Source organism: Crocinitomix algicola, assembly GCF_001661595.2.
GTDB classification, from domain to species: domain Bacteria; phylum Bacteroidota; class Bacteroidia; order Flavobacteriales_D; family Crocinitomicaceae; genus Crocinitomix; species Crocinitomix algicola.
Window position 1 is genome coordinate 57,672 of record NZ_LYPF02000001.1, and the last position, 57,671, is coordinate 115,342.

Sequence of the window (57,671 nt, forward strand, 5' to 3'; positions counted from 1 at the left end):
TAACCCTTTATGGGAAAAATATTCAACACGGGTGGTCGCTCAAACGCTTAAAACTTATTCTAAACATACATTTGATTATCCTTACCCAGTGGCTATTTCAGTGCATGCAAAATCTATTGGTATGGAATATCCAATGATTTGTTTTAATGGTGGGAGACCAAATCCTGATGGTACCTACAGTGCAAGAACTAAATATGGTATGCACTCAGTAATAATCCATGAAGTTGGACATAATTATTTCCCCATGATAATTAATTCCGATGAACGTCAATGGACATGGATGGATGAAGGTTTAAATACTTTTCTTCAATTTTTAACAGAGCAAGAATGGCAACGTGATTATCCTTCTCGACGAGGACCAGCTCATTTAATTGTTGATTATATGAAAGGTGATAAATCCAATATATCCCCAATTATGACCAACTCAGAGTCTATTCATCAATTTGGAAATAATGCCTACGGAAAACCTGCAACAGCGCTCAATATTTTAAGAGAAACGGTCTTAGGTCGAGAATTATTTGATTACGCCTTTAAAGTTTATGCGCAGCGTTGGAAGTTTAAGCACCCAACACCAGCTGACTTTTTTAGAACGATGGAGGATGCAAGTGGCGTTGACTTAGATTGGTTTTGGAGAGGATGGTTTTATACTAATGATCATGTTGATATTGCTATTGAAAATGTAAAATGGTTTCAATTAAATACCTTAAATCCGGAAAAGGAAAAGGAATTCTTAAAAAAGGCTAATGAGATCAACCCTAAAGGTATTTCTTCAATTCGAAATAAAGAAGAAATTAAAGAAACGGTAAATGAAAGGCAACCAGAGCTCGATGATCAATATAATACAGGTGACCCTTTCGCTGTAACAGAAGCTGACAAAGAAGTCTACCAAAAGTTTTTAGCTGAGCTCTCCGAAAGTGATAGAGAATTGTTGGAAAAAGGGTATCAATTTTATCAGCTAGATTTTGAGAATAAAGGAGGACTTGTAATGCCGATTATACTGCAATTTGTATTCACAGATGGAACTAACGAATTGATTAGAATACCTGCAGAAATTTGGAGAAAAAACGACAAGAATATTTCAAAAGTATTTTTCTTTAAAAAAGAAGTACTCTCTGTCATATTAGATCCATTCTTGGAAACAGCAGATTGTGAAATTTATGACAATTACTGGCCAAGAAAAATGGTTCCTTCAAGGTTTGAAATTTTCGAACAGCAACAAGGAAGATAAAAAATACTAAATTTTATCAAAGGCTGAGAGTATTATGTCTCCAGCCTTTTTTACTTCGTCCATAGTAATGGAAATAGGGGGGGAGAGTCTAAAACTTCCCGGACATGAAAGGAACCAGAACCCAATTAATCCTTGATCTAAACAATCGTCTACTACACTTTTGACTTCATCAAAGTTGTTTAAATCAATTGCAAACATTAGACCTGCCCTGCGTATTGCCTTGACTTTTGGATGATCGATAAGTAGTTGTTCCAAATAAGCTCCTTTGGATTCAACTTCGGCTATCCAATTCTCTTCTTTCAATACTTCAATGCAAGCATTTGCTGCAGCGCAAACAACAGGATGACCTCCAAAAGTGGTAATATGGCTAAGCATCGGATTATGTGTCAATTCATGCATCTTTTCATAGCTCGATATAAAGGCGCCAATAGGCATTCCACCGCCTAAAGCTTTTCCCAGGGTTAAGATATCTGGTATTACTTTAAATCTTTCAAATGCAAAAAAAGTTCCTGTTCGTCCAATACCAGTTTGAACTTCATCGAAAATTAATTGAGCACCAACGGCGCTGCATTTTTCCCGCAATGCAAGCATGTAATCCAAAGATGGAATTCTTACACCAGCGTCTCCCTGAATGGGTTCAACAATAACTCCTGCAGTTTTTTCAGTAATATATTTTAAATCTTCAAGTTGGTTGAATTCAATATGTTTAATACTCGGTAAAAGTGGTCTAAAAGAGGCTTTTTTAACTTCATTTCCAGAAATACTCATTGAGCCGTGGGTGCTACCATGATACGATTTTTTGAAAGCTATAATTTCATTACGGTTGGTATATCGCTTTGCGAGTTTAATGGCTGCCTCATTCGCTTCAGTTCCCGAATTGACAATATAAGAACAGTCTAGCTCCTCAGGAAGAATACTTTTTAAGTTGTCGGCTAGTGCTATTTGGGAATCTTGTAAAAATTCGCCATAAACCATAACATGTAAATGCGAGTCGACTTGGTTTTTTATTGCTTCAACAACTTTAGGATGACGATGACCAATATTATTAACAGCTACACCGGCAATCATATCCATATAAGACTTGCCGTTTTTGTCCCAGATATAAATACCTTCAGCCTTGGCTACATCAATTAAATATGGTGATTGATTGGTTTGTCCTTGATGCTTTAGAAATGTGTCAATTCGTTTTTGTGAGGTCATAGTTCAAATTAAAACCTCAAAATTAAGAAATTATTCTCCTGGAGGAGGATGGTGACCTCGATCATTTTTGAATTTTTTCATCAACTCACGCTTAAAATTTTCCTCAGCAATAAACACTTTAGCTGCTTTGGTTTTTCCAAGTTCATCGGCGAATAATTTTAAGTATTTTTGACGTACATCGGACTCTTTTTTTTCTGTAGCAAAAATAGCTTCAAATATATTATACCCTTGATCCCCCGAATTACCCTCTAAAGATTTTAATTCACGATGGTATTTTCTTCGCTCCATTCTAAGGTTGTGAATTTCTTCTTCGTACGCATTGTAAATTGGCCAAAATCGCTGGGCCTCATCCGCTGTTAAATTTATTTCTGTGGCAATAAAAGCAATCTTTTCCGCGTGTATTTTTTCGCGCATTTCTTCCCGTTTATTTTTGTCAGGTTGTCCAAATAAATTTATTGTCAAAAGCGTAAAAGCAAATAAAATTATGTATTTAGTGTGCATAGCTTATAATTTAATAATCAAGATAAATGTCGGTTAAATCGGTTGTGGAATAATCATAATATTCAACAACTTCATCTAACGTTATGGACTCTTCAGTATTTTCATCGAGAAGAAATTCCACTAAATCATATTCGTCCATGTAAGTTAATAAAAGTTCTGAAGAATCTTCGGTTGTTTCAATGGTTCCTTGTTTAACTACTTCTTCGTTCGGTTCAAGCCCTTCAATGCTTACCATATTAAAAATAATTAGAAAGGCAGCAGCTATTGAACTTGCAGCGATTATCCATTTTAGACGAATAATCGGAGTTTTTGTGTTTTTTTTGTTTTGAACTTTAGTTAGGAGCTGGTTTGCGTTATGATCAAAATAATTTTCAGGTAAATAGGGCTTTTCTGTTTTAACCATTTCATCCAATAAAAAGTTATTCTTAGGTTTGGATGCAAGAGCAGAATTAAAGTAATTCGAAGGAATTTCGGGTAATTTAGATTTGTGTAAGTCTTTTAGAAAAGGAGGCTCATTTCCTTCGATTTTCTCTAAAATGTTATATTGAAAATTTTCAAAAAAATCAGCTGGAACAGCAGGTTTTCCTGTGTGTTTTAATTGGTTCAATATGTTATTTTGATCATTCATTTTAAGTTTAGACTAGTCTTTTTAAAATAGGTTTAAATTGTTTTTATGTAGTCCTCAATTTTTTTTGCAGCCAAATGGTAAGAAGCTTTTAAGGCTCCTTCACTCGTACCGGTTAATTCTGATATCTCTGAAAATTTTAATTCATCAAAGTAACGGAGGTTAAAAACGAGCAATTGTTTTTCAGGAAGCTGTTCAAGTGCACGTTTTAGAATTTCTTCAATTTCTTCAGGTTCAAATGATTTCCCTGCTATTTGAATGTTATTTTCAAATAAAGGTGGATCTAGATCAACGGTTTGATGTCTTGAAGCTTTACTCAGAAAAGTATGGGTTTCATTGAATGTAATTCTAAAAATCCAAGTATACAATGTTGAATCCTCTCTAAATTTAGGCAAGCCTTTCCAAACTTTGAGGAATACATTTTGCATTACATCTTCAGCATCTTGATGATTCTTGGTATAGCGTCGAATCTGCCAATAAACGCGTTCTTGGAATTTTTTTACAATTTCATGAAAACCCAAGGTTTGATCCTCCTTGAAAAGTAGAATTAATTCGTTATCTGTTTTCGGTTTTCTCATCTTTATATTAGTTCAACCTCAAACAGCAAATTATTAAGTTATTTTCTCGAAATAACCTTTTCAGCTGCTCGAACAATGTCAGCGGTGTTGATGTTGTACTTTGTGAGAAGTTCTTCACCTTTACCACTTTCACCAAAGCTGTCATCTACTGCAACCATTTCTAATGGTGTAGGTATTTTTTTTGCTAAAAGTTGAGCAATAGAGTCACCTAACCCTCCATTCATCATATGTTCCTCTGCAGTGACAACACACTTTGTTTTATTTATAGATTCTAAGACTGCCTTTTCATCCAAAGGTTTAATCGTATGAATATTTATTATTTCGGGGTTGATTCCTTTTTCTAATAAAATTTCTGAAGCTTCGATAGCTTTCCAAACCATATGACCAGTTGCAATTATTGTTACATCTTTACCTTCACTTAGAATGTCTGCTTTTCCTATTTCAAATTTCTTGTTTGGATCTGTGAAATTTGGAACTTTGGGACGTCCGAACCGCAAATATACAGGGCCTTCATATTCTGCGATAGCAATAGTAGCTGCTTTGGTTTCATTATAATCACAGGGTGAAATCACAGTCATATTAGGGAGCATTTTCATCAACCCTATATCCTCAAGAATCTGATGCGTAGCTCCATCTTCTCCTAAAGTAAGGCCGGCGTGAGAGGCACAGATTTTCACATTTTTATTCGAATAGGCAACAGATTGTCTTATTTGATCATAAACTCGACCAGTTGAAAAGTTTGCAAATGTTCCAGTAAAAGGAATTTTGCCACCAATGGTTAAACCAGCAGCCATCCCTATCATATTCGCTTCCGCAATACCAACTTGAAAAAAACGTTCGGGATGAGCATCCTGAAAATCATTCATTTTTAAGGAGCCAGTAAGATCGGCACATAATGCTACAACATTTTCATTCGTTTTCCCTAATTCACTTAATCCTGCACCGAATCCTGATCGGGTATCTTTATGGTTTTGAATTTCAAATTTTTTCATGTCCTAATTGTTTCGCTTTATATGATTCTAAATCAATTCTTATAAGTTAACTATCGTGTTCTCTCCAGAAAGTATTCTAAATTCTTTAACACTTGTGTAATCCGTGGAAACCGCAGATTTTGGTCGATATACAAATTTGTAACTTCCTGGCTGTAAATAAAAATAATCGGTTAATTTTTCGGGGTCTAAATCACAAACCCACTCATCTTTATCAGAACCATCAACTTTAAATATTTGACCAACTATCGGATTATAAGTTTTGTATTTTAAATACCCAGAACCCGGTATTTCAATATACGTATGCGCACTTTGGTTAACCGCAACGTCTTTGTGGTAAATCCTAGGCAAAGTCAAAATTTCTAAGTCGTAATTGCCTACGATATAATTTTGAACTTCATTAACTTCTTGAACGTTTAAAGTAATTGATTTACCTGCTTGACTAACTCGCACTTTTACTTCTGTTTTCTTTGTTGGTCCTTTAATACGGGTCACTAATTTACCTTGCGGACAATAAGCGGGAATTATATTATGTGTGTTTCGTTGGATAGTAATATTCTTAACCTCAACTTTTGGTAAAGTGTTGACTAACATGTCATATTTCATTGTTGGTTCAATCACAGTTAATGTATCAGGATTCCCCTTAAAGTTTAAGGTATGCATAAAAGTATACTTTAAATTATTTGTTCCTGCTTCGTACAAAAATACGGTTACGTTTGTTTCACTCGGCTTTTTGTAGGTATCATTTAAGTTAATTTGAACGGTTGTGTTTAGTAATGCATCACTAATAACGGATTTCATTACTTTTCTAAAAGACTCAAGTGTAGAGGCCTCATAGAATCGACCGATGCAATCGAAATCATTTAAATATTTCAAATCGATTCCTAATCCAACAACAAAAGGAGTTACATTTATTCCTTTTGATTTTAATTTTCTTGCCACTTCGCAGGGAAATTGATCACAAGCTTCTTGACCATCAGTAATAAGAATGATAATGTTTCTTGCATTTTTATCAGGAAAATCTTCTGCTGCCGCTTCTAACGATCTTGCGATTGGTGTAGTTCCCTTTGGCTCCACCATATTGATGAAGTTCTTTATTTTAGAGTGATTATTCGGACCAAAAGGGACCTCTAGTTTAGTGTCGTTACAGTCTTGATATGTTGGTGTAATAGGGGACTGGTGCCCATAGACTCTAAGTGCAATATCTAAATTAGGTACTCCTTCAAGTTCAGTGATTGCCTCGTTTAATATTTCTCTAGCTCGAATTATTTTTGTCGCCCCTTCCCATTTGCCATTCATGGAGTTTGAAGCATCAAAAATGAATAAAATTCGAGTTAAGTCTTGCGCGTTGCTGGAAATTCCAACAAAACTAAGAAAGATAAATATGACAATGTTTCGAATCAAAATTAATAGTCTCCTAAAGTTTCTTCCAGTTGTGATAATGCGTTTTCAGCTTGTTCTTCACTCGGAGCAGAGCCGTGCCACTTATGTGTTCCCATCATAAAATCAACTCCCTGTCCCATTTCGGTTTTCATAATAATTACAATCGGTTTACCGTTTCCAGTGAGTTCCTTTGCTTTTTGCAATGTTTCAATCACTTCTGGAATATGATGACCGTCCATTTCTAAAACCTCCCATCCAAAAGCTTGCCATTTTTTAGAAAGGTCTCCCATTGGTAGTACATCATCCAAATCTCCGTCAATTTGTTTGTGATTATAATCAACTGTTGCTATGAGGTTGTCAACCTTATTGGCAGCGGCGTACATTGCCGCCTCCCAGATTTGCCCTTCTTGTAACTCCCCATCCCCATGTAGTGTGTAGACAATTGAAGAATCATTGTTCAATTTTTTTGTCTGCGCAGCACCAATTCCTACAGATAATCCTTGGCCAAGCGAACCAGTCGCTATTCTAACTCCAGGAATTCCTTTTGCAGGACTTGGGTGTCCTTGGAGACGAGATCCAATTTTTCTAAATGTTGATAGTTCTGATTTGTCAAAATAGCCGCGGTGCGCCAAAACACTGTAAAGAACAGGTGAAATATGTCCATTTGATAGAAAAAATAAATCTTCATTTTTACCATCCATCGTGAAAGATTCCGGAGAAATATTCATTTGCTGGAAGTATAACACAGTTAAAAAATCAGCACATCCCAATGAACCGCCAGGATGACCCGATTGTACCGCTGTAACCATTCGTACAATATCTCTTCTAACTTGAGAGCTAATATTTTTTAATTCATTTACTTCCATTTTGACCAAAATTAAATATGTGGGACAAAAATAAATGAATTTTAAAACCGAATGGCTTATGATTCCCTAAATTCGTACGAAAGTTATGCACAGTTTCGAAGAATGTTAACAAAATTGAAGTGAAATGAAAAAAAAATCACAATTTTGTAATGTGAGGTGCAACTATTTAGACTGCAATAAACGTTATAAGAGAAACGAATCAGACATGAAAAAAATTATTTTAGGATTTATACTATTAAGTACGGTGTCCATTGGGTTTGGACAAACGGAACCATCTAAAGAGACAAAAACAAACCGAATTAAAGTTGTGAAAGGTGGTGAGCCAGTAGTTGAAAAAGGAGCTGAACAGAAGTCTCCTGCCGACGAGCTCAAAGCGTGTGAGGCTCAACTGAAAGCTATTAATGCGAAGGAAGCACATTTAAAAGCAGATCCTAAAAGAAATAAAGAAGCATTAGATAACGGGTGGTATAGAGAGGCCGAACGAAATAAGTTAATCCTATCGACTAGAATTAAAGAATTAAAAAAAGAAATAAATAAGTAGATGATGAAGAAATTATTAGGGATAGCAATCTTATCATCCATTTTTGGCGCGAACACCTTTGCCCAAGGTCCTACGTGTGCAGAGATGGAACCCATATGTACTGATGTTGGTGTGAGTTTTACAGCAGGTGTCGGGGCAGTTTCAGAACCGGGTAATGACTATGGATGTTTATTTACACAACCCAATCCAAGTTGGTATTATTTGGAGATTTCTGAGGCTGGAGATCTTGAAATGGAGCTTTTTGCGGATTCTGATATCGATTTTATTATTTGGGGACCGTTTGATGACTTGGCAGATGCTCAATCAAATTGTGGAACCCTAGGAGGACCAGAGTCCCCTATTGTGGACTGCAGCTATTCTGGCGTAGCTTATGAAACTCCTGAGATTACTGGAGCTGAAGTAGGAGAAGTTTATATTTTATTAATCACGAATTATGCGGCAGTAGTGCAGGACGTAACGCTAGGAAAAATTGGTGGTGAAGCTGAAACTGATTGTGATATTGTAGATATACCACCTTGTACTTCTTATGCAGGAACTTTTACGCTAGAAAAAAATGGTACTGCAATTCCTTCAGATGAACCAGTTTATTTATGTTCAGGTGATGATTTTGAAATTATTTCGAATGATGATTACACCTTGCCAAATGATACTATTCCAGCTCCAATTGGTGATGGAATATACACGGCACAAATAATGTGGTTGATTTATGACGCGGCACCAACTGGGGATGATCCTTTAGCTGATCCTGCTTATACAGGTTTAATAATCCCTTCAGAAGATTTAATGGATGTTCATGATGATGATAGCGAAGTAGGTGCAATGGGCTGTGGAACTTATTATTTTGTACCCGTTGCTGGTGATGATGGTGTAGGAGATGGAGGCTCAAATGATAATGGAAGTGTAACTTGGGATAAAAATGGGAATGGCTGTTATACCCTTGGTGAGGCCATTGTTATTACTTATGCATGCCCAATCACAGCAACTTTACAGGTAAATTGTGGAGGCGACTACATTAACGGAATGGATTTTAATATTGAAGGTGGTAGTGGTGATTATTCTATCGTTAATCTAGGTGAAGGTGATCTTGTAACTGAAGTAGTTCCAAACGGTGGAACGGCTACGGTTGAAAATCTTGAAAATGGTTCAGATTTAGAAATCTTAATTACAGATGAGGAAGGATGTACTGCAATTATTGAAGGTGTGTTCTCTGCTCCTGTTATTAATCCTATAACGATTACCCCAGCTGTATCATGTCCAGACGCTTCAGAAGGAAATGTTGAAGTTTCAATAATTGATGGGTCGGGTCAAGGTGCTCCATATACATTGTCCTTAAATGGTGATGTCACACCGGGAACTACAGCAGATTATGATGATATTGCTGGTACTGCAGTAACAATAATTGCAGTTGATAGTGAAGGTTGTATTAGTGATTCTGTAGTTACTATTACTTCGGCTGGTCACTTTATTGACGTTGACATTATAGTGCAAAATGATGTGACTTGCTTTGGTTTCAATAATGGTTCAGCGGAGATATCGGCTAATCCAGTAAATGAATTTGGAATTGACGACGGTGAAGTGGTTGGAATTGTTTGGACAGACCCTACAGGTACAAATTACCCAGGGGATGAAACAAATACTTCACAAGATGATATGATGCCTGGAACATGGTTTGTAACGATTGTTGATGATTATGGATGCGAAGTAACAATTCCTGTTGAAATTAATACACCAGCAGAATTGGATGTATTTGTTAGTTCGATGAATGAACCTACTTGTTATTTGTATAGTGATGGTTCAATAGATTTAGGAGTTACTGGTGGTACAGGTATCTATAACTTTTCTTGGAAAGATATGCCGGATGAAACAGGTGATGTGTTAAATACAATTGGTGCTGGAGAATATTGGGGGTATGTAACTGATGAAAATGGTTGTGAAGATTCAGTTCTTGTTATAGTAGGACAACCTGATTCTCTTTATGCCGAATTTACAATTAAAGATGTACTTTGTTTTGGTGATAGTACTGGAACAATTGTGGTTGATGATGTATTTAACTCTACAGGTCCTGTAAACTATTACTGGGATTTAGGAGGAGTTATCGATAATCCTCCATCTACTTCTAATATTGCAGATGGTCTTCCAGCTGGAACATATCTAGTAACTATTCAGGATGAATACTGTGATAACTTGTATGAAATCACCATAACTGAGAATAGTAAAATTGAATTCGCAGAGCTGGACTTAGATCCTGCGTATTGTAGGGTTTATGGTTATCAATCAGGTAATGGACAGGTATATGCCGCTGCTACGGGTGGAGTTCCCGACTACGATTATTTATGGTTAGAGGAATCGACTGGTGAAACAACTGAATTCTCAACGTGGGGAGGAAGAAATCCTGGCGATTATACAATTACTGTAATTGATGCTGTTGGCTGTGTAATGACAGAAACGGTTAAATTGGATTCATTGAATCCTGAAGCAAAATTTACAGTGTCCTCAGATCAATTGAATGGTGATTTAAAGGGAACTGAAATTGTTTCGGCAACTTTTACCAATCAATCATTATATTTTGCTAATCCATTAAACCCATTAGCGGATACAACGTTTTTCTGGAATTTTGGATTTGATGACACTTGGGTTCAAAGCAATAATATTGATGATGTTTTTGATACCTTATACACTGGAGAAGCGACATACGATGTTTGCTTAGTGGCAATTAACAAAAATGGATGTCGAGATACAGCTTGTCAAACAATTACTGTTTTTGCAAATCCAAGTTTTATTCCTTTTAATGTGTTCTCACCAGACGGAGATGGAATTAATGACTTATTTACATTCAATCCAGGTGCCAGCGGAGTAGACGTGTTTACTTGTGTCATCGTAGATAGATGGGGTAATACGGTAGTTGAACTCAACAGTGTTGAAGAGGGTTGGAATGGTGATCGACCAAATGGACAGCCCGTGAAGGATGGGACTTATTTTTATACTTATGCCATAACATATACAAATGGCACTACTGATCAGGGCCAAGGAAATATTACTGTCCTAAGAGGTAAGTAAATCAATACGATTATTTTTTAAAAAGGGAGATGCTTATAACATCTCCCTTTTTTGTTTCTCATCGCTTTTTTTAAACAGATCAAAGCAGAATAAAAAGAAAGAATTATCTTTGCCCCTAAAAATTATTCATGGCTTTAAAATGTGGAATTGTAGGTCTCCCAAATGTTGGGAAGTCAACTTTATTTAACTGTCTTTCTAACGCAAAGGCTCAATCAGCTAATTTTCCTTTTTGTACAATTGAACCAAATGTTGGCGTGATCACGGTTCCAGACAATCGTTTAACGGAGTTGGAGGCCATTGTAAAGCCTGAAAATGTTGTGCCGACCGTAATTGAAATTGTAGATATTGCTGGGCTTGTGAAAGGTGCGCATAAAGGAGAAGGCTTAGGGAATAAGTTTTTAGCAAATATTCGAGAAACTGATGCAATTATTCATGTTTTAAGATGTTTTGATGATGATAACATCGTGCATGTAGATGGCTCTGTTGACCCTATCAGAGATAAAGAGGTAATTGATTTTGAATTACAACTGAAAGATTTAGAAACTGTTGATAACAAATTGAAATCTTTGCAAAGAGCAGTTAAATCTGGGGATAAAGAGGTCGTGAAACAGTACGAATTTTGCGAGCGAATTAAAAATGCGCTCGAATCAGGTAAATCAGCAAGAGTAGTGGAGGTAACAAATGAGATTGAAGAAAAATTATCTCATGAAATGCAACTCCTTACTATAAAGCCAGTACTGTACTTATGTAACGTTGATGAAGGTTCTGTCAAGAACGGAAATGCTTATGTTGAAAAGGTAAAAGCAGCTGTAGCGGAAGAAGATGCTGAAGTATTAATTATTGGTACAAAGATTGAATCTGATATAGCAGAATTTGATTCATTCGAAGAACGTCAAATGTTTTTAGATGAATTAGGTTTAGAAGAAGCAGGTGTCAATCGCTTAATTCGATCAGCTTATAAATTGCTTAATTTACAAACTTATTTTACCGCAGGAGTGAAAGAGGTAAGAGCATGGACAATACCAGTTGGTGCTACCGCTCCACAAGCGGCTGGAGTGATACATACTGATTTTGAGAAAGGTTTTATTCGTGCTGAAGTTATGAAATATGAGGATTTTATTAGTCTAAAATCAGAAGCTGCAGTGAAAGAAGCTGGAAAAATGAGGGTAGAAGGTAAAACTTATATTGTGGAAGACGGAGATATCATGCACTTTAGATTTAACGTGTAACTCTTAAGTCCCATTTATCATTAATTTATTACCATTAAAGCTAAGGAAGTAACATTTAAGTATTTTTAGAAAAATGCATTAAAATTTTCTTTAGTTTTAATTTCATGGAGAAAAAACGATTCTTTTATTGGGGGGTACAAGTTGCGGGTTGGACTGCATATTTTATGTTTAGCATTCTATTGCTACTGGCTTCAAATAATTTTGTCTCTACAATCAATGTTTATTTATTTGCAGGTTTATCAATTATTGCTGCGATCCTAATATCACATGGCATTCGTTATATAATTATTAAGCGTTCACTTTTAAAACAGCCAATAGCTAAACTTGTTTTTATTACTCTTGGGTTGTCGGTTTTAGCTGCTTTTAGCTTAGAATATTTACAGTTTCTTTTCGAAATTTTGATCAATATTGATTTTGTAGTTGGAGAAGAAACAGGAACTGAATTTAATTGGCCAAGTTTTCTTTTTGGTGTCTCTCGCTCCATTATACTTTTTTCTCTTTGGTGTGGATTTTATTACGTTTTTGCAATTGTTGAAAAGTCGAGAGAACAAGAAATACTTAATTTAAAATGGGAGGCATCAAAAAATGAAATTGAATTAAAGAATTTAAGAGCACAATTAAATCCGCATTTTCTTTTTAATTCTTTAAATTCTATTCGTGCTTTAGTGGCATTAGATCCAGAACAATCTAAAACATCAATTACTCAGCTGTCAAACCTCCTTAGAAAATCTATTAATCTAGGAAAGTTACGTGTTATTCCGTTAAAAGAAGAACTTGAACTTGTTCGAATTTATTTGGATTTAGAAAGTGTTCGTTTTGAAGAACGATTGCGGACTACAATTAATATTGATGATAATGCTTTGTCATGTGAAATACCACCATTAATGATTCAAACTATTGTTGAAAACGGAATTAAACATGGAATTTCTCAATCGATTGAAGGGGGACTAATTCAGATTAGTGCATCTCATATTAATGATATTTTATGTATTGAAATTAAGAATACTGGTAAATTGGAGAGTGACTTTAGGGAGAAAGGGATTGGAATTGCCAATACAAAGAAAAGACTAGCTTTACTATATGGGAAAAATGCCGACTTTAAGATTGAACAAGTAGGCGACAAGGTTGTAGTTGTAATTAAAATTAAGTATAAATGAGAACGATTATTGTGGATGATGAGCGTTTAGCACGCGAAGAATTAAAAGGTTTATTATCAATATACAGCGAATTAGAGATAATTGGGGAGTATAAAAATGCGATTGAAGCAAAAGCGGCAATTGAGAGAGATTTACCCGATTTGGTGTTTATGGACATTCAAATGCCGGGAGAAAATGGCTTAGACTTATTGTCGAGCCTAAAAAATCCACCCAGAACAGTATTCGTGACGGCTTATGATGAATATGCTATGAAAGCTTTCGAGGTAAACGCTTATGATTATTTGATGAAACCAATTGATAATGATAGATTGGACGAAGTTTATCGGAGATTGATGGAAGAAAATCAAACGCCTAAAAGTGTGCAAAACGCTGAAGTGCTTCGTAAGGGTGATTCGGTTCTAATAAAGGATGGTGATCGTGTATGGTTTATTAAAATGGACGAAATTCGTTTTTTCGAATCTGAAGGGAATTATGTAAAAGTTCATTTCCAAAAAAATCGTCCCTTAATTCTACGTTCATTAAATAGCTTAGAAGAGCGTACTGACCCAAATTTGTTCTTTAGGGCTAACCGCAAGTTTATCATCAATATTAATCACATTATTAGTGTAGAAAATTGGTTTAATGGAGGACTTCAGGTTGAACTTTCATGCGGAACGAAAGTTGAAATATCAAGAAGACAAACCATTAAATTTAAAGATCAATTCAGTCTTTAAATATCGGGAACTCTATTCTACTCGAACGATATATTTTATGTGTAGCTATTGAAAAGTCACTTTTTTTAGCAGCATAAATATCATCCACATAATTCTGGGGGTTTAAATCAAATAAAGGAAACATCGAACTTTGAATTTGAATCATGATTTTATGATCTTTTTTAAAAGTATGAAAGATATCGAGAAGCTCAAGAGCAACACGAGCCTTTTCATTCGAAATAAAAGGAACACCTTCCTCGAAACCATTCCGGTACCTGCCTCTTATGTATCCACACCTTACCAATTGTTGATAACCTGTCATCTTAACATCTTTTAAATCTTTTGAATCTACAGGTCTATTAATAGGGTAGACATCAATGATTTTTACAAATAAATCGGCATCTTCAAGTGTTGTAGAGAAGTCTATATAAGCCTTTATGGTGCCCAGAATTGTTAAATCTTCTTCTAGAATATCAGTTGTAAATGTGAGAACATCTGGTCTTTTACTGGCAAATCGTTGATCTTCCGTAACGTATGATTTTGGAGCCATCATGTGAAAGTCTTCTTCAGAAGTAAAAGGAACAGGGTTAAAAGGATCTGAAATATAACTGTAGTATTCGTTATTTGAAGGAATATTGTTGTTCTTCGTTAAGTTTTTCTCATTCGCCAAATAATAAGTTGAAGATTCCATTGGCTCAGGAAACTTATCGAATACTCGCCATTCTTTTTTACCGGTATCGAATAACTTTACATTAGTGGCAGGTTTTTCGCCTTTGTTTTTGAGATGGTATTCGAAATAAGGAAGTTCAATGTCCCTCATATAATCCTTGGATAAATTATACCCGTAGAAAATGTCACCTAAATAGTATGCGCTGTCTCCGCGGGTGCTGTGTCCGTGTGACCAGGGTCCAAGGACTAATTGAGCATTAGCTTTTGGACTGTTTTCTTTAATATGTTTAAATGAATTTAAAATACCATATAAATTTTGTTCATCGTTCCAACCACCAACAACCATAACGTTTGCAGAAATATCATTGTAGTATTGGGCCCAATTTCGCAGTTTACGATAATCATCGTAAGTCTGATGCTCTTTTATATTTCGCCAAAAAAAATCGTTAGAATCAACGATATCACTAAAATTCGATAAAGCAAGTCGTTCGCGAAAAAATTCGTAGTAATCCGGTTTTTCATCGCCGCTTAAACCGTAAAGTTCTGATTTATTGGGGTACCAAGCAGTATCTGTTGGGTGAGGTCTTGGAGTACCGAACAAACTAACAACAGGTAAATAATTCAGGGCAAATAAACCATTTCGATTAAAGTCTTCAAAATAAAAATTTGTTACCGGTGCAGTCGCGATTACCGCTTTTATAGAGGGATGATTGCATCTGGCTGCAACTAATGTATGCCAGCCTGGATAAGAAGTCCCATATACACCTGCTGAGCCATTGTAATTTTTTAAGTGTTTGTCAAACCATTCAAATGTGTCCCAAGAATCCGTTAGTTCATCTGTTTTAGTTGAATCAAAAAGCGAATAAGGTGGTTTTGTGTTTTCAAATTGTCCTTCACTCATCCAACGACCACGTACATCTTGGATAACAAAGATATAGCCTTCTTTTACCATGTTATGATTGTGATGTATACGCGCGGGTAAAGTGTCTAATCCATACGGTTTTGAACTGTATGGTGTTCGTTTCAATAATACAGGGTACACTTTAGTCGTATCTGTAGGCGAATAAATAGTGGTATGTAATTTAACACCATCCCTCATCTCAATCATTATTTCTGATTTTTGATAATGTTCTTGCCAGTTATATTCATCGTGAGCCTCCTCATTCAAATTGGAGCAAGCTAATAAAATGATTGATAGTGCGAATAATATTAGATTTTTCATGTTTTTTTGATAGGGTGCCAAATATACTGCTTTTTCTTACTGTAACCGTTGATTAAAAAGAATATGGACTTCAGTTGCTTAACTGCTATAAAGGAGGAGAAATTCCAATAATTAAGAAATAACTTATAATAGACGTATTGCTTTTGGTGTTTTCAAGGTCACTTATTAACTTTGGCCAATTATAAAAATAGCATGAAAAGAGGAGACGAAATAGAATTAAAAATATCTGAATATGCTTTCGGAGGTAAAGGGATTTCAAAAATAGATACCCCTAATGGGAAGTATGTCATGTTTGTTGACAATACAATTCCCGGTCAAACCGTTCGTGCTCGTATAGCAAAAAAGCGAAAAAAATATGCGGAATGTAAGCTTTTGGAGGTTATAGAACGTTCAGAGTTTGAGGTAGAATTACCTTATCAACCTATTTCAGGAGCTCCATATATTTCGTTGCCAATAAGCCTTCAACATGAATACAAGAAAGAGTCTACAATTGATCAATATAGAAGGATAGGTGAAATTAAAGATATTGAAACCTTGTTCGACGCTTATATTCCTTCTCCTAATGATTTCAATTATAGAAATAAAATGGAATACTCTTTTTCTACCATACGCCAAGACCTTGCGACAGGTGAAGAATTAGATGATCAATTTGCATTGGGCTTTAAAACAAGAGGGACATGGTGGAAAGTTGAAAATCTTGATGCACCTGACGGATTATTTGATGCAGAATTTGAGAATCAGTTAAAAGATATACGAATATTTCTTGAAAAAACGGGATTGCCTGCCTGGCATCCACCAAAGAAAATAGGATTCTTTAGACATTTAGTTGTCCGAAAATCGTTTAATCAAAATCAGCTGCTTATAAACTTGGTTACCTCTTCTCAGGGATTAGATAAGTTTAATAGAGAGTCGTTTACGGCTTTTATGGTTGATTTATTGGGAGATAGGTTAGCTGGGTTACAGCACACTGTAAATGATGATGTTGCTGATCGTGCAAAAATTGAGAATGGTGAAAATGGTCTTCTTTATGGTACTCCAATAGTATTGGAAAAATTATTGGACTTACAGTTTGAGATAAGCATGGAGAGTTTTTTTCAAACCAATCCGAAAAGTGCTGAAAGACTATATTTAAAGGCCATTGAATATGCTCAACAAGAATTTAGTTTAGAGAATGAGGTTTTAATGGATTTGTTTTGTGGTACTGGTACTATCGGTCAAATAATGGCCAGTCAAATTAAAGGTGTGAAGGTAATTGGGGTCGATATCGTTCCCGAAGCTATTGAAGATGCAAAACGAAATGCGAAACGGAATGGAATTTCAAATCTTGATTTTTACGCTGCGGATGTAGGGAAATTTTTACTTGAATATCCTGATTTTGCAGGAAAAATACATACCATTATGCTTGATCCACCTAGGGCAGGTATCGCACCGAAAACATTAAAAAGAGTAATGGAATTAGGTGCTGAACAAATTGTTTATATTTCTTGTAATCCAGCAACGCAAGCAAGAGATGCTAAAACAATGTCCGACTTTGGTTATGAATTGAAAAAACTATCACTTGTAGATCAATTCCCACATACTAGTCATATTGAGGCGGTTGGACTATTTCTTCGAAGGAAATAATTATTAAACTTGATTCAATTTTTAGGATTTCAACTTTAAAGCCTTATTTTAGTAAGAAAGATAGACTAATTTATGCTCCAACGAATTGTTTTATGCTTTTTGATGTCCATATGTTTTTTAGGGCATGGTCAGCGTGAACCCAGAAAATTAGTTATTGAAGGAACAGTGCTTGGCTACAATAACGATTATTCAAAAACAATTTTCAAAAAAGGAGCAAAAATTCAAATACAAGGAAGCTTGCCAGATGCAATGGTAAGTATCTACGATAGTAAAAATCGTGCACTTTATACAGATAGAACAGGTAAAGGTGGGGAATTTAAAATCACAATTGATCTCGATGGTGAAAAACAATACCTCGTCAAATACAGAAAAAAAGGCTATGGTACCTCGGCATTTTCTATCGATATCCAAAATGTTCCTTATGATTTATACGAAGCAGGTTTGTATTTAAAAAATGTAGAATTAATCTTAAATAATTTTGATTCTGACCACCCATTAGATAAAGGGGAGTCATTTGGAAAGCTTTATTTCGATTCGTACGCTAGTCAATTTCAATTTACTGCTGCCGAATATGAGTATAAAACTAAAATTTTTCAAGAAGAGGACCGGAATAATCAAGCGGATTTAATGATTCGTTCCGTTGAAAAAAATGTGCATTTAAATAAAAATGTCTTAATTGAAGATAAAAGTGATATTGCCGATGATTCAGAATCTTCTAAACGCAGAAATCGGAGTAAAAAGAGGCCACAATCTACTACAATCTCCCTAGATGAGGAACCTCAAAAGGTAGATCTCCCTATAGGTATTATTGAACTTGGAGCACTGAACTTTTCGCCAGATAGTTTAACAGAAGATCGATTGAAAGAATTTGAATCGCGTATAGATGTGGAACGTTCACTCTTGGAATTTGATAAAAAAAGAGCAAAAACGGATGCGGAAAAGCAAGTTATAATGCTGCGTGAGAAACTGTTAAATCGGGCAGAGCGAGATTTAGAAAATGCGAAATCTTTTATTCAGGTCCAAGCAACTCAACTTGCAACGCAAAAGAAACTTACGTTAACAGCCTCAACTCTTGTGGTTCTATTGTTGATTATAGGATATTTGCTATGGACTGCTTATCGTGCTAAAAAGAGAAGTAATGCAATTTTTAAAGAAAAAAACAAAAAGATTAACGATAGTATAGACTATGCTTTAAGGATTCAAAGATCGGTTTTGTTATCACCTGAGGAAATAGAAAAAATAGTTCCTAAGTTTTTTGTTTATTATCGTCCATTGCAAAATGTAAGTGGCGATTTTTATTGGTTTTCAAAAGTTAAAAACTATACGGTTGTAGCAGCTGTTGATTGTACTGGTCATGGTGTGCCTGGGGCTTTTATGTCTTTAATTGGGAATAATCTTTTGAACCAAATTATTAACGATAAACAAGAGCTTTCTCCAGGTCGAATTTTAGATCAGCTACATGCCGGAGTAGTAAAAACACTTAACCAAGAATATAGCTTAGAAAACGCACAAGATGGAATGGATATCTCACTTTGCGTAATCAATAACGATAATCTAGAAATGCAATATGCAGGAGCAATGAATCCTGTTTATGTAATGAAAAAGAGTGGAATTGAGGTTGTAAAAGGTACAATTAAACCAATTGGAGGACTTTTTAGACGTAAAAAAGATAAGGGCTTTGAGGAAACAACAATTCAACTTGAAAAAGGTGATAGGCTCTATTTATTTTCTGATGGTTATATGGATCAATTTGGTGGTCCGGAGAATAAAAAATTCAATATATCAAGATTTAAAGATATGTTACTCGAATTTAAGGAAGAACCAATGGATTATCAAGTAGACAAGCTAGACACAACTTTTGAGAATTGGAAAGGAAATACAGAGCAAATAGATGATGTGCTGGTAATTGGAATAGAAATTTAAATTTCTTTTAGTTGAATAGGAATATCCAAAAACTGCTGAAATTCTAACCCCTTTTGTAACATCAATTCATCGCCTTTTCTGTAAAACCAAGTAACATAACTTTCATTCCCCATTTCTAAAGCATCTTCAAGAACGTAAATAATTCTAAACAATTGTTTTAGTGACCCAGAATTAATGTACTCAAGATAAATTTCTAAATGCGTTTCAACATTAGGTGTTTTATTGTACTCAATTAACCATTCCATCACTGGCTTATAAAACTCAAAGGCGTTTTCAGGTATCGATCTACCTTCAATTCTAAATTTACCAGTTTCTGGGTTCAATTCTACTTGAGGGGTTGATCGCGTTCCTTCGTAAATTAAATTTTCTTTTACCATCATAAATATTACTTTACTGTAGCCGTTAACACGATAAAGCTTTTTTTATCATCAATAGGTTCTATATGATAATCTAAATTACCCTGCGTAAGTTTTAGCATTTCCATAATTCCGATTCCTGCATTTGGCTTGTCATTTTCTTTTAAACCTTTTCTTAATTCTTTGTTATAACGTTTTAATAGTTCAATCTTACCTAAATTTTTTAGTTCATTTAAATGAGAGTTAAAGTTATCCGCTTCGGTATTACTCAAATAATTCCCTGTCTCAAAAATTGTTTCTCCATTTTCACCAAGCTTTATCTGAAAAATTCCCGATTTTCCTTTGGCTGTTTCAAGGGAGTAATTACTCATATTCTGCAAAAGTTCGATAACCAAATAAAGTTTTTGACTTACAGCCGACGAATCAATATTGTTTTTTAAACTACCTTCCAACAGTTCGAATAATGACATCACAACGTCTTGACTGAATTGTCCTTTTTGGAGGATTAATACTTTATTGCTTTTAAGATAGTGATAAAATTCGGTTGTGTCAATATCAAACACATCATTTACGCCAGTTTTCTGGGTATGAAATGCTAGTTCGAATTGAAATTCCGAAGTGTCATTATCCACACGGTGAAAAGTATAGTTAGGTACTTTTTTTGATTTACGAGCCATTTCAATTAAACCAAGACCAGCTCCACCACTTTTATTAAAACCTTTTCCTTGTAAAGCATCCAGATACACCGCTTTTAACTCTTTTTCACTTAATTTTTTAAGACTATCAATGCTAGCGCCGAGTTCGTTCACTTTTCGTTGGTCAACCGGGTTTATACTAACTACAGCATGATGGTTTCCTTTGCTGCGTACAGCAAACAATTTGTCAAATGAGTTATATTTTGGTTGAGAATGGCGAATTACATTTTGGAAACATTCTGTAACGAGATATCTTATTTTCCTTCGAGCAGCTTTGTCAGGGTTAATTCGTGCATCCTGGATCGATACTAAAGCATCCGTTGCTTTGTCAGTAAAATTATCTAAATAGGCAAAAGAGAAATCTTCTTCGCTTAATCGTTTATAAAGTGCATACATGGTCATAGTTATTTGAGTAGGTATTCTAATATATGAATAGTAAATAAAATAGCCATGAGTAATTAGATTAACCCCTTTTATCCTTCGATTAAACTTGATATATAGCTATAAAACAAAAATGGTAGAATCAGTTGGTTTCATTGTTTTACGCGAAAACGATAAAAAAAGCACTTTTTTTAACATGAAATCATGATGAAAAGCATGTTTTTAATGAATAAATCAGTAAAAACTTTGAAAAACGTTTTTTTTTGGTATACTGTAACAAACAAAAAATAACATGAGAAAAACAATCGTATTTGACGCCGTCAATAAGCCGACAGAAATTGAGAAAAAAGAAGTTGTAGAATTCCTTTACCATCAACTTGAGAATTATGGTGATCCGCGTAACGATATAAAAAAGGCAATTGATTATTCCATAAAGGAATTCGCCTCTTTTGGTGGTTTCACAATGCTCCTTAAGGAGAATGAACAAATATTAGCAGCTGTAGTGATAAATAAAACTGGGATGTCTGGATATATTCCGGAAAACATACTCGTATATATTGCTACTCATAGTTCAACAAGAGGAAAAGGTGTGGGTAAAGAATTGATGCAAAAGGCGATCACAAGAGCTAAAGGTGATATCGCGTTGCATGTTGAGCCGAATAACCCTGCAATTCATCTTTATAAAAAATTAGGGTTTGCGAACCCTTACTTAGAAATGCGATTAAAGCGGTGAATGATGACAGACTATTTAGAAGACATATTACCTCGTTTGGTTAAACTTCGAAAAGAATTACATGCGAATCCTGAGTTAGCATTGGAAGAATTTAAAACAGCTGCTAAGATTGTTGATTATGCAAAACAACACACAAATTCAAAGATTCATCAATTGACAGAAACAGGAATTCTTTTAGAATTTAATTCAGGAATAAATGGTCCGTCCGTTTTAATTCGTGCGGATATCGATGCATTGCCAATTGAAGAGATAAACACCTTTGCACATCGTTCAATTATTGATGGGAAATCACATAAATGTGGACATGACGGGCATACCGTTATATTATTAGGTCTAGCAGAATTATTATCATACACTGAAATTAAAAAAGGGAAAGTATTGTTGTTATTTCAACCAGCTGAAGAAAATGGTAAAGGAGCTGAAGCAATTCTAAATTCAAGCTATTTTGATGGATTGGATATTGACTATGTCTTTGCTCTTCATAACTTACCTGGTTTCAAAAAACATCAGATAGTGAACAAATCACATGCTTTTAATGCCAATGTCAAAAGTATGATAATTCGATTAAATGGTAAAACAGCTCATGCCGCCGAACCAGAAATGGGTGTCAATCCTGCAAGAATTATATCGAAAATAATCGATTATGCATCAGATATTACAATAAATCAACCCGAACGTGATGATTTTTTTCTAATCACACCTGTTCACATAAATATGGGTGAAAAAGCTTATGGCGTCTCTGCCGGGTTTGGAGAAGTACATTTGACAATTAGGAGTTGGAGTTTGGAATTATTCAATGAAAAGGTCAAATCCTTAGAAAATTTCATCAAACTTAATGCAAAGGAAGAGGGCATTGACACAGAAATAAGTTGGACACAAGTTTTTTATGCAAACATGAATAACGATGATGCAATCCGAATTATTGAAACAGCAGCAAAAAAGAATGAATTGGAACTACAAAAAATGCAACATGGTTTTAAATGGGGCGAAGATTTTGGATTATTTACTCAAAAATACAAAGGAGCAATGTTTGGTTTGGGTGCCGGAGAGAATTGTTCAGCTTTACATAATCCAGACTACGATTTTCCGGATGAAATAATACCGACGGGTATCAAACAATTTTATCAAATTATAAAAAATATTTTAAACAACTAATGGAACACACTTCTTATATTGAATTATCCAAAAAAGCTTTAAAAAATAATATTGAATTCATTAAGAAAGAGTTAGGACAAACAAAATTATCCGCAGTAATTAAAGGCAATGCATACGGGCATGGGTACAAAGAGTATGCACCTTTATTATATGATTTTGGAGTGCGCCATTTGAGTGTTTTTAGTGCAGATGAAGCTTTTGACGTCCTAAATGTATTGCCAGATAACATTACACTTTTAATTTTAGGCTATATTGATGATGTGCAATTGGAGTGGGTAATTCAACAAGGCATTGAATTTTATGTTTTTGACATCGAACGGTTAGATAAGGCGATTCAAATGGCAAAAAAGTTAAATAAAAAAGCCAAAATACATATAGAACTGGAGACAGGAATGAATCGAACTGGGTTTGATTCGAGAGAACTGACTACGATTATTTCGAAAATTGAATCCGAATTATTATTTATTGAATTGAAAGGGGTATGTTCTCACCTTGCTGGAGCAGAAAGTATTGCGAATTATAAAAGAATTTCCGACCAAATAACAAATTTTAAAAAATTCATACCGTTGGTTGATTCAATTAAAAATTCTGCTACTGATTTTCATTTGGCTTGTTCTGCGGCAAGTATACAATATCCTGAAACGAAGCTTGATTTGGCGCGAATCGGAATCTTGCAATATGGGTTTTTCCCAAGTAATGAAGTTTTAGTACAGTATCTAGCAAAGAAAAATTCAACCGTTAATCCATTACAAAGGGTTATCTCCTGGAAAACAAAAGTGATGGATTTGAAAACTGTAAAAAGAGGGGAGTTTATCGGATATGGAACATCTTACTTTACTAATCGAAACACGGTGATTGCGCTGATTCCTGTCGGTTATTCGCATGGTTTTAGTCGATCATTAAGTAATCAAGGTAAGGTTTTAATAAGAGGAAAAAGGTTCGATGTTATTGGCATTGTAAACATGAATATGATGGCGGTGGATGTTACTGAGAATAGCGCGATAGAAAAGGGTGATGAAGTCGTACTAATCGGCCAGCAAGGATCTCAGGAGATATCGGTATCTTCCTTCAGCGATTTTAGTGATCAGGTAAATTACGAGTTATTAACTCGCTTACCATCAAAAATAACCCGATTAATAAAGGAGTAATGGCAGAATTAATAATACATACGAATAAGATTAGAAATAATATTACGTTTTTGAACGAATATTTTAAAGATAGGAATATAGTCTGGAGCCTTGTAACGAAGGTTTTCTCTGGAGATAAAGAATTCTTAAAACGAATTTTAACCAAAGAGACAATTCAAGGAATTTATTCCGTAGGTGATTCAAGATTAACCAGTTTAAAAAACCTAAAGTATGTTAATCCAGAATTGAGGACAATCTACATAAAGCCTCCCGCAAGGATATACGCCGAAGAAGTTGTTAAATATGCTGATATTTCATTGAATACCACTTTTTCAACCATTGAAGCATTAAATGAAGCCGCGAAAGCACAAGATAAGATACATCAGATCATTATCATGATTGAATTAGGTGAATTAAGAGAAGGGGTTAAAAGAGATGATATAATGGGGTTTTATGAAAAAGTATTTGAATTTTCCAATATTGAAGTTGTTGGAATAGGATCTAACTTAGGGTGTATGTATGGTATTGAACCGACATATGATAAACTCCTTCAATTATCACTTTATAAAGAGCTAATTTCTGAAAAATTTAATAAAAAGCTCCAACTGGTTTCTGGAGGAACGTCCATCACACTTCCTTTAATTGAACAGGCAGAAATTCCAAAAGATATTAATCATTTTAGGATAGGTGAGTCTGCTTTTTTCGGGGTTAGTCCGCTTGATAATAAACCATTTAAAGAACTTGCTACAGATACATTCGAATTCAACGCAAATATTATCGAATTAGAAGAGAAAAAAATTGTACCAGAAGGTCGAATTAGTGAAGCAAATATTGGTCATACAGCTGAATATGACGAAAAGAATCGAAAAGAATCATCGTTCAAGGCAATTCTGGATTTTGGAATGTTGGATGTTGATGAAAAAGATATCACTGCAGTTGATCAAAATATTCAATTTGTTGGGATTACATCAGATATGCTAGTCGTTGATTTAGGGAGCAATAAAGATAAAGAAGGCAATAAGTTGTACAATGTAGGTGATAAAGTTCATTTTATCCCGAATTATATGGCAGTAGCACGACTTTTAAATTCAAAATTTATCGATCGCATTTTTAAATAGCTATATCTCATTAATTGTTTATTTTTACCTAGGTTCTTAAGTTTTTATTATGAAATATTTCCTTTATTTATTTCTATTCGGATTTGTATTAAGCTCATGCAAGCAAGAACAAGAGTATAGTTCCATTGATCCTATAAACTGGGAAAAGCGAATGCTAAATAGTTTTACGCCAGACTCAACTTTTGAGAATGGTGAGACTTATTTGTCCGTTTATTCTGAGATTTATAGTTTATCAGAGCATCGAACTCATGATTTAACAGCAACGATTAGTCTTAGAAATATCAGTCCTGCCGATTCAGTTTATATTCATTCCGCTATATATTATGATACGCACGGAAACAAAATAAGATCATATTTCGAGAATCCAATTTATCTTTTGCCTTTTGAAACTGTTGAAATTGTTATTGATGAAGCTGATGAAACAGGAGGAACTGGAGGTAACTTTCATTTTCAATGGTCGAAAAAATTAAATGTACCAGCACCGTTATTTGAGGCGGTTATGATTTCGACTTCTGGACAACAAGGAGTGTCATTCGTTACAGTTGGAAAGAAAATAAATTAATATGAAGTTCAATATTGGATTAGTAATTGTTTTTTTAACTCTTTCTTGCAGTGATACGAATCACGACGAGAACATGGATAAATCGAAAATAGACGAGAATACTATAATTCGAATTCAAAAAGGGAAAGAACTAGCTATGAAAGCTGGGAATGAACTAATGGCTAATTTGACGTTGGCAATAGCTGAAAAAGGGACTGTTAATGCGCTTGAATTTTGTGCGACAAAAGCCATAGATCTAACAGATAGCATATCAAATGAGTTAGGCGCCTATTTACGGAGAGTTTCGGATAAAAATAGAAACCTGAATAACGCTGCGAATGCTCAAGAGTTAAGTTATATTTTAAAGGCCAAAAAAACCTTAAATAGTGGGGGAGACGTAAAACCTCAATTGACACAGGTTGGAACTAAATCCATTGGTTATTATCCCATAATCACCAATTCCTTATGCATGCAATGTCACGGTGATCCAAGCACAGAAATAGAAGAAGAAACACTCAGGAGAATTGACAGCCTTTATCGGGATGATAAAGCAAGAGGTTATGATGTAAACGAGTTAAGAGGAATTTGGGTGGTTGAAATGAGTCACGAATAACGTATGAAAATAATTACACATCAAATAAATAAGATCAAATTTGCTGAGATTGAAGATCAATCAACTATTATAAATTCGATTGAGGCAGCAAAAGATCTACTTGGAGAAGTTTATTATCAGGGATATGATGGAATTATACTTCACCAAAAAAATATTGATCCAGCTTTCTTTGATTTGAAAAATAAAATGGCCGGTCATATTCTACAAAAATTTTCTACTTATCGAATAATTTTTATTGTTTTAGGTGATTTTAAAGAATTTACAAGTAATAGTTTGAATGATTTCATATGGGAAAGCAACAAGGGAAAAATGGTAAACTTTTTGGCAGATATTAAAGCCGTACAAAATAGATATTCCAACTAAAAGCACGATAAATATGAGTAAAAATTACTGGAATAATCGGTGGAAAAATCGAGAAACAGGATGGGATATTGGGGCTGTATCTGCCCCCCTGAAAGCGTATTTTGATCAAATCGAAGATAAATCATTAAGAATTTTAATACCTGGATGCGGAAGTGCATACGAGGCAGAGTATTTAATGGAAAATGGGTTTTCTAATACACATATAGTCGAAATTTCTCCAGAAGCAGTAAAGGTTTTCAAAAACCGCTATCCTAGCTTTCCAAAACATCAAATTTTTGAAAAAGATTTTTTTGAACTAAATGAAAAGTTTGATTTGATTGTCGAACAAACCTTTTTTTGTGCTATTCCACCTTCAATGAGAACTTTATACGTTGAAAAAATGCATGATTTACTGAATGAAAATGGCAAACTTATTGGTCTTTTGTTTGACTTCCCTCTCGATCAAGGTCCTCCCTATGGGGGGAGTAAGAAAGAGTATACAACTTTATTTGAACCTTATTTTGAGCTTGAAAAATTGGAACAGGCCTATAATTCAATTCCACCAAGAGCCGGGCGTGAATTTTTTATAAACTTCAGGAAAAAAGGAAACGTTTAGTTCGGCTTTCCTAGTTTGATAATCAAATCCACCAATCTGTTTGAATATCCAGCTTCGTTATCGTACCATGAAACAATTTTAACCATTCTTCCAACAACTGAGGTCAACAACGAATCAAATGTTGCAGAATAAGGACTGCCAAGAATGTCAACTGAAACAATTGGGTCTTCAGTGTAATCCAAAATTCCTAATAGTTCATTTTCGGCAGCTGCTTTGAACGCATTATTGATGTCTTTGGGAGCAATTTCACGATCCATTATAAAGGTCATATCTGTTAACGAACCATCCGGCACCGGTACACGAATTCCACATCCTCCCATATGTCCTTCCAACTCTGGGAAAATTTTGGTAATTGCTTTGGCTGCTCCCGTTGTGGTAGGAACAATTGATTCGGCCGCAGCCCTTGCTCTTCTTAAGTCTTTATGAGGAGCATCATGCAACCGTTGGTCCGAGGTGTAAGAATGAACTGTTGTTATATAGCAGCTTTCGATTTTACCTAGCGTTTTCATCACATGAACAAGTGGTGCTGCAGAATTAGTCGTACAGGAGGCATTCGAAATTATTTTCTCATCACCGTTGATGATTTCATCGTTGACACCTAAAACGACAGATTTAATATTGTTTGACTGCGGAGGAGCACTTAAAATTACTTTTTTAGCACCTGCATTGACGTGCTTTATTGCAGCATCTTCTGTTCTAAAAACTCCTGTTGATTCAATGACATAATCAATGGATAAATCATCCCAAGGTAAATCTCCTGGATTTTTAATACTCAACATTTTGATTTTGTTGTCATTAATATATAAATGCGCCTTGTCAGATTTTACAGTGCCAGCAAAACGACCGTGTACCGAATCGTATTTAAAAAGATGACCCAAAGTAGATGTGTCTGACAAATCATTTATCGCAACTATTTCTATTTCAGGATGATTGATTGCAATACGCGTGAAGTATCTACCAATTCGTCCAAATCCATTAATTGCAACTCTAATTTTCATGACTCTAATTTTATGGTTTGAAGTTAATCATAATCGTTCATAATGGTTCGAATTAATGACTTTAAATAAAGAAAAAAGAGCAACAGGAAAGTTGCTCTTTTCTAAACTCACTTTGAGTAATTGATTATTCTGCAATTAAGTTTCCTAAATTTGAGATATTCTCTTTTTGAGCTGTAATTTTAGTTTTTATTGCGTCAACTTTAGCTTGAGCGGCATCAATTTTAGCAAAACGTTCATTTGCCTCTTCTAGAGTGATATCTTTTTTATCTAAAGCGGCTTGAACACGCTCACGAGCAGCAGCTATTTTATCAGCGGTACCTTGAACAGAGGATTCAATTTCAGCGACCTTTTTATCAGCGGTTTCTTTTTTCTCTTTGGCCTTAATTTCAGCCTGTTCTGCGCGTTCAGCAGTAACTTCGCCAGCATTTTCTACTGTTTGATTAACCTGTTTATCGGCATTTTCTTCAGTTTTTCCGAGTTCTTCTTTTACTGATTCTACCGTTTCGTCAAGACCTTCTTCGAGCGCGTTGTTTACTTGACTTTCAATACCTTCAACTTCCTTATTTAACTGACTTTTCGTTTTTTCAATCTCAGTTTCTGAAGTTTGCTTAATTTCTTCTTGAGCTGCTTTTACTTGATCAGCACCTTCTTTTTCAACTTTTTTAATCTCTTGTTTACTATCCGATTCTACACCTTTTATTTTATTTCTTAGTGTACCATCTTGAGCATATAATCCTACAGCTAAAAATGCAGCAAATACAGTTAAAATTATCTTCTTCATCTTATATACCATTTAAAAGTGAATCAACTTCATTGTTTAACGCGTTTACATTCTCCTCCAGATCTTTTAAACCTTCGTCTACTTTCTTTGTGGCATTTTCTAATTCTATCACTTCCTCCACATTGATCTGTTCTTCCAATTCTTCGTTGGCAGTTTCACTTCCTCCGCAGGCAGTGAAAGTAAAAGCTATTACAGCTCCGAATATTAATTTTTTCATTGTTTAAATTTTTTGACCGAATGTATGAAAAAAAAGTTCTAATACATGTATTTTTCGACTGTTGGAATGAATTCTCAGTTGAATTGTAGCTTATTTGAAGTCAATACGGTTTGGGTTCGCATAAACGGTTGTCTTAGAGTTTCTTGAAAAGCCTAAAATGGTTATTCCGAACTCTTTTGCAAAATCGATAGCGAGCGAAGAAGGAGCTGATACCGCCATTATAATAGGAATTTTAGCTCTAAAAGCTTTAGAAACAATTTCATAGGATACACGGCCGCTGAACATGAGAATTTTAGCATCAGTAATTAGTTGTTGTATTATGAGTTGTCCAACGACTTTGTCCAAGGCATTATGACGCCCAATATCTTCATGAATAGCTAATAAATTTTGCTGATATGAAAACGCTGCTACACCGTGACAACCACCAGTTGCTTTAAACAACTGTTGATTTTCTACAAATATTTCTTGCATTTTACGGAGGGTTTTTATGCTCACTTTTTTGGTGTTACTTGGAAAGTTACCAGTTGGAACATGGAGATCTTCAAGGGATTGTTTACCGCAAATTCCACAAGAGGAAACCGATAATAAACTTCTTGTGCTTATATAGCCATTTCCAAGCTGATCTGGGTTAACTTCCAAATTAATTCGATTGATTAAATTTCGTTCATCACGTTGGACCTGATAATTTGGAATGTAATCTGCTGGAAGAACATTTTCGGCATATAAGAGACCAATACTTAATTCGAGTTCATTACCTGGTGTTTGCATAACCACGGTAAAAGGTTTATCGTTAATATTGATTTCTAAAGGTTGCTCTATAGTTAAAGAGTCGGTAACTTTTGTCACCGACTCTTTTATAAATTTATAACCTTCGTATTTCGCTAAGCCATCCATTAAGACAATCCTGAAATTTTACCGGAATTATCTATGGTCATTCCTTCTGAAGCAGGAGTAGCAGGTAGTCCAGGCATTCTCATCATGACTCCTAAAATAGGTATAATAAATCCAGCACCAGCTGCAAATTCAAACTCTCGTACATTCACGTTGAAGTCCGTTGGTCTTCCAACTAGTTTGTCATTATCAGAAAACGATTTTTGAGTTTTAGCCATGCATATTGGTAAATGTCCAATACCTAAATCTTCAATCTTCTTAAGGTCCGTTAGCGCTTTTTTAGAATATTCTACGCCATTTGCACCATAGATTTCTTTTGCTATGGTTTCAATTTTTTCAGTGACAGACTTATTCCAATCATATAATGGTTTAAACTCGTTATTTCCTCCTTCAACAATTTCTACGACAGCATTTGCCAAATCCGTCATACCCTCACCACCATCAGCCCAACCTCGTGCTACTATAGCTTTTACACCTTTATCTGCGCATCGCTTTTGAATCAGTTCTACTTCTTCCGCTGTATCAGTTGGGAATGCATTAATTGCAACAACAGGATTTAATCCAAATTTTTGCATATTTTCGATATGTTTATCCAAGTTTTCTAATCCTTTAGAAACTCTTTCAGGGCTTGCGGTGTTATATTCTTCTTTTACAGCGCCACCGTGATGTCTTAAAGCTCGAATGGTAGCAACAAGGACAGTCGCCTTTGGTTTTAAACCTCCTGATACACATTTAATATTTAAGAATTTTTCCGCTCCTAAATCTGCTCCAAAGCCAGCTTCGGTAACTACGTAATCGGATAACGATAATCCCATTTTAGTTGCAAGAATAGTATTAGTTCCTTGCGCAATATTAGCAAAAGGTCCACCATGAATTATTGCCGGATTACCTTCTAATGTCTGAACCAGATTAGGTTTGATAGCGTCTTTTAACAGAATTGCCATTGCGTTTTCCGCTTTTAAATCCCGCGCGTAAATAGGTTTTTTGTCAAAGGTAAGCCCGATATATATATTTCCTAATCTTTCTTTAAGATCTTCAAAATTTTCAGCCATACAAAGAATAGCCATTACTTCAGATGCAGGTGTGATATTGAAACCATCTTCTCGAGGTATACCATTACCTGTTCCACCCAGTCCGATAACTATGTCTCGGAGCGCACGATCATTCATATCCATGACGCGTTTCCAACCAATTGTTCTCGGGTCAATACCTAAACTCTTTGTTTTACTTTGAATGTTATTATCAATTAACGCAGAAAGTAAATTATTTGCTTTTTCAATTGCTGAAAAGTCACCCGTGAAATGGAGGTTAATATCTTCCATTGGCACCACTTGAGCATATCCTCCGCCAGCTGCACCACCTTTAATGCCAAAAACTGGTCCTAAAGAAGGCTCTCTCAAAACCACGGTAGTTTTTTTTCCAATTTTATTTAAACCTTCGGTTAAACCTATTGAAGTTGTCGTTTTTCCTTCTCCGGCTGGAGTAGGGGTAAGAGCTGTTACTAAAACCAAATTGTTTTTTTCTATGTTATTCGGATTTATTAGCGATAAAGGAAGTTTAGCTTTGTACTTTCCATAGAGCTCTAAATCATCTTCTGAAATATTAAGTCTTTTCGCAATAGTAGCGATATGTTGCATTTGTGCCGCTTGAGCGATTTCAATATCTGAACCTACTTTTTTTGTCATTTTGTATTAATTTTTGAAGAGACAATATAATAATTATTTGACCATTGAAATGGACTAAAAGTAGAATAATAAAGAAAATATAATTATGGATTATTTTTATTGTACAGTTTGTACTAGTCTCTTCCAATAGAATGGATGTCGTTGTGTCTTTCTTCGATTTGATCTTTCAATACGCGAATGCGTTGAGCAACAATTGCAAATTCTTGGTGTCCATTATTGATCAGCCATTTAAGTGCATCGTCATCACGATCTCCTGCTAAAGCCACATTTTTTAAAATTTGAAAATTAGCTTTTTCCAACCAGTGTATTGCTTCTTGGTTTCCTTCAGCACCATTAACCATTGCCATGAGGTGAGCAAAACCATTTTTCATAAGCCAATCTCTTGCATCATCTTTCAGTAGTAAAGCATGTACTGTAAGTCCCAACTCTTTATATTGGTCACTTTCCAGGAACCAATCTCTGAGCTTTTCGTTACCACTAATTGCTTCTGCCCAGCCAATTAGAATTTTAGGAGGATATCTTAAAGGTTTTAGTTTTACAACTTCACTTGCTTCAACTTTTTCTGGGGTATTCTTTTTCTTTTTTTTGAAAAACATGAATTATGCTCTTATAATTACAAATATAATGGTGTTTAAGGTGAAAAGTAACTAGAAAGAACCTAAATATTGAATGCTCTTTATTTTTCTTTTCTCGAAAGAAAATTGATACAATCTTTTTACGCCATTTTCATCTTTCATTTTGGATATAACCTGTTTATTAGGAGCTTCTCCCATTTCTACTATTGAACCTAATTCGTATTTAATTCTTGAAAGGGAATCAACCAGGAGGACTTTTTGGAAGATTGCATTTTTGTCGTATGCTACGGTATCATAAGCTAAATCATATAACACGCAGTTCTCATTCATTAATGAAAGGTTTTTGCTCGGTTGATGATTCGCCCAATTTGACGTAAATTCTTTTATTGTTGATTTTGGTGAGAATGATTGATCGGTTGAATTCCCAAAAAACATGGTTGCGATAATAATTCCAGCGATAACACCCCCCAAGTCTGCTAATAAACCAGCCTTTATAGCATATCTTGTTTTCCGTATGCCTACAGAACCAAAGTATACAGCAATGATGTAAAAAGTGGTATCGGTTGCACCTTGAAGGGTTGCTGTAAGTTTTCCTACAAAACTATCTACACCAAAATTGTTAAAAGCTTCAATCATCATTCCCCTTGCACCTGAACCACTCAAGGGTTTCATAAATGCAGTAGGTAAACCGTCCACAAAGGCGACTTCACTGGTAAAAAGATTGAAAAAAGCTCTTAATCCATCCATTAATAGATCCATCGCCCCAGAAGCCCTAAAAACTCCAATTGACACCAGTATAGCAATGAGATAAGGAATGATTTTTATGGCAATTCCAAATCCATCTTTTGCACCTTCAATAAAAGACTCGTAAATATTGATTTTTTTTCTCAACCCCATTAGAATAAAACCACAGATAATTCCGTAGAGAATTACATTGCTTAAAAATTCGGATTGAATTTTTAATTGGTCGGCCGAAAGATTGTTGAAATAGAATATTAGACCTACGATAATCGCAGTTAATCCACCTAAATATGCAAGAATTATTTTGTCAAACAAATTGATCTTTTGATAAAGAGCAACTGTTATTAATCCAATTAAAGATGCGAAAAAAGTGGCGATTAAAATTGGTATAAAAATATCGGAAGGGTTTTCTGCCCCAAATTGATTCCGGTAGTTCATCACTGCAACAGGAATTAGTGTTAATCCTGAAGTGTTAAGCACCAAAAACATGATCATTGCATTTGACGCAGTGTCTTTATCTGAGTTTAATTCTTGCAAATCCTTCATGGCCTTTAATCCCATTGGAGTTGCTGCGTTATCGAGTCCAAGCATATTTGCGGAGAAATTCATTAACATTGCTCCACGCGCCGGGTTATCATTTGGGACATCGGGAAATAGTTTATTGAAAAATGGTCCTACTATTTTGGATAAAAACTGTACGGCTCCTCCTTTTTCACCAATTTTCATTATTCCTAGCCATAAACATAATATTCCTGTTAATCCGATTGAAACATCGAATCCCACTTCTGCCATTTCAAAAGTACTATTGACTATCGCAGTAAAAACATCTAAATCTCCAAGACTAGCTTTAACAATTGCGACAACTAAGGCAATGAGAAAGAATCCAATCCAAATATAATTTAGTACCACAATTAATTCTATTTTAAATGTTAAAAATAGAAAGGAATTACGAATGAAATTTAGTCAAGGTGAAAAGGTTTTAATAGTCCTTTGTTAGTAAAATGAATCATTGATTTAGTTCACCAATACCTTGTCGTAAAATTTCAATAGTTCCTTCTGATAAGTCAACAACTGTTGATGGTACATTATTTCCGTATCCACCATCGACGATGGCATCAACTTTATTTTCCCAATTTCCGGCTATTATATTCGGGTCAGTAGAATATTCAATGATTTCGTCTTCGTCATGAATAGAAGTTGTAACGATAGGGTGTCCAAGTTCTTTGACTATTTCACGAACCAAATTATTATCAGGAATTCGAATACCAATTGTTTTTTTTGTTGAATCAAATAGTTTTGGAATTTTTGATGTTGCTTCTAAAATAAATGTAAAAGGACCGGGTAAATTCTTATTTAAGATTTTATAAGTTGGACGATCAATATGTTTTGCAAAATCTGAAAGTTGACTGAGATCATTAAAAACTATTGAGAAGTTCGCTTTCTTTAGTTTAATACCCTTTAGTTTAGCAAGTTTCTCAATTGCTCTTTTATTCTGAATGCTGCATCCCAGAGCATAGACGGTATCCGTGGGGTATACGATAACACCGCCTCGATCCAACAAATCAGCAATAATGCGTACTTTTTTTGAATCAGGATTTTCTGTATGAATTATGTGTTGCATCTATTCTTTTGGTCGAATAATTTTGTGCAAACTTACTTATTTTTTCGAATTTGTCCTGTATTCCTATCATATCCATAAGGGCAGTGACGACAACCACTTTTACAGCAGTATCCTCTTTTTAGATGGTACTTTTCTGTAAATACGATATAGCCTTCATCAGTTTTGTAAAAATCCTCAGGATTTAAATCGTTTTTTTTGGAAAAAAGTCCCATTAATGCACAATTATTTTTTGAGTTTCAACAATTGATTCAGCAGTAATTTGTACAATATAAATACCTGGAGTTAAGTCTGAAACATTCACTCCATTCTCAAACTGGTCATTGATTGTTCGAACGAGTTTTCCATCATTTGCGTACAGACGAACAGTAGTGATTTGACCGTTTGATTCAATGTGAAAAATGTCGCTTGTCGGATTTGGATAAACTTTAAAGGAACTCTCATACTCTTCTATACCAACTTGCGGACCAATATATACGCAGTAGTCTTCATATTCACCGGAGAAAGCTGTTTCAGGACAAGCGATAGGGTCAATGTCATAACTCATTCCAATTCTCATTTTAGTGATACCAATCTCAGCACCCGGAGGAATTGTAATCGTTTCCGTCATTGTTCCAGAGATACTATAATCACTAATAATAACCTCGAGTGGAGGGGTAAACTCGCCGTCTTGATTAAAATCGATAAATAAAGAATGTCTCTCTGTGAATGTTCCTCCCGAATACCCAGGGGTTACTTTAATTTCATACGATTCTCCCGGAGTAAGTGCAGTTAATAGGTCGCCTTCATTGTACCATCCGTTATTGGCACCTGTGGTTCTTACCGCACCATTTATTTCTACTGACTCAATCCATTCAAAATTATCATTGGCTCCAATAACTGGACAATAATCTGCTTCAACACAAGCACCACACCCCAAAGTTCTGAATATATATGATTCACTATAACCACGAGTACTATCTCCACAAACAGTGTGGATTTGAAAATCATAATCTTGGCAAGTATCTAAGTCTGTTATTAATACTGGAGAAGCAACTTCCAATAATTCTGTCCAATCTTCTTCTCCGGAAATAGAATAGCGCAGGTTATAGTTCGTTGCGTATAAAACCTCTTCCCAAGCAATACTCATGGAATTTATTGTTTTATCGGCAACAAATAGGGGAGGGTTTTGGCAACAACCATCTGTGGTGAATTCAATGGGGAAGGAAGCTTCACTCAATTCGCCACCACCACAATCGGCAACAATTGTAACAGTATAGTTGGTACAAGGAGTTAACGTGTCAATTCTTAATTCAAATTCTTCACTAATAAGAGTGGTTGAGGAAAAACCATCTTCATCAGCAATCGTTAAAATATAATCAGTTGAAAAGCCATCCCAACTAATAGTGATTGCCGTATCTGATAATTCGGATTTTCTAAGGTAGAACGGTTGAATACAAGCATCCTCTTCACAGTCAGCAAGCATAAGATTAATGGTATTATTCACATTTAATCGACCACCGGTGGCTACATCATCAACTAAACCAGGAACGGCATCTACACCATTTAAAATATAATCTTTCATCAAAAGTACCGCCGCTTCTGGATCATATTTAGAAAGACTAATAAATTCAGGACATGGGGCCGAATAGGCTAATGCAATTGCGCCCGTAACTACAGGTGCTGCATAGGATGTACCACTTGCTGAGGAATATGAATTTCCAGCAGAAGTCACCCTAACATTACTGCCAGGAGCACCTAAATCGACTGAAGTAGTTCCAAATCCACAACCAGCTCTTAAGTCTTTGTTATTGGTCATTGTTACACCAATAAAATATTCGCTTGTACAATTGGTGGGCATATCACCTGCGGTTTCTACATTTACGTTATTATTTGTAGTTGCTCCTACATTTAAAATTCCGTACTTGCCAAGCGTGTCATACATCGCACACCAAAGAGGAGAATCTTCAACATCACCATTATCAATTCCCCAAGAAGCATTGGTTGCGACAACGAAGGCTCCCTTTTCTCCAAACGTTTCGTTGTAAATTTTTCGCATATTTAAGGGGTACGAATAAGCTTCAATTACGGAAGCTTCATCACTAGCAACTTGACCTTTAACTGCCATTATCTTTACGTTCCAGTTGACCCCTGAAATTCCTATATCATTGTTCCCTACCGCTCCAATTGCTCCAGATACTCGAGTTCCATGAGTGCCTGATCCCACAGCATCATTATCAGTTTGTATGTTCCAACCATCAAAATCATCGATATATCCGTTACCGTCATTATCAATACCGTCGTCAGGAATTTCACCGTAGTTCCTCCAAATATTTGGTGATAAATCTGTATGCGTTATTTCAATTCCAGCACCTTCTAATACACACACTACAATAGTATCGTTGTGCGTTGTTAGACCTCCTGTTGTTATATCCCAAGCATCGGTTGCGTCAATATCGGCATCAACATGGCCTCCATCTAACCCCGTATTTTTATGTGCCCATTGTTCTGTAAAAAGTTCGTCTGATGGAATTGTTTCTCGATTTGATACGTAATGATTTTTTTGAATAATACCCACAGAAGAATAAGGTCGTAATTTTCGAATTAACAAATCTAAATTAACTTCAGAATTATTGAATTTTATACGATAAATATTTGCAACATCACTCAATTGATGAATTGATTTTATAACTGTTTGGTGATCATGCTCAAATGATCTTTTAAATTCGGTTGTATTAGTGTTTGGTGCGAATTGAACCAATAATTCTCCAGGGACAAAATTAGGCTTTTGAGAAAATGAATAAAGACTTAATATCAAAGTCAATGTGAAAAATAGTAAGCGCATTTAACTTGTTTTTTGTAAAGATAATCAAAAGTCTACTCTGAATGGTCGATAACGAGTAAAGACCTAGAATTATTGATTCAATCGTAAAATGTTAATTAATTTAAATTACGATTTAAACGTGAGAATCGTTGGTTAAAAGTTTGATTTGAAACCAATATGAATTTTCGTATTACTGACGGTAATAGGGTTGTTATCCAATTTTCCATTGGCTACAATAATATCCAATTGACTATTATTATTGATTAGCCCAAAACCAAACCCTATTGAGTGGGTAAAGTGTTTTTCATTGTTTTTAAAATTCGCATAATCATAAATTAATTTCATCGATAAAAGTTCGACAGGTTTAAACTCCAGTTCATTTTGTAGAATCCAAATTTCACGGCCTTCTAATTCTAATTCATAAAAGCCTCTCACAGTTTGAAGACCTCCAAAGTAGATATATTCATTTCTAGCTAATCCAATTGAGGAGTTAATGCCTTGAAAATGGAGTGAATTATTGAGATGGAAGAAATTTAAAAAATCAATTTTATGACTATACTTTGAGCTGTACTTTCTATTTGCAATTTGTTCACTATTCTGATCGAGAGTATCCGCTCTATAATTGAAAACACCCGCTGAAAGACTTATAGTTGGATGATAAAATGATAGCGCCTCAGGTAGAAAAGGACGATAAAAAAATGTTGCACCAATAGTGTTTTTTGAATAATCTCTAAATTCATTATTTACAGCATCGCCCAACGTTGTAGAATTTTCGATTTGATCAAAAATGCTAATTCTAAATTGTGGGTTATTGTAAATTAATTCAAACATTATATTTGAACGTACAAAAGTCGAATCTTGTTTTTGTAAATCAAGGTTTGTTCCAATTCCTAAAGGAGTCCCAAGTAGGTAAGGATATTCGAAAATAGCATTTAAGTTTTGTGATTGATCAGGGTTGTTCTTCCAGTTTAAATGTATGGTTTCCGCACGATTTAGTGCATTTTTAAGAGCAAGATTGACATAACCATTTAAGGTTAATTCTTGTGTAGTTTGATCTTGCTGAAAACCGACGTAACCGTCTGCCGAACTCGACTTTTTTTTATCAATATAAACAAATATTTCAGCTTTTCCTTCTCTAAAAAGTACCTCAGGCGACTTTGGAGAGGTATAAACATCAGAGTTCTTAAGTATCTCAGGAATTTTGCGTATTTTACCTTCGTTGTACGGGTCGCCCGTTTTTAAACCTAAAATTCCAAGCACTGTTTTCTCATGGAAGTCTGATTTACTTTTTATGTGAATTTTATCAATGATAAAAAAGCTTCCTGAATCAATTTTATAATGCAATATCAGTTCTTCATCACCTTCTGATTGTTTGAGGATTTTAATTTGAGCGAATGGAAAACCATTGTCTTCGAGTGTTACAATCTCATCGTTAATACTATTTATTGTTCCGTAAAGCGAGCGATTAAGTTGGGGGGATTGTAAAGCGTTTTGGGGTTGTAATTTTACTTTTTTGTATACTTTGTCCGCTTTGAAATAGTAGTGAATTTGATTTTTTTTGAAAACGGTATCCGTGGGGTATACTCCCACGAACCCGTTCATGTTAAATTCATTGAGTATGGTTTTATATTCTTTTATAGATTTTAAGCTGTCAACGTAATATTTCCCTTTTATTGACACTTTGTCTAAATGGTAAAACACCGTTTTAAATTCTTGCGCAGACGTTTGCCAAGAAGTGAAAACGAGAAATATGAGCCACAACTTTTGGAACATTTATAACCATAACGTAAACAATCCACACCTTCGTATAAAGATATGTAATCATTCCTATATAAAGCAGTGCTGGACTTATTTAGTCGTCCTACCAGGGTAAACTTTTAAAGCTTCTTCAATGCATTTTACAGCTTTTTTTAAGGCTTCTTTTTCTAAAACATAGGCAATTCTTACTTCATCTTTACCTAGACCTGGTGTTGCATAAAAACCACTCGCAGGGGCCATCATTACTGTATTTCCATCTAAGTCAAAAGATTCTAATAACCATTGACAAAATTTGTCAGAACTATCAATTGGAAGTTTTGCAATGCAATAAAACGCACCTTTTGGTTTCGGGCAGAAAACGCCTTCGATCGAATTTAAACCATCTACAGTAATATCTCTACGTTCTACATACTCTTCAATTACGTCATCAAAATAAGATTGTGGCGTGTTTAACGCTGCTTCACTGGCAATTTGAGCTAATGTTGGAGGTGATAAACGAGCTTGAGCAAATTTCAAAGCCGTACTCATCACTTCCTTATTCTTAGAGATTAAGGCTCCAATTCTTGCCCCGCACATGGAGTAGCGTTTTGAAACTGAATCAATAAGCACTGTGTTTTCTTCAATGCCATTTAGGCTCATTACAGAAAAAGGTGTTGCGCCGTCATAGCAAAACTCACGATAAACTTCGTCAGCAAACAAATAAAGGTCGTTGTTTTTTACAATATCCCTTAACTGCTCCAATTCCGATTGGGAATAGAGGTATCCAGTTGGATTCCCCGGATTACAAATTACTATTCCTTTTGTTTTTTCAGTAATCAATTTTTGAAAATCGGCAACTGGGGGCAATGCAAAACCTTCTTCAATTTTAGCTGTAACTGGAACGATTTTAATACCTGCAGTTTTAGCAAAACCATTGTAGTTTGCGTAAAACGGTTCAGGAATTATAACTTCATCGCCTGGATTAAAACAAGTCATAAATCCAAAAGTCAGAGCTTCCGATCCTCCCGTGGTTACAATGATGTCTTCTTTCGAAATATCCAAATTGTTTCGTTTATAATACGCTGATAATCCGCTACGATATGATTCGAAACCGGCCGAATGGCTGTATTCAATTACAGAGCGATCAATTTTTTTTATTGCGTCCAAAGCAACAGCAGGACTTGCGATATCGGGTTGTCCGATATTTAAATGAAATACATGTTTTCCTGCTTTTTTTGCAGCTTCAGCAAAAGGAACCAATTTACGAATTGGTGATTGAGGCATTTCTAGCCCTTTATTTGAAATCTTTGGCATCGTAATAATTTTATTCGCAAAACTAAGGCCTTTAATTTGAATTTTAGACAATGAATTAAATTTTCTTTAAGCCTAAATCAAATCAATTATAAGTTCTTTCTTTTTTTGTGGATGTTAATTGCAAAAGAATTGTTTTGACTAATTTTGCACAAATGTCAGAAAAAAGCAAGCTCGATTTAAGTATTATGGGAAAACTCCTACGTTTTTCTTTTCCGTATTCATTTGTATTTATAAGTGCCATCATTTTAATGATTCTATTTGCTTTTTTAGGTCCAATTCGTCCGGTGATTATCATGGAAATGATTAATAATTACGTAGCAGGAGATGGCCAAGTTTTATCTGATAGAGGAATTGAAATACAAACTATAATAAATTGGTTCACCACGCAAAATACAATTGCAGGTCAACTTTATGCCTGGACTGTTTTTTTATTGGTATTGCTCGTGATTGAAACATTAATTCAGTTTTTACTGACATATTTTGCAAATCTTTTAGGACAATCAATTATTCGCGATATTCGAATAAAACTATATAAACATTTTAACTCCTTTAAATTAAAGTATTTTGACACAACGCCAAATGGAACAGTGGTCACTCGTATGGTTTCTGATATTGAAGCGATTGCTGATGTTTTTACGACGGGTTTGATCACCATGATAGGTGATATTATAAGGTTGGTTTTTGTGATTTATTTGATGTTTGAAGCCAGTTGGAAATTAAGCTTGTTGGCTTTAATACCAATTCCACTTTTATTAATAGCAACCCGAATTTTTGCACGTGCGATGAAAAAAGCTTTTCAGCATGAGCGACTTCAAGTCAATAAATTAAACACGTTTGTACAAGAACATATTTCTGGAATGTTTATTGTTCAGCTCTTTAATCGACAAAAAATTGAGTCTGAAAAATTTGATGGAATAAATCAAGGGCATCGAAATGCACATGTTAGCGCTGTTTGGGCAAATTCAATATTTTTTCCTGTTGTCGAATTATTGAGTTCATTATCAATTGCTTTCTTAATCATGTGGGCCATGTTTCAAGTTGATCAACCCCCATCGGTAATTAGAGATTCTTTTGGTATGGTAGTTGGATTCACTTTATGGATTCATATGCTTTATCGCCCCATTAGACAATTGGCTGACCGGTTTAATGTATTACAACGTGGGATGGTAAGAGCGGAACGAGTATTAGAGATTCTAGAAAGAAAGGAACATATCGATGATAAAGGTACAATCCAAACTTTCGATTTTAATCAGAAAATAACATTTGATAATGTTTGGTTCGCTTATAAAGATACAGACTGGGTATTAAAAGGAATTAGCTTTGAAGTGGGGGCAACTAAGTCGGTGGCCCTGGTTGGAACAACGGGAGCAGGAAAGTCAACTATAACGAACTTATTAACGAGATTTTATGAATTTCAAAAAGGTTCTATTAAAATTGGCGAAACGAATATTCGAGAAATTGAACTGCAAACTTTACGACAAAACATCGCTATTGTTTTGCAAGAAGTATTTCTATTTTCTGATTCTATTCTATTTAATATAACATTGGGTGATGAATCAATTTCTAAAGAAAAAGTAATTGAGGCAGCAAAAAAAGTAGGTGCTCATGAATTTATTATGAGGCTTCCGGGAGGGTACGATTATAATGTTCGTGAAAGAGGTGGAGTTTTATCGGTTGGTCAAAAACAGCTAATTTCTTTTATTCGGGCCTACGTATATAACCCTAAAATTCTAATACTTGACGAGGCAACGGCAAGTGTAGATTCTGAGTCTGAAGAACTCATTCAAAAAGCAACTCAAGAACTTCAAAAGGGGAGAACTTCAATCGTAATAGCTCATAGGTTATCGACGATAATCAACTCGAGTGAAATTTTAGTTATCGATCAGGGGCAGATAAAAGAAAGAGGTAACCATGAAGAATTGATTAAAATGGATGGGCATTATAAAAAGTTATACGAATTAAACTTTAGTCAAGAAGAGTCTAAAAATTAGATCTCCGTTTTATTTTTAGGTTACTAAAAAATGTGTTTAATAAAACCCCAAGTAAAATTAGGCTAATTCCAATACTAGCGAAAAAACTTAAGTTTTCGTCAAAAACAAAGAAGCCAATCAGCACGGCGTAGATGGCACCGATGTATTTTATCGGGGTAACTTTACTTGCTGATTCAGAATTAAAAGCCCTTGTCATACAAACTTGTGCGATTTGAGTTAATACTCCAATTGAAATGAGTAATAACCATTCAACGCCTTTTGGAATAATGAAGTTCGTCAAAACCATTAATGCGAAAGTAATGGGGGCGGCGACCAAAGGAAAATACATTACAACTGTAATTGGTGCATCAGTGTTTTTACATTTGATGATGGCATTATAAGCAATACCAGAAAATAAGGCAGAGGTTAATCCAATTAAAATCCAAAATGGATCGAATTCCATTTCACCCCCTTTTCCATACCCGATGATAAAAACTCCAATCATCGCAATAAAAAAGAATAACCATTGAATTTTATTTACTTTCTGGTTATTTAAATAAATTGCAAAAATAATAGTAAAAACGGGTGACATATATTGAATTACCGTTGCAATTGCCATGGGTAAATTTGCCAAGGTGAAAAAGAATAAGGTTAACCCAGTAGCACCGGCAAAACCCCGAATTAGTAACCATTTTTTATTGTTACCGAAAAAAGGAATTTTTTTTCTTTTAATTATCGCAATACAAAGTATTAATGAAACAACGCATCGAAAAAACACAAGTTCAAATTCGGGGTAATTTTGGATAGTAGGAAAGAGGTTGTTCTTATCTGATAATATTTTCACCAAGAGATTCACAAACGCAAAACTTATTGATGATAACAACATATAAAGGATTCCTTTTGACATCCTGCAAAATTAAAATTAAAAAGCCCAAAACTTCAAGGTAAGCAACGGTATTCTTATCATTTCTGAATTTTTCATGTAAATCTTTGATTTAGAATATGTCTTATTAGTAATAAAAAAAAGAATGTTGATTTGTTCTTCTTTTGACTTAAATTAAAACTATATATTCTTCTTAGATTTGTTTTAACGGTGGAATATTCAATTCATCAAAAGACTTACTACTTAATCAATGGAAGATACTTATCGACATAAAGGAATGCGAAAGCAGCTCGTTTCGGAGTTGGCATCAAAAGGAATTCAGGATACAGATGTCTTAGAGGCAATTATGGCTGTGCCGAGGCATTTATTTTTGGACGCTGTTTTTACGAAACAAGCCTATAGCAATATGGCTTTTCAAATAGGAGCCGGTCAAACAATTTCTCATCCCTACACTGTTGCATTTCAAACAGAATTATTGGAGCTAGTTAAAGGCGATAAGGTGTTGGAGATTGGGACAGGATCGGGGTTTCAAACGGCAATATTGTGTGAATTAGGGGCGAAAGTATATTCGATAGAACGACAAAGAGAATTATATCTAAAAGCTACTCAAATAATCAGAAAACTAGGCTATACACCAAAGTTGCGCTATGGTGATGGATACAAAGGTTGGCCAACTTTCGGCCCTTTTGATAAAATCATAGTAACTTGTGGTGCACCATTTATTCCGGAAGATCTTTTGAAACAAATGAAAGTAGGAGGTAGAATGGTCATACCATTAGGAGCTGGGAAAGATCAAGAAATGATGCTCATCGTTAAAGAAGGGGAACGCGAGTTTTCACAAAAAAAATTGGGCGTTTTTAGTTTTGTCCCAATGTTAAAAGAAACAGCAAAATAATGATCTTTGCGAACGGTGATAGTGGTACTTTGTTGGATGACAATTTGAATACGCTTCAAATTGGCAAAGTAAATATTTTTTATTGTATTTATTCTCACCTCTTAAAACAATTGAAATTACCTCAATTTACTTGGAACTATAGTGAAACTAACTCCCAAGAAATTCACGTAGCTATTCCTGATGGTTTAATTTTTTTAGACGAAGTTTGGATAAAATCAATTGATAAAAAATTAATGTTAACGCCGCATCGTTTATATGCCTATTATCTACTTGAGCAATTCTTAGGTCTGGATGAAGGTTTCAAAGGAATTGTTTTGGTTAGTCAAAAAAAGTATGATTTTTTAATATTGAATGATGGGAGGAGTTTTGATTTAACTAGAGAATTTAACAAAAATGAACTATTGAATTGGTTATTTAAAAATTTCCGTAAGGAAGATTTTCAGGAGATTCATGATGCCTTTTTTGTATTGTTAAACCCAAATTTTAAAGAAAAATTAATGCTAGCGTTAACGCAACATCAAAACAAAACAGGCTTTGTTTACGACAAACAAAAATGGGTGGAAGATATTTTAAATGTAAACAGATTAGACAAATTGTCTAATTTCTCAAAAAATCTTTTAGGCAAATTATGAATCGTTTTTTTACGCTTATTTACATCGTTCCTAATCGTTTTTCAGAGGAAAGAATAGCTGTAGCACTACTGGCAAACTTAGATGGAATTCCTTATTTCATGTACTCCGAAAAAAAATTGAATTTTGCAATGAATTCTTTTTCTGCTCCGCTAAAAGCAGCTGTTAAAAAAGGTTTTAAATACATGGATTTGGATGTTAATCGCATAAATAGAGGGGAAGAAGCACTTTCTTTGTTTGATCAACCTTTTTCAAAAAAATTATTGAAAGAATTGACTCGGAAGAAAAGGGGCGTAATTCAATATTCGAATTTAATTGAAGTAGGAGAAAATAAGAACAATATTAAGGCAGAACAATTATTTAAGAAGTTTATTGGGGTAGACTATGTGGAGAAAGTTACCGTAAAAAACTCAAATTTTAAAACTCGGTTTAAAGAATTTGTGTCGGATAGAAAATTTAATGACTTTACTTACAATTTTAAACTGGAAGCAAATAACTATCCTTTTATATACAAAGATATGCGCGTTGATCTTTGTCGAATAACTGGATTCTATACAGTGTTTTATACCCTCGATTTTTCAAAATCATTACAAACAATACAGGTTCATATTAGTCGATTTCGAATGATTGTTCAAAGTTTACAACAAAAATCATCTGATTTAGGTTTAAGTTCAGGTCGTTATTATTTAGTATATGAAAGTACTGCAAGTAAATCTCAACAAGATTTAATTCAGACAATTCGAAAAGAAAAACAAGCCGGATTCGAGATTATTAGGATGTCTGAAATGAAAGATAAAATTTAAATGAGCTTTTAACGTATAATTAAATTGTATCTAAAACCGCTTGCACGAATGCGAATACATCGCGGTGAAAAATTAAGCGTATTTAAATCTATAATAAATGTTTCAATGTTCCTTAAATCACAAATTTCTTCTTTGATTTCAAGTAATGGCCCAGCATAGGACAAATCTAAAACAATCAACTTTGTAAGTTTGTAGAAAGAATCAGGTAAACTTTTTAAGTTATTTCGGCCAATAACAAATTCCCTCAAATAATGTAGGTCGCCAATAGACTCAGGTAAAGATTCTAGCCTATTGTAATCGATATAAAAATGACTGAGTGAATCTAAATCGCTAATCGATTCGGGTAATGATTTTAGTTCGTTAAAACTAACTCTGAAAACTTCTAAATTCTTTAGGCGACCAATATTTTTTGGCAGTGTTGTAAGCGAATTGGCTTTGAGAGACAAATATTCTAAATTTTTGAGTTCAGTAATTTCATTTGGAATGTCTGTAAGGTTATTTCTACTTAATACAAGTTTCTCTAGTTTTGTAAGTCGACTTATTTCTGGAGGAATTTCAGCGATTTTATTATGGTGTAAATTAAGTGCTCTTAACTCAGTTAAATTGAAGACGTAATCGGGAATTTCAGTTAAGTGATTATGACTTAAATTGAGTTTATTGTTGCGCATTGTGTTTTTACCAAATGATGTGGAAATATGAGAACAAGTATTATTTAATAGTCCAACAACTGCAATTAAAAATCCCTGTAAAATTGTGTATTTTAGTGCGTTTAACTTCATATAGTCCTTAGGACATTAAAAATAATGAAAATCTCTTTAAACTTTGATCGTTGCTATAAATGAATAAACCTTTGATTTCGATTATAATGCCTGCAAAAAATGCAGCAGAATATATTGGCAGTTGTATAGATTCAATTAGAAAGCAAACATTCACGAATTGGGAATTGGTGATTGTCGATGATCATTCAATTGATTCAACGGCGGCAATAATAAAAGAATATAAGAAAATTGATAACCGTTTAAGGTTTGCAAAGAATGACGGAATAGGCATTGTGCCTGCTTTGTCAAAAGCATTTAAATTAAGTGTTGGAGAGTACATTTCTCGCATGGATGCTGATGATATAATGCCGACCGATAAACTTGAATTATTTCGAAATTCAATTCCGGCACATTTTAATTTCATAATTACTGGTAAAGTTGCTTATTTTTCAGAAGGACAAGTAAGTCAGGGATACAGAAATTATGAAAGATGGTTGAATAATTTAGTGGATAATAACACGCATTGGCAGTTTTTATATCGTGAATGTGTGATTGCTTCTCCAAATTGGTTAGTTCATCGCTCCTGTTTTGAAGAGGTTATTAATATTGATGAGCTCGACTATCCTGAAGATTATGATTTGGTATTTAAATGGGAAAACGAAGGTTTTGAGATTATTCCATTAAACAAGGTAACTCATTTTTGGAGAGAGCATGCCAAACGAACATCCCGAACTAACCTTAATTATCAGCAGAACGCTTTTTTCAAGATGAAAACGAACTATTTCATCCAAAAAGTGATACGACATTCAAATCAAATTGTTCAGTTAATTGGAGCTGGTCAAAAAGGAAAGATGGTTGCGAAAATATTAAATGAACACAATGTTCAGTGGAGCTGGTTTGATTTAAATTCTAATCGAGGTGTAAACGCTTTTAATAAAAAAATTCAGTCAATTCAAGCGTTGCAGGATTCCGTTTCAATTTTAACAGCATGGCCAAATGATCAAAACCAGCAAAATCAAATACTAGAATTTCTCAATGCCAGAGGACTTTATTTCGGATTAAATTTATACCTATTCTAATTTGTCAATTCAAAATTTATTCGTTCTGTTTTTATACCATTAATCTTAAGAATGATATAGTGCATTCCGGGATAGTGTTTTCGAGTTGAAAGATCTTTAAAGCTTATTTTTTTTACGGCTTTAAGCTCTTCATTCATTGCTAAGGTACATTCTTTTATTTGAAAAACTTTTTCATTTTGAACACCGTTCTTTTTCATATAACCAACGATGTATTCAAATCGAAATTTCTGTTCTTCTTTTCCCTTTATTCTGTTGATGTGAATGTTTAACAGAGCCTCCGTGCCAATCGGTAATTTTTCATGATTTAATGAAAACTGTTGTATATGAATTGAATCAATGGCTCCAAATCCAAATATTTTCATTGCTTTTTGGTTTCCCTGCTTTAAGAGAGTTCTCAACCCATGTTTGGCAACCCAATTTGTTGTCTTGCTTATGTTAACCCATTCAGAACATATCGAAAGAACCAAATCTGGATGATTTTTTGAGATATCATTTAAGTTGTTAGCCACACTTCTATAAACATAATCTTCCGAATCATTTTTTAAATTTTCGAGAATAGGAATAATAGGGGAAGGGTCTTCTATGAAAGCACTTAACTTCATTGCCCATGGTAAAAGTGGTCTACACCCTTCGCTTGCGAGGCGACGAACATGGTAATTTTCATCTTTCGACCACTTTAAAAGTGTATGCATTGTCTCTGGATAATTGATGATAAATGGGCGAATTGCAAATTCAGAAGTTGAATATTTAGTAAATTCTTTTAATGCTTGAATTGATATTTCTGGATAATCCAAACCAAATATTTCGACGAATGTTGGAAAAATCGTTCCAGTATATCCTTTGAACCGATCTGCAATTTTCAACAACAAAGCTACTTGGTGCTCATATGCATATTTTAAAGTGTCATTAATACTACTTGCTATATGCTTTGTTCGATCCTTCAGTTCTAGATTGTTCCAGTCATTATTGAAAACTAAATTTTTAAAACCTTGAGAATGAAAATTTTGGTCAATTTCTGAAAGAGCTTTTGAGAGGCTATCTATAAAACGCTCACTGTACATCAATTTGAGTGGTTCTGCCATGTTAAATTTTACTTATCCATTCATAATTATCCGTTTCAGTAGATTGAGGCTCATTGATAAACAATCCATAAACCGTTGATCCTGTTCCTGTCAAACTTGCATAGACAGCACCTTCTTTATAAAGTTGTTTTTTTAACGATGCTATCTCAGGAAATTTAGGAAATATCGAAGATTCAAAATCATTGTTAACTTTTGCTTTCCAATCAGAAATTGGTAGTTTTTCGAGATTCTTCAGTTGACCAGCAGAAGAAAATTGAATGTTCTCAAAAGCAGTTTTGGTGCTAATGTGAATTTTCGGCTTTATAAGCTTTATATAGTAGCCCTTTAGATTAAGTTTGATTGGGAAAATATCTTCTCCTTTACCTGAAACAAACGCTGGTTTTTGCTGAATAAAAAAAGGACAGTCACTTCCCAATTCATCTGCCTTAGCTTCAAGAAGGTGAGTAGATAAATTTAACCCAAATAAGTCATTAAGCATAAGTATGGTAGCAGCTCCATTGGCAGAACCTCCACCTAATCCAGCACCCATTGGTACTGTTTTATGCAGGTGGATTTTAACTGGTGGGATATCGTATAAATTTTTGAATAATTCATAGGCTTTAAAAATTATATTATCCTCAATCGTCCCAGGAATAGGTATGCCTGAACACGTAAAATTGAATTCCTCTGAAGGAATAATTTCTAGAATATCAGAAAGATTTAAAGGATAAAAAACACTTTCCAAGTTATGAAAACCATCATCCCTTTTACCCGTGATATTCAGTCCAATATTAATTTTACAGCCTGGATAGTTTACCATTGTTTTATCAATTTTCAACGAAGATAATCTTAAAAATAAATTCATTGGTCGAAGAGAGAATCAAAAAAACACTAAATTTGGACTTTGAAAATAAAAGAACATGGCAAATTATTTACCTTTCGAGGAACCAATCAGTTTGATTGAAGAAGAAATACTAAAGGCGAAAGAAATCGGAGCCAATAGTGGAGTAAGTACTTCCAAAATGGTAAAAGATTTAGAGAAAAAGCTAAAAACTACAACCGAAGATATATTTAAAAACCTAACGCCTTGGCAAAGGGTGCAATTATCACGTCATCCAGATCGTCCATATACCTTGGATTATATCAATGCAATTACCGGAGGCGACTTTGTTGAGTTACATGGTGATCGTAATGTAAAGGACGATAAAGCGATGGTAGGTGGTTTTGGAACTGTTGACGGGCAAAGTATCATGTTTGTTGGTCAGCAAAAAGGGATCAATACTAAAATGCGTCAATATCGTAATTTTGGTATGCCTAATCCAGAGGGCTATAGAAAAGCTATGCGTTTGTTTAGGTTAGCAGAAAAATTTAACAAACCAATCGTTACTTTCATAGATACACCTGGAGCATTTCCGGGGCTAGAAGCAGAGGAAAGAGGTCAAGGGGAAGCTATCGCACGGAATATATATGAAATGATGAACCTAAAGGTGCCGGTTATTTGTATTATCATTGGTGAAGGTGCTTCAGGTGGTGCTTTAGGAATTGGTGTAGGAGATAAAGTTGTGATGTTAGAAAACTCATGGTACTCCGTAATCTCGCCTGAAAATTGTTCAACTATTCTTTGGAGGAGTTGGGACTATAAAGAGCAAGCTGCAGAAGCTTTGAAATTGACTTCTACAGATATGAAAGCCCTGAAAATTGTTGATGAAGTCATCAAAGAACCAATTGGTGGTGCACATCGATTTAAAGAAGAGGCTTTTGAAAATGTAAAAAAATCAATTCTAAAGAATTTGACCAAATTACAGAAAATGGATCCTGATAAGCGTTGCGAGAAACGAATCAATAAGTTCTGTGAAATGGGGGTTTATAAAGGAAAATAATCTAAAGCAGATTTCACAAAAAAATGATTGGAGCAGACTTTGAAAAGATACACTTTGTACTTTTCGGATTGGATTTAGTGGAGCCGATGGCCTTCATTACTGATACTATTTTAGGCATAACAAGTATTGTTCTTGGGTTGCTATTGAGTAAAATAAAAATTGAACATCCGTTTAGAACCTACTGGATTTGGTTTTTCTTAATTTTTGGTCTTGGGGCTTTTGTGGGAGGATTAGGTCATGTCTTCTTCAATTATTGGGGGGTAGCAGGAAAGTTTCCTTCATGGATATCTGGGCCGATTGCCATTTTTTTACTTGAACAAGGAATGATTGCTGTACATCCAAATGAAACAAAATTGTCCCTATTTAAATCGCTTTCTTTCTGGAAAATGATTTTAGTATTTGTGATTTTTACATTAGTTTGTCTTTTCGCTCCAATCCAAGAAAATCCAAGGTTGGCATTTCTACCTACCGCAATTAATACAATTTTTGGGGTTATTCTTACAGCTGGAGTACTCGGAAATTTCTATGCTAAAAAAATTGATATTAACTTTAAGTATTTTGTTTTTGGTGTGATTACTTTAACGCCAACTGCTTTCATCTTTTTAATGAAAATTAATTTGCATCCTTGGTTTGATAAAAATGATTTAAGCCACGTTTTAATGGTGATTGGAATTTCATTTTTTTATGTAGGAGTAAAAAAAGCGATTCAAAAAGTTCCTGCAATTGCATAGATTCTTGTAAGTCAAAGAATACTCATTATCTTCACTAAAAAAGAATTTTATGATTTTTGAATTTAATGGATTCATTCCAGTTGTACACCCTACTGCATTCGTTCATCCACAAGCAACAATAACAGGGAATGTAATTATTGGTAAGGATGTTTATATAGGGCCGAGTGCTGCGTTAAGAGGGGATTGGGGGCAAATTATCATTGAGGATGGATGTAATGTACAAGAAAACTGTACAATCCATATGTTTCCGGGAACCACTGTTCATTTAAAAAAAGGTGCTCATATTGGGCATGGAGCAATTGTGCATGGCGGAACGATAGGTGAAAATACGTTAATAGGGATGAATTCCGTGATAATGGATGATGCAATAATCGGGGATGAATGTATTATAGGGGCATTATGTTTTGTTCCCGCAAAAATGGAAGTGCCAAATCGAAGTTTGGCTGTAGGCAATCCAGCAAAAGTTATTAAGAAAGTATCAGATGAAATGCTTCGATGGAAAACCATGGGTACTGCGCTTTATCAAAAATTGCCAGGTGAATGTAAGTCAACCTTGAAAGAAGTTGAACCATTAACTGAAGTGGAAGCAAATCGCCCAAAACAAGAGGCAATGTACAAAACTTGGGAAAAGATAAAAAACGAAGGTTAAATTCCATCCAACTTTTATAGAAATAGCTACGTTAATTTAAAGTGAAGACTACTTAAGACTTTTGATTTAGGTGTATTTTAAATTTTCGTCTTATTTTTATCAAAACTCATACTATGTTTAGGTTCTTTTTACCCGCGTTAATTTTATCTCTAAGTTTGACGGCCTTTGGTCAATTGAATATTGAAGAGGTCGGACGAATAGATATTCCATCTCTACATGAAACAGGTCTAAATGATGTATGGGGTTATGTTGATGAGTTAGGAAATGAATACGCGTTGGTGGGAGCGGAAGACGGTGTTTCAATAGTTGATGTTAGTAATCCTACCGACCCTCTTGAAGTGTTTTGGGTAGAAGGACTAAATTCTATTTGGAGAGATTTAAAAACCTACGAAGATGTACTTTATGTCACTACAGAAGCCTTGCAAGGGTTGATGATAATTGATCTTTCAGGGTTGCCAGAAGATACAGATTTACCCGTTACAATATATAATGGACCGATTGGTGATGAATGGGAGTCTGCACATAATTTATATCAAAGGGACGGTTATATTTACATATTCGGAGCTGGCAGAGATAACGGTGGAGTAATTATTTTAGACGTACATACCGATCCTTTAAATCCAACAGAAGTAGGTGTTTTTGATAATTGGTATGCACATGATGGCTACGTTCAAAACGATACTGGATATTTCGCACATATTTATGATGGTTTTTTTAGTGTTGTTGATTTGTCTGATAAATCAAGTCCCGAATTGCTAGGTACTGCTATAACTCCAACTAATTTTGCACATAATATCTGGGCTTCAGAAGATGGAGATTATGTCTTTACAACAGATGAAGTTGCGGATGGATTTATTGGCGCTTTTGATGTATCTGATCCCGAATCAATAAAAGAATTAGACCGAATACAATCTTCTCCGGGTAACGATATTGTTCCCCATAATTCACACGTAAAAGGAAATTTTTTATACACTTCTTATTATACGGACGGTTTGGTAGTGCATGATGTTTCTCGCCCACATAATCTAATTGAAGTTGCAAATTTTGATACCTCTCCATTGGATGCGCCAACTACTGAAGGGTGCTGGGGTGCTTATCCGTTTTTGCCTTCAGGTTTAATTTTGGCCACTGATCGACAAGAAGGACTTTATATTCTTGATGTAAATGAACAACAAGGAAGCTACATTGAAGGTAATATTACAGAATTTGGAACGGATATGCCGCTTAATGGAGTAGAAGTTACTATAGAGGGTACTTTAATTAATGACCGTTCAAATGTAATTGGAGATTATGCTACAGGAATAGAGGCTGAAGGAACAGTAGATGTTAATTACTTTAAAGTGCTTTATTTTCCACAAACAATTGAAGTGCCAATTGTTAATGGGGAAGTGACTGTTCAAGATGTTGTTTTAGAAAAAATACCTGAATTTGAGGTGAATGTTAAGGTGTTGGATGCTAATACGCTTATGCCGGTAGCTGGAGCAAATGTGCGATTTGAACATACTTATATTAACGCTACGGGTATTACAGATGAAAGCGGGGAGGTGAGTATTCCTTTATATTACCAAGATAATTATCAGGTTTTTTCTGGAAAATGGGGATTTACTACAAGTTGTTTTGTTGATACCATGATTACAGATGAAACAACTGAGTTAATTTTATATATAGAGGAGGGGATTTATGATGATTTCACATTTGATTATGGTTGGAGTACAGGTGGTTCTGCCGCAAGAGGTTTTTGGGAACGTGAAAAACCTGTAGGTGTTGATAATGGTGATGGGATGCTCCAAAATCCAGCAGCAGATATGCTTTCTGATTGTGGAAATATGGCTTTTATGACAGGTAATGGTACAACTGTGACAAATGTTGAAGAAGTAAATGACGGTGAAGTGTTTTTGTTATCACCAATTTTTGATTTGACAGGATACGAGAATCCTCATATTAATTATGCAGCATGGTTTTTTTGTATGCATGGGGCCACACCTAATGACACTATGGAAGTGTATGTTTTAAATGGTATAGGGGATTTTGTGCTAATTGATCAGCATTATAATGGAGGTTTGCCGATGGGCCAATGGAATGGAGTTTCAGTTGCGGTAGAGCCGTTGATCGAATTGACAGAAACAATGCAGATTTTAGTCTTGTTGAGTGATTATGTTGAATCAGAAAATGTTACTGAAGGTGGATTGGATAATTTTTCAGTTACAGAATTTTCGATGTTGAATGTTGATGATCAAAAATCGTTTAATCAAGACGTCTATATTTATCCGAATCCATTCCAGGAAACAATTCACATTCAGGGAGTCGATGATGGTCAACTTGATATTTATGACGTCAGTGGAAGAAAAATTAATTCGCTTGCAGTTCAACCTCAAATTTCGTTGACTGGATTAGATAAAGGAACTTATTTTTTTGTAGTTTCAACTAAAGAGGGACAACGGATAAAAACATTCACACAAATCAAATATTAAATGCACATGAAAAACTTTATTTTACTAGCTCTAATTGTTTCCCTATTTGCTTGCGGAGGTGCAAGTTCCGAAACCGGAGAACATAATCTTTCAGATAGTACTGTAGAGAATGGAATTGTGGAATATGAAATTGATGAAACACGGACTTCCGCAGTTGATTTTAATAATGAACTTACATTGATTCAAACTCGAGTTTACGAGCAAATAAACACATTATTCAAATCAGATTCTAGTAATGCACGTATCAATTTTGAAAATACGCTGTTTGAAGTTAACTTGAATCTAAAAGATTTAAAAAAAATTCAAATCCATCAGGGAGGAGAACGTTTTCATAAGGCGCTTGAAGAACTGTTAACTTTTTATCAAAGTGAATTGGAGAATGAATTTGAGGAAATAATAAAAATTCTAGAAATGCCTGCTTCGAATCGTTCAAAAAATGAACAAGGAAGGCTGGATGCATACGATGTTGAATTTGCAGAGGATGAACAGGAGTATTTTTCTGTCTTAAATGATGCACAAACTAAATTTGCAGAATCAAATAATTTTAAAATTCAATAAATGCGGAATTTGGCTGGCTTCTGGATTTCCACTGTATTCTATTTTTGTGGTGTCGTAGTATTTTCAGTTTCTATCACTACCGCGTTAAGTGAATATAAAGAAAAGAAAGAGGAAGTTGCTGCAACGATGAACTTTGAGAAACGTTTATTCAATGCTTGGGAATGGGTTCCGGGAAACTCAGTGGGTGAGGAAAAAGTAAAGGAATGGGGAAGGTTGGAAATGGAAGCTCGAACCTTCTATCGAAAAGCGATAAATTTTTCGTTGCTATTAGGAATACTCGTTGCGATGTATGTGATTTTCAATAACCTCATGTATCGCAAAAAAGAATCAAATTATCAAGTGTTTGGTTTAGTCATGATATTCTGTTCCATTTCATTTCTATATTTAGCAATTCAATCTCCTTTTTTAGAGGTCATGGCCTATAGTAAAGATCTCAAGTTTCAAATTCCCATTGATGTGAATTTTGATGAGATGGACTTTATTGGTGGGCTCGGTTTAGGTGAGTTTAAATATGATTATGAACAGGTCATAGAAGGTAGAACTTATTATTTATATCAAAATAAATCTGTTTTAGAATTAATCAGATTATTATACACAGGTGGTAATTTCTTGGTGGCGATTATTGTTGTCGTAGTCACTATTCTTTTCCCAGTGTATAAATTTATCTTGTCACTTTTGGTTTTATTGAGACCTTATAAAAAGAATAGTTTTAAAATTTATAGATCAATTAAAAATCTAGGGAAATGGTCAATGTTGGATGTTTTTACAACGGCCATTATATTGGCTCATTTTGCATATACTAATATGAATGAAGGTGTAGATACGGGATCTGAAACGTTAGTGGGATTGTATTATTTTTTAGTTTTTGTTGCGTTATCCATTAATTCAAGTCAATACCTCAAAAAAGCAATGTTAAAAGCTCAACCCGAATCTAACTACCTTTTGTAATCTCTCAGTTTTTCTGTTGATTTACTGGGATGTTATAAACCTTAGTATGAATTTGATTGTCGCCTTTAAATATTGACGCCTGGATACGCGTTAATTCGCCATGTTTAAAGTGTTTCTTTAAATAAGTTTTTGGAAGGTGGAAATAAAGTTCCTTCTCCTCTAATGGGTTTAATATTATTTCTGATCTATCGAGTACAGCTGAACAGTTTTTACTGCTAAATAAATCTATCACCACTTGGCAAGTATCTATCTCCTGATTATCGTTGATGAGTTGAATTGTAAGTATATCCTCTTCAATGTTAATTTTTGCGATTGTAGAGGCATAGTTGTTTCGAACAGTTTCATAACTACTTTTTGGGTTACCGTAATAATCAATTATGCTCCAAGAAGGTCCAGGCCAACAGTCATTCAGCTGCCAAAATACGGTACCCATGCAATGTGGTGTACCAAATCGATGTGCCTCAATTGCTGTTTTTAATGCATAAGATTGAATCTTCTGACTTTGCAGAATCCAGTCTGAAAAATTAGACGACGGTATCATATATCGATTAATATTTTTTTCTATTAATTCATTTCCAACATAACTTTTTTGACGATTTAATAACGTTGGTGAATTCAAATATAATTGACTGGAGTCTATCGTTTTTTTTAGGCTTTCTATATTGGGGTAGGATTGAAACCCATATTCAACCATAAATCTTCCTACATTATTTTTGTATGCTTCTAAGCTATCACGACCATGCCAAACACCCCAATAGTGCATTGTACCGTGATTGAAATTCTCTCTTGTTCCCCAATTTGAAAGTGGACTCGTAGATGTATATGGGCGTTGCGGGTCTAATTCTTTTAAAGTATTAGGAATTAGTTGATGAAAGATGCTTTTGTATGTTGAATAAATTTCTTTTTCTTGATTTTTTGTATAGTTGAATTGTTTTTGCCATCCCCAATTGTCCCATGCTACTTGAATTTCATTGTTCCCACACCATATCACAATTGAGGGATGATTTCTTAGTCGTCTAATATTGTCTTCTACTTCCCATTTAACGGTTGAAATAAAATTAGTATCGTTCGGGTACATCGAATTCGCAAACATGAAATCTTGCCAAACTAAAATTCCATAATGATCACATAAGTCGTAAAAATAATCTGATTCGTATATCCCGCCGCCCCAGACTCTCAGTAAATTTATATTGGCATTAGCTACTTGTTTAATTAAATTTTCATAACTGGCGCTATCAACCCTCGGAACAAATAAGTCTTGCGGAATGTAATTTGCACCTTTAATGAATAATGGTGTGTCATTGATTTTAAAGTAAAACGAAGTGCCAAATTCGTCCTTTTGATTAATTAACTCTACTTTTCGTAATGCAATTTTAAGCGTTGAATTGTATAGCTTCTTTTCTTGATTACGAATTTCAAAAGGAATTTTATAGCGATGTTGTTCACCACGATTGATAGGGTTCCATAATTTAACTGTATCAAATATCAATTCGTAATGGAAAGTGTTTAGACCTTTTTCAGTATACACATTAAAAGTACTGTCTTGAATTTGGACTTCTAAAGTTTGAATAGAGTCCGATAATACTTCAAAAGTAACGAGTGCTGTTGCCTCCTTTTGATGGATAGAAGTTTGATAGCTGTAATCAATAAACCTTACATCATCCCAAAACTCGATTAAACAGGGTTTCCAAATTCCCATGCTGACAAATCGCGGACCCCAATCCCAGCCAAAATGATAAGCTGCTTTTCTTGTGTATGGAGAAACTTTTACAGCTACATTTTCATTTGCAGAAGGCAACTGAAATGCTGCATTCTCTATTGTGGTCTTATGCTTAT

General features: G+C 34.6%; 54 protein-coding genes (2 of these 54 cut by a window edge). 27 read left to right on the forward strand and 27 right to left on the reverse strand.

Annotation, left to right across the window (positions count from 1 at the left end; genetic code table 11):
• Positions 1-1,228, forward strand: the 3' portion of a protein-coding gene (locus A8143_RS00245) for a M1 family metallopeptidase (protein WP_070137375.1). It extends 1,064 nt beyond the left edge of the window; the window shows 1,228 of its 2,292 coding nt (coding positions 1,065-2,292); the start codon falls outside the window, past its left edge; it ends in the stop codon at positions 1,226-1,228.
• 6 nt (positions 1,229-1,234) lie between these two features.
• Here the strand turns inward: A8143_RS00245 and A8143_RS00250 are convergent, their stop codons facing one another.
• The 7 genes from A8143_RS00250 to A8143_RS00280 are packed head-to-tail and all read right to left on the reverse strand — an operon-like array spanning position 1,235 to position 7,370.
• On the reverse strand, positions 1,235-2,428 hold the full coding sequence (locus A8143_RS00250) for an aspartate aminotransferase family protein (protein ID WP_070136840.1): 1,194 nt from the start codon (positions 2,426-2,428) through the stop codon (positions 1,235-1,237).
• Positions 2,429-2,458: 30 nt separating this feature from the next.
• Positions 2,459-2,929, reverse strand: coding sequence for a hypothetical protein (locus A8143_RS00255; RefSeq protein WP_070136842.1), 471 nt, complete (start codon positions 2,927-2,929; stop codon positions 2,459-2,461).
• A gap of 10 nt (positions 2,930-2,939) precedes the next feature.
• On the reverse strand, positions 2,940-3,557 hold the full coding sequence (locus A8143_RS00260; RefSeq protein ID WP_070136844.1) for a hypothetical protein: 618 nt from the start codon (positions 3,555-3,557) through the stop codon (positions 2,940-2,942).
• Positions 3,558-3,589: 32 nt separating this feature from the next.
• A complete protein-coding gene (locus A8143_RS00265; protein ID WP_070136847.1) occupies positions 3,590-4,132 on the reverse strand; it encodes an RNA polymerase sigma factor in 543 nt (180 codons plus the stop codon).
• 38 nt (positions 4,133-4,170) lie between these two features.
• Complete coding sequence (locus tag A8143_RS00270) at positions 4,171-5,124, reverse strand: transketolase family protein (RefSeq protein ID WP_070136849.1); 954 nt, start codon at positions 5,122-5,124, stop codon at positions 4,171-4,173.
• A 39-nt stretch (positions 5,125-5,163) separates the two neighbouring features.
• Positions 5,164-6,525, reverse strand: a complete 1,362-nt coding sequence (locus tag A8143_RS00275) for a vWA domain-containing protein (protein WP_070136851.1) — start codon at positions 6,523-6,525, stop codon at positions 5,164-5,166.
• 2 nt (positions 6,526-6,527) lie between these two features.
• The gene (locus A8143_RS00280) at positions 6,528-7,370 is read right to left on the reverse strand and encodes a transketolase (protein WP_070136852.1); all 843 of its coding nucleotides are present in this window, start codon (positions 7,368-7,370) and stop codon (positions 6,528-6,530) included.
• Between the two features lie 205 nt (positions 7,371-7,575).
• On the opposite strand from A8143_RS00280, the gene A8143_RS00285 reads away from it, so the two are divergent.
• The 5 genes from A8143_RS00285 to A8143_RS00305 all read left to right on the forward strand — a co-directional run bounded on the left by A8143_RS00285 (position 7,576) and on the right by A8143_RS00305 (position 14,067).
• Positions 7,576-7,911: a hypothetical protein gene (locus tag A8143_RS00285; protein WP_070136854.1), complete on the forward strand. Its 336-nt coding sequence runs from the start codon at positions 7,576-7,578 to the stop codon at positions 7,909-7,911.
• A gap of 3 nt (positions 7,912-7,914) precedes the next feature.
• Positions 7,915-10,968 carry a T9SS type B sorting domain-containing protein gene (locus tag A8143_RS00290; RefSeq protein WP_175437455.1) on the forward strand — a complete coding sequence of 1,018 codons (3,054 nt, stop codon included), beginning with the start codon at positions 7,915-7,917 and terminating at the stop codon, positions 10,966-10,968.
• A 128-nt stretch (positions 10,969-11,096) separates the two neighbouring features.
• Complete coding sequence (gene ychF / locus A8143_RS00295; protein WP_070136858.1) at positions 11,097-12,197, forward strand: redox-regulated ATPase YchF; 1,101 nt, start codon at positions 11,097-11,099, stop codon at positions 12,195-12,197.
• 104 nt (positions 12,198-12,301) lie between these two features.
• Positions 12,302-13,354, forward strand: a complete 1,053-nt coding sequence (locus A8143_RS00300; protein WP_070136860.1) for a sensor histidine kinase — start codon at positions 12,302-12,304, stop codon at positions 13,352-13,354.
• On the forward strand, positions 13,351-14,067 hold the full coding sequence (locus A8143_RS00305; protein ID WP_070136862.1) for a LytR/AlgR family response regulator transcription factor: 717 nt from the start codon (positions 13,351-13,353) through the stop codon (positions 14,065-14,067). The genes A8143_RS00300 and A8143_RS00305 overlap by 4 nt, the downstream gene beginning before the upstream one ends.
• On the opposite strand, the gene A8143_RS00310 is transcribed toward A8143_RS00305, so the two are convergent.
• Positions 14,057-15,937: a CocE/NonD family hydrolase gene (locus A8143_RS00310; protein WP_070136864.1), complete on the reverse strand. Its 1,881-nt coding sequence runs from the start codon at positions 15,935-15,937 to the stop codon at positions 14,057-14,059. The genes A8143_RS00305 and A8143_RS00310 overlap by 11 nt on opposite strands.
• 192 nt (positions 15,938-16,129) lie before the next feature.
• Here A8143_RS00310 and rlmD point away from each other — a divergent pair, with 192 nt between their 5' ends.
• Together rlmD and A8143_RS00320 are read left to right on the forward strand one after the other, a co-directional pair.
• Complete coding sequence (gene rlmD, locus A8143_RS00315; protein ID WP_070136866.1) at positions 16,130-17,560, forward strand: 23S rRNA (uracil(1939)-C(5))-methyltransferase RlmD; 1,431 nt, start codon at positions 16,130-16,132, stop codon at positions 17,558-17,560.
• 72 nt (positions 17,561-17,632) lie between these two features.
• The gene (locus tag A8143_RS00320) at positions 17,633-19,483 is read left to right on the forward strand and encodes a PP2C family protein-serine/threonine phosphatase (RefSeq protein WP_083261153.1); all 1,851 of its coding nucleotides are present in this window, start codon (positions 17,633-17,635) and stop codon (positions 19,481-19,483) included.
• On the opposite strand, the gene A8143_RS00325 is transcribed toward A8143_RS00320, so the two are convergent.
• Together A8143_RS00325 and A8143_RS00330 are read right to left on the reverse strand one after the other, a co-directional pair.
• Positions 19,480-19,863, reverse strand: a complete 384-nt coding sequence (locus A8143_RS00325; protein ID WP_083261154.1) for a DUF1987 domain-containing protein — start codon at positions 19,861-19,863, stop codon at positions 19,480-19,482. The two genes, A8143_RS00320 and A8143_RS00325, sit on opposite strands and share 4 nt — an antisense overlap.
• Positions 19,864-19,868: 5 nt before the next feature.
• Positions 19,869-20,930 carry a SiaB family protein kinase gene (locus A8143_RS00330; RefSeq protein ID WP_139134221.1) on the reverse strand — a complete coding sequence of 354 codons (1,062 nt, stop codon included), beginning with the start codon at positions 20,928-20,930 and terminating at the stop codon, positions 19,869-19,871.
• Between the two features lie 277 nt (positions 20,931-21,207).
• On the opposite strand from A8143_RS00330, the gene A8143_RS00335 reads away from it, so the two are divergent.
• The 8 genes from A8143_RS00335 to A8143_RS00370 are packed head-to-tail and all read left to right on the forward strand — an operon-like array spanning position 21,208 to position 27,160.
• Entirely contained in the window at positions 21,208-21,648 is a 441-nt protein-coding gene (locus A8143_RS00335; protein WP_070136873.1) for a GNAT family N-acetyltransferase, read from the forward strand.
• Positions 21,649-21,651: 3 nt separating this feature from the next.
• On the forward strand, positions 21,652-22,803 hold the full coding sequence (locus A8143_RS00340; protein WP_070137380.1) for an amidohydrolase: 1,152 nt from the start codon (positions 21,652-21,654) through the stop codon (positions 22,801-22,803).
• Positions 22,803-23,951: an alanine racemase gene (alr, locus tag A8143_RS00345; RefSeq protein ID WP_070136875.1), complete on the forward strand. Its 1,149-nt coding sequence runs from the start codon at positions 22,803-22,805 to the stop codon at positions 23,949-23,951. Before A8143_RS00340 ends, alr begins: the two co-directional genes overlap by 1 nt.
• Positions 23,951-25,048 (forward strand): alanine racemase, encoded by a 1,098-nt coding sequence (locus A8143_RS00350; RefSeq protein WP_070136877.1) that lies wholly within the window; start codon positions 23,951-23,953, stop codon positions 25,046-25,048. The genes alr and A8143_RS00350 overlap by 1 nt, the downstream gene beginning before the upstream one ends.
• Before the next feature lie 49 nt (positions 25,049-25,097).
• Positions 25,098-25,610 carry a DUF3124 domain-containing protein gene (locus tag A8143_RS00355; RefSeq protein ID WP_070136879.1) on the forward strand — a complete coding sequence of 171 codons (513 nt, stop codon included), beginning with the start codon at positions 25,098-25,100 and terminating at the stop codon, positions 25,608-25,610.
• Position 25,611: 1 nt separating this feature from the next.
• Positions 25,612-26,202: a c-type heme family protein gene (locus A8143_RS00360; protein WP_070136881.1), complete on the forward strand. Its 591-nt coding sequence runs from the start codon at positions 25,612-25,614 to the stop codon at positions 26,200-26,202.
• A 3-nt stretch (positions 26,203-26,205) separates the two neighbouring features.
• Positions 26,206-26,565, forward strand: coding sequence for a DUF4180 domain-containing protein (locus tag A8143_RS00365; protein ID WP_070136883.1), 360 nt, complete (start codon positions 26,206-26,208; stop codon positions 26,563-26,565).
• A gap of 13 nt (positions 26,566-26,578) precedes the next feature.
• Positions 26,579-27,160 carry a methyltransferase gene (locus A8143_RS00370; RefSeq protein WP_070136885.1) on the forward strand — a complete coding sequence of 194 codons (582 nt, stop codon included), beginning with the start codon at positions 26,579-26,581 and terminating at the stop codon, positions 27,158-27,160.
• Here A8143_RS00370 and gap read toward each other — a convergent pair.
• From gap to A8143_RS00430, 12 genes are all read right to left on the reverse strand, one after another.
• The gene (gene gap / locus A8143_RS00375) at positions 27,157-28,158 is read right to left on the reverse strand and encodes a type I glyceraldehyde-3-phosphate dehydrogenase (protein WP_070136887.1); all 1,002 of its coding nucleotides are present in this window, start codon (positions 28,156-28,158) and stop codon (positions 27,157-27,159) included. The two genes, A8143_RS00370 and gap, sit on opposite strands and share 4 nt — an antisense overlap.
• Before the next feature lie 124 nt (positions 28,159-28,282).
• The gene (locus tag A8143_RS00380; protein ID WP_070136889.1) at positions 28,283-28,939 is read right to left on the reverse strand and encodes a hypothetical protein; all 657 of its coding nucleotides are present in this window, start codon (positions 28,937-28,939) and stop codon (positions 28,283-28,285) included.
• 1 nt (position 28,940) lies between these two features.
• A complete protein-coding gene (locus tag A8143_RS00385; protein WP_070136891.1) occupies positions 28,941-29,156 on the reverse strand; it encodes a putative periplasmic lipoprotein in 216 nt (71 codons plus the stop codon).
• A gap of 90 nt (positions 29,157-29,246) precedes the next feature.
• Positions 29,247-30,050 (reverse strand): formate dehydrogenase accessory sulfurtransferase FdhD, encoded by an 804-nt coding sequence (gene fdhD / locus A8143_RS00390; RefSeq protein WP_070136893.1) that lies wholly within the window; start codon positions 30,048-30,050, stop codon positions 29,247-29,249.
• Complete coding sequence (locus A8143_RS00395; RefSeq protein WP_070136895.1) at positions 30,050-31,732, reverse strand: formate--tetrahydrofolate ligase; 1,683 nt, start codon at positions 31,730-31,732, stop codon at positions 30,050-30,052. The genes fdhD and A8143_RS00395 overlap by 1 nt, the downstream gene beginning before the upstream one ends.
• Before the next feature lie 113 nt (positions 31,733-31,845).
• On the reverse strand, positions 31,846-32,328 hold the full coding sequence (locus tag A8143_RS00400; RefSeq protein ID WP_070136897.1) for a hypothetical protein: 483 nt from the start codon (positions 32,326-32,328) through the stop codon (positions 31,846-31,848).
• A gap of 51 nt (positions 32,329-32,379) precedes the next feature.
• The gene (locus tag A8143_RS00405) at positions 32,380-33,957 is read right to left on the reverse strand and encodes a nucleoside recognition domain-containing protein (RefSeq protein ID WP_070136898.1); all 1,578 of its coding nucleotides are present in this window, start codon (positions 33,955-33,957) and stop codon (positions 32,380-32,382) included.
• Positions 33,958-34,054: 97 nt separating this feature from the next.
• Positions 34,055-34,669, reverse strand: a complete 615-nt coding sequence (locus A8143_RS00410; protein ID WP_070136900.1) for an L-threonylcarbamoyladenylate synthase — start codon at positions 34,667-34,669, stop codon at positions 34,055-34,057.
• Positions 34,670-34,701: 32 nt separating this feature from the next.
• Positions 34,702-34,881, reverse strand: coding sequence for a DUF5522 domain-containing protein (locus A8143_RS00415; protein ID WP_070136902.1), 180 nt, complete (start codon positions 34,879-34,881; stop codon positions 34,702-34,704).
• Positions 34,881-37,490 carry a S8 family serine peptidase gene (locus tag A8143_RS00420; RefSeq protein ID WP_070136904.1) on the reverse strand — a complete coding sequence of 870 codons (2,610 nt, stop codon included), beginning with the start codon at positions 37,488-37,490 and terminating at the stop codon, positions 34,881-34,883. The genes A8143_RS00415 and A8143_RS00420 overlap by 1 nt, the downstream gene beginning before the upstream one ends.
• 132 nt (positions 37,491-37,622) lie before the next feature.
• Complete coding sequence (locus A8143_RS00425) at positions 37,623-39,230, reverse strand: ShlB/FhaC/HecB family hemolysin secretion/activation protein (protein ID WP_139134222.1); 1,608 nt, start codon at positions 39,228-39,230, stop codon at positions 37,623-37,625.
• Positions 39,231-39,317: 87 nt separating this feature from the next.
• Positions 39,318-40,520, reverse strand: a complete 1,203-nt coding sequence (locus tag A8143_RS00430) for a pyridoxal phosphate-dependent aminotransferase (RefSeq protein ID WP_070136907.1) — start codon at positions 40,518-40,520, stop codon at positions 39,318-39,320.
• Between the two features lie 152 nt (positions 40,521-40,672).
• Here A8143_RS00430 and A8143_RS00435 point away from each other — a divergent pair, with 152 nt between their 5' ends.
• Positions 40,673-42,511, forward strand: coding sequence for an ABC transporter ATP-binding protein (locus tag A8143_RS00435; RefSeq protein ID WP_070136909.1), 1,839 nt, complete (start codon positions 40,673-40,675; stop codon positions 42,509-42,511).
• Here A8143_RS00435 and A8143_RS00440 read toward each other — a convergent pair.
• A complete protein-coding gene (locus A8143_RS00440) occupies positions 42,501-43,397 on the reverse strand; it encodes a DMT family transporter (RefSeq protein ID WP_083261155.1) in 897 nt (298 codons plus the stop codon). The genes A8143_RS00435 and A8143_RS00440 overlap by 11 nt on opposite strands.
• A 226-nt stretch (positions 43,398-43,623) precedes the next feature.
• Here A8143_RS00440 and A8143_RS00445 point away from each other — a divergent pair, with 226 nt between their 5' ends.
• From A8143_RS00445 to A8143_RS00455, 3 genes are read left to right on the forward strand one after another with little or no spacing between them, the layout of a single operon-like run.
• Positions 43,624-44,268, forward strand: coding sequence for a protein-L-isoaspartate(D-aspartate) O-methyltransferase (locus A8143_RS00445; RefSeq protein ID WP_070136911.1), 645 nt, complete (start codon positions 43,624-43,626; stop codon positions 44,266-44,268).
• Positions 44,268-44,900 (forward strand): hypothetical protein, encoded by a 633-nt coding sequence (locus A8143_RS00450; protein ID WP_070136913.1) that lies wholly within the window; start codon positions 44,268-44,270, stop codon positions 44,898-44,900. Before A8143_RS00445 ends, A8143_RS00450 begins: the two co-directional genes overlap by 1 nt.
• Positions 44,897-45,700 (forward strand): hypothetical protein, encoded by an 804-nt coding sequence (locus A8143_RS00455; protein WP_070136915.1) that lies wholly within the window; start codon positions 44,897-44,899, stop codon positions 45,698-45,700. The genes A8143_RS00450 and A8143_RS00455 overlap by 4 nt, the downstream gene beginning before the upstream one ends.
• Before the next feature lie 8 nt (positions 45,701-45,708).
• Here the strand turns inward: A8143_RS00455 and A8143_RS00460 are convergent, their stop codons facing one another.
• Positions 45,709-46,479, reverse strand: coding sequence for a leucine-rich repeat domain-containing protein (locus tag A8143_RS00460; protein WP_070136917.1), 771 nt, complete (start codon positions 46,477-46,479; stop codon positions 45,709-45,711).
• Positions 46,480-46,538: 59 nt separating this feature from the next.
• On the opposite strand from A8143_RS00460, the gene A8143_RS00465 reads away from it, so the two are divergent.
• Entirely contained in the window at positions 46,539-47,537 is a 999-nt protein-coding gene (locus A8143_RS00465) for a glycosyltransferase family 2 protein (protein WP_070136919.1), read from the forward strand.
• Here the strand turns inward: A8143_RS00465 and A8143_RS00470 are convergent.
• Both A8143_RS00470 and ispE read right to left on the reverse strand, forming a co-directional pair.
• Positions 47,534-48,619, reverse strand: coding sequence for a DNA alkylation repair protein (locus tag A8143_RS00470; RefSeq protein WP_070136921.1), 1,086 nt, complete (start codon positions 48,617-48,619; stop codon positions 47,534-47,536). The genes A8143_RS00465 and A8143_RS00470 overlap by 4 nt on opposite strands.
• Position 48,620: 1 nt before the next feature.
• Positions 48,621-49,418, reverse strand: a complete 798-nt coding sequence (ispE, locus tag A8143_RS00475; protein WP_070137384.1) for a 4-(cytidine 5'-diphospho)-2-C-methyl-D-erythritol kinase — start codon at positions 49,416-49,418, stop codon at positions 48,621-48,623.
• A gap of 100 nt (positions 49,419-49,518) precedes the next feature.
• Between ispE and A8143_RS00480 the strand changes: the two genes are divergently transcribed.
• The 6 genes from A8143_RS00480 to A8143_RS00505 all read left to right on the forward strand — a co-directional run bounded on the left by A8143_RS00480 (position 49,519) and on the right by A8143_RS00505 (position 55,835).
• Positions 49,519-50,478 carry an acetyl-CoA carboxylase carboxyltransferase subunit alpha gene (locus tag A8143_RS00480; protein WP_070136923.1) on the forward strand — a complete coding sequence of 320 codons (960 nt, stop codon included), beginning with the start codon at positions 49,519-49,521 and terminating at the stop codon, positions 50,476-50,478.
• Between the two features lie 23 nt (positions 50,479-50,501).
• Positions 50,502-51,209 (forward strand): DUF6962 family protein, encoded by a 708-nt coding sequence (locus A8143_RS00485; RefSeq protein WP_070136925.1) that lies wholly within the window; start codon positions 50,502-50,504, stop codon positions 51,207-51,209.
• 49 nt (positions 51,210-51,258) lie between these two features.
• Positions 51,259-51,858, forward strand: coding sequence for an acyltransferase (locus A8143_RS00490; RefSeq protein WP_070136927.1), 600 nt, complete (start codon positions 51,259-51,261; stop codon positions 51,856-51,858).
• A gap of 113 nt (positions 51,859-51,971) precedes the next feature.
• Positions 51,972-54,329: a choice-of-anchor B family protein gene (locus A8143_RS00495; RefSeq protein WP_070136928.1), complete on the forward strand. Its 2,358-nt coding sequence runs from the start codon at positions 51,972-51,974 to the stop codon at positions 54,327-54,329.
• A gap of 6 nt (positions 54,330-54,335) precedes the next feature.
• A complete protein-coding gene (locus A8143_RS00500; protein ID WP_139134223.1) occupies positions 54,336-54,887 on the forward strand; it encodes an LIC11966 family surface protein in 552 nt (183 codons plus the stop codon).
• Positions 54,888-55,835: a paraquat-inducible protein A gene (locus A8143_RS00505; protein WP_070136932.1), complete on the forward strand. Its 948-nt coding sequence runs from the start codon at positions 54,888-54,890 to the stop codon at positions 55,833-55,835.
• A gap of 4 nt (positions 55,836-55,839) precedes the next feature.
• On the opposite strand, the gene A8143_RS00510 is transcribed toward A8143_RS00505, so the two are convergent.
• Positions 55,840-57,671, reverse strand: the 3' portion of a protein-coding gene (locus tag A8143_RS00510; protein ID WP_070136934.1) for a glycoside hydrolase family 2 protein. Its footprint extends 451 nt past the window's final position; only the last 1,832 of its 2,283 coding nucleotides appear in the window; its start codon lies beyond the right edge, outside the window; its stop codon occupies positions 55,840-55,842.

Bases quoted from the DNA above. Each gene is read 5' to 3' on its own strand.
- A8143_RS00435 (WP_070136909.1), top strand. From the start codon at position 40,673: ATGTCAGAAAAAAGCAAGCTCGATTTAAGTATTATGGGAAAACTCCTA.
- A8143_RS00350 (WP_070136877.1), top strand. From the start codon at position 23,951: ATGGCAGAATTAATAATACATACGAATAAGATTAGAAATAATATTACG.
- A8143_RS00430 (WP_070136907.1), bottom strand. From the start codon at position 40,520: ATGCCAAAGATTTCAAATAAAGGGCTAGAAATGCCTCAATCACCAATT.
- A8143_RS00290 (WP_175437455.1), top strand. From the start codon at position 7,915: ATGAAGAAATTATTAGGGATAGCAATCTTATCATCCATTTTTGGCGCG.
- A8143_RS00460 (WP_070136917.1), bottom strand. From the start codon at position 46,479: ATGAAGTTAAACGCACTAAAATACACAATTTTACAGGGATTTTTAATT.
- A8143_RS00305 (WP_070136862.1), top strand. From the start codon at position 13,351: ATGAGAACGATTATTGTGGATGATGAGCGTTTAGCACGCGAAGAATTA.
- A8143_RS00255 (WP_070136842.1), bottom strand. From the start codon at position 2,929: ATGCACACTAAATACATAATTTTATTTGCTTTTACGCTTTTGACAATA.
- A8143_RS00340 (WP_070137380.1), top strand. From the start codon at position 21,652: ATGACAGACTATTTAGAAGACATATTACCTCGTTTGGTTAAACTTCGA.
- alr (WP_070136875.1), top strand. From the start codon at position 22,803: ATGGAACACACTTCTTATATTGAATTATCCAAAAAAGCTTTAAAAAAT.
- A8143_RS00325 (WP_083261154.1), bottom strand. From the start codon at position 19,863: ATGATGGTAAAAGAAAATTTAATTTACGAAGGAACGCGATCAACCCCT.
- A8143_RS00370 (WP_070136885.1), top strand. From the start codon at position 26,579: ATGAGTAAAAATTACTGGAATAATCGGTGGAAAAATCGAGAAACAGGA.
- A8143_RS00440 (WP_083261155.1), bottom strand. From the start codon at position 43,397: ATGTCAAAAGGAATCCTTTATATGTTGTTATCATCAATAAGTTTTGCG.
- gap (WP_070136887.1), bottom strand. From the start codon at position 28,158: ATGAAAATTAGAGTTGCAATTAATGGATTTGGACGAATTGGTAGATAC.
- A8143_RS00265 (WP_070136847.1), bottom strand. From the start codon at position 4,132: ATGAGAAAACCGAAAACAGATAACGAATTAATTCTACTTTTCAAGGAG.
- A8143_RS00410 (WP_070136900.1), bottom strand. From the start codon at position 34,669: ATGCAACACATAATTCATACAGAAAATCCTGATTCAAAAAAAGTACGC.
- A8143_RS00310 (WP_070136864.1), bottom strand. From the start codon at position 15,937: ATGAAAAATCTAATATTATTCGCACTATCAATCATTTTATTAGCTTGC.
- A8143_RS00505 (WP_070136932.1), top strand. From the start codon at position 54,888: ATGCGGAATTTGGCTGGCTTCTGGATTTCCACTGTATTCTATTTTTGT.
- fdhD (WP_070136893.1), bottom strand. From the start codon at position 30,050: ATGGATGGCTTAGCGAAATACGAAGGTTATAAATTTATAAAAGAGTCG.
- A8143_RS00250 (WP_070136840.1), bottom strand. From the start codon at position 2,428: ATGACCTCACAAAAACGAATTGACACATTTCTAAAGCATCAAGGACAA.
- A8143_RS00320 (WP_083261153.1), top strand. From the start codon at position 17,633: ATGCTCCAACGAATTGTTTTATGCTTTTTGATGTCCATATGTTTTTTA.
- A8143_RS00280 (WP_070136852.1), bottom strand. From the start codon at position 7,370: ATGGAAGTAAATGAATTAAAAAATATTAGCTCTCAAGTTAGAAGAGAT.
- A8143_RS00355 (WP_070136879.1), top strand. From the start codon at position 25,098: ATGAAATATTTCCTTTATTTATTTCTATTCGGATTTGTATTAAGCTCA.
- A8143_RS00445 (WP_070136911.1), top strand. From the start codon at position 43,624: ATGGAAGATACTTATCGACATAAAGGAATGCGAAAGCAGCTCGTTTCG.
- A8143_RS00270 (WP_070136849.1), bottom strand. From the start codon at position 5,124: ATGAAAAAATTTGAAATTCAAAACCATAAAGATACCCGATCAGGATTC.
- A8143_RS00465 (WP_070136919.1), top strand. From the start codon at position 46,539: ATGAATAAACCTTTGATTTCGATTATAATGCCTGCAAAAAATGCAGCA.
- A8143_RS00415 (WP_070136902.1), bottom strand. From the start codon at position 34,881: ATGGGACTTTTTTCCAAAAAAAACGATTTAAATCCTGAGGATTTTTAC.
- A8143_RS00395 (WP_070136895.1), bottom strand. From the start codon at position 31,732: ATGACAAAAAAAGTAGGTTCAGATATTGAAATCGCTCAAGCGGCACAA.
- A8143_RS00495 (WP_070136928.1), top strand. From the start codon at position 51,972: ATGTTTAGGTTCTTTTTACCCGCGTTAATTTTATCTCTAAGTTTGACG.
- A8143_RS00360 (WP_070136881.1), top strand. From the start codon at position 25,612: ATGAAGTTCAATATTGGATTAGTAATTGTTTTTTTAACTCTTTCTTGC.
- A8143_RS00485 (WP_070136925.1), top strand. From the start codon at position 50,502: ATGATTGGAGCAGACTTTGAAAAGATACACTTTGTACTTTTCGGATTG.
- A8143_RS00500 (WP_139134223.1), top strand. From the start codon at position 54,336: ATGAAAAACTTTATTTTACTAGCTCTAATTGTTTCCCTATTTGCTTGC.
- A8143_RS00260 (WP_070136844.1), bottom strand. From the start codon at position 3,557: ATGAATGATCAAAATAACATATTGAACCAATTAAAACACACAGGAAAA.
- A8143_RS00385 (WP_070136891.1), bottom strand. From the start codon at position 29,156: ATGAAAAAATTAATATTCGGAGCTGTAATAGCTTTTACTTTCACTGCC.
- A8143_RS00300 (WP_070136860.1), top strand. From the start codon at position 12,302: ATGGAGAAAAAACGATTCTTTTATTGGGGGGTACAAGTTGCGGGTTGG.
- A8143_RS00400 (WP_070136897.1), bottom strand. From the start codon at position 32,328: ATGTTTTTCAAAAAAAAGAAAAAGAATACCCCAGAAAAAGTTGAAGCA.
- A8143_RS00490 (WP_070136927.1), top strand. From the start codon at position 51,259: ATGATTTTTGAATTTAATGGATTCATTCCAGTTGTACACCCTACTGCA.
- A8143_RS00455 (WP_070136915.1), top strand. From the start codon at position 44,897: ATGAATCGTTTTTTTACGCTTATTTACATCGTTCCTAATCGTTTTTCA.
- rlmD (WP_070136866.1), top strand. From the start codon at position 16,130: ATGAAAAGAGGAGACGAAATAGAATTAAAAATATCTGAATATGCTTTC.
- A8143_RS00470 (WP_070136921.1), bottom strand. From the start codon at position 48,619: ATGGCAGAACCACTCAAATTGATGTACAGTGAGCGTTTTATAGATAGC.
- A8143_RS00285 (WP_070136854.1), top strand. From the start codon at position 7,576: ATGAAAAAAATTATTTTAGGATTTATACTATTAAGTACGGTGTCCATT.
- A8143_RS00380 (WP_070136889.1), bottom strand. From the start codon at position 28,939: ATGAAGAAGATAATTTTAACTGTATTTGCTGCATTTTTAGCTGTAGGA.
- ychF (WP_070136858.1), top strand. From the start codon at position 11,097: ATGGCTTTAAAATGTGGAATTGTAGGTCTCCCAAATGTTGGGAAGTCA.
- A8143_RS00335 (WP_070136873.1), top strand. From the start codon at position 21,208: ATGAGAAAAACAATCGTATTTGACGCCGTCAATAAGCCGACAGAAATT.
- A8143_RS00330 (WP_139134221.1), bottom strand. From the start codon at position 20,930: ATGTATGCACTTTATAAACGATTAAGCGAAGAAGATTTCTCTTTTGCC.
- A8143_RS00450 (WP_070136913.1), top strand. From the start codon at position 44,268: ATGATCTTTGCGAACGGTGATAGTGGTACTTTGTTGGATGACAATTTG.
- A8143_RS00480 (WP_070136923.1), top strand. From the start codon at position 49,519: ATGGCAAATTATTTACCTTTCGAGGAACCAATCAGTTTGATTGAAGAA.
- A8143_RS00365 (WP_070136883.1), top strand. From the start codon at position 26,206: ATGAAAATAATTACACATCAAATAAATAAGATCAAATTTGCTGAGATT.
- A8143_RS00420 (WP_070136904.1), bottom strand. From the start codon at position 37,490: ATGCGCTTACTATTTTTCACATTGACTTTGATATTAAGTCTTTATTCA.
- ispE (WP_070137384.1), bottom strand. From the start codon at position 49,418: ATGGTAAACTATCCAGGCTGTAAAATTAATATTGGACTGAATATCACG.